Genomic DNA, 57,671 nt, shown 5'->3' with positions numbered 1-57,671 from the left:
CTTGGCCACGTTGCGGGCGAACCGCGCGTCCGGCACGTGCACGCCGAACAGCGCGCCCGCTTTCTCCCTCGCCGCCGCGAACTCGTCGGGTGTCGGCAACTCCTGCGCCCGCAGGCTGAAGCCGGGGCCGATGCGATCGAAGTCCGGCGGGTCGGTCGGGCCGCCGTTGTAGAGCCAGGCGCGGTCGGACAGCAACGCGTAGGTGGCGATGATCAGGTTTGCTACCGGCTTGTCCAGTCCCGTCCAACCCATCGCGGCGATCCAGGACCGGATCTTCTCCACGTCGAAGTCACCGGTCACACCCTCGCGGGCGGCGTGCTGCTCGATCCGCTTGCGCCACTCCGTGGACAGGTTCAGCGGTCCGTCGCTGACCTCGCCCAGCTCCAGCGGGTGCGCGATCTTCCGGACCAGTGCCAGGTCCTTGCGGTCCACCACGACACGCTGGTTGCCGCTCTCCTGTGCCTCGGTGACCCACTTCAGCACGGTCCGCAGCTCGCCCGTGGTCACCGGCTTGCGGCTGCGGGTCACGTCGAAGTCCGGGTGCTTCGGGTACAGCACGTCGAACGCGCTGTCGGCCAGCGCCAGCAGGTTGTACTCGAAGGCCGCGCCGCCGTGCAGGCGCGGCTTGTGCGACGGCAGCAGGGACAGCACGTGCCCGTCTTCGCCGACTTCCGCGCCGATGGTGCCCTCGTCACCGCCGGAGATGCCGTAGAGCTGCTGCAGCGCTGCCCTGAGCTGTGTGGTCAGGTTGTCCTTCTGCGCCTGCAGCTGGTGCCGCACGCGAATCCGGTCGTCGGTGGACAGGTTCGCCGCGTGGTCGTCCAGGCGGTCCCGCTCCAGCAGATAGTTGATCTTCAGTAAACGGCCGAGCTGCCCGGACTTCTGGCTGGACAGAAAGTGCGGCAACCACACCACGGTGGCCGCTTCCGCGCCCTCGCGCTTGAGCTTCTGCACCCGCCGCGCGTCGTCCACCGGCGGTGCGCCAGCCGCGTCGAACGGGTAGTCGAGCACGAACCGCACCCGGCCGTCGACGCTCGGCGTGAACTGCACGTCCGGCAGATCGGAGGGGTCACGCACGTTGCCGAACACGAACTCGGCGATCCGCCGCGTGCCCCGCCAGATGACCTCGCGCTCGGAGACGAACTCCTGCGAGTCCTTCACCCCGAGCGCCTGCCACAGCTGGTCCTTGATCCACACTCGTCGGGCGCCGAGGCTGTCCTGCTCGCCGACCTTCTCGAGCAGCGGCTCGATGTCGAGGTCGGACAGGTGCAGGCTGAACACCGGGTCCTCGTCGCCCTCGGAGCGCAGCTCACCGAACTGCGCCTGCAAAGCCCGCAGCCGTTGCACCACCACCGATGCCGGTGTGCCCACCCTGGACCGGATCGACCCGTGGTTCAGCGCGGCCAGCCGTGCGCCGGTCAACCGGGTCAACGCCGGCACGGCGGGCGCGAGCGAGGCCAGCAGCAGCGTCTTGACCAGCCGGTCGTCCTGCACGAACCGGGCGTCGCTCTCGCTGCCGTACTTCTCCAGCAGGTGCGCGCGGACCTTCGAGTGGAAGCGGTGAGCTGCGTCCGCCTCGCGCTTGAGCTTGTCGGTGAACGCCTCGCCGGTGCCATCGGAGAGCACGTCCCACAGGTCGCCGAGCGGGATCAGCTCACCCAGCTTCATGTCCGCGCGGCGGCGGCGCAGCATCTCCTGCAACAGCTTCAGACCCGTGCGCTCCCGCTGCAACGCGCCGGAGAGGGTCACCAGCACGTTGAGCAGCGCGGGGGAGAGCGGGTAGACGTCGCGGAACTCGGCCCACGTCGCACCGGTCACGCCCCCGGAGTCCAGCAGCACGTCCCGCGACAGCGCGTTGGCCGACTCGATCGTCGCGAACGCCTCGTCCAACGCCGTCCGCGCTTGCGGCGATGTCGGCTTGAGGACGCGTTCCTTGATGATCGCCGGGAGGTTGCGGTCCTCCAGTTCGACCACGTCGAACCGGCCCGCGAGGTAGTTGACCTGCGCTTCGAGGTTCTTCATCTCCGCGCCGGTGACGTCCTCGCCGACCAGCTTCGACAGGTCACGCTGGCGGGAGATGAACGACACGATCGGCAGCACCCGGTCCGCGTCACCCGACTCGATCAGCTTGACCAGCTTGCTGACCTGGGTGTTGACGAACCTCTGGTCCTTCATGTTCGCCTGCAACCACAGGATCATCTCGTCCAGGAACAGGATGAGCCCGTCGTAGCCCAGGTCGCGCGCGTGCCGGCTGATCACCGCCAGCCCATTCTCCAGCGGGATGAACGCCTGCTGGTCACCGCTTGCGCCGCGCGTGTAGGAGGACATGGGCCCGGACAGCAGCGCCGACTCCAGCGCGCTGCGCAGCGTGTCGCCCTGCGGCGCGGCGAACGCCTGGTCCAGCTTCGCGGTCGTCCAGCTCGACACCGAGTCGATGGGGTCCAGGTCGTCCTCGTCACCGACCTCCTGCGGCGTGCCGCTCTCCAGCCACTGCGCGAACTTGCCGTCGTCGGCTAGGAACTCCCGCTGCCGCCGTGCGTCGGCCAGCATCGCGTCCGACCGGTACACCGCGGGCGTCGGCTTGTCCGGGTGCAGCTTCCGCGTGGTCGCCACGTATCCGCCGAGGATGGCCGAGTCGATGTCGGCGGCGCCCACCAGGTGGTAGGGCACCATCAGGAACTTCTTGCCGCCCAGCCAGTCGTCGTTCTCGGCGATCACCGGCTGCAGGCCGGTCTTCTGGCGCGCGGACGGCTCGTTGTGGAGCACGGCGTGCAGCACGGTCAGGAAGTGGCTCTTACCGGAGCCGAACGACCCGTGCAGGTAGGCGGCGTGGGAGTTCCCGTCGCGCACCGCGGCCCGCACCACCGAGAGGGCCTTGCGGAACGCCGCCTGGAGCTGGTCGGTCACCACGTACTCGGAGACCCGGGCGTCCGTCTCGGTGAACCCACCGGACAGCTCGACCTTGAAGTCGCCCGCGTGCACCGACTCGGGGATGTGGATGACGTCCCGCAGGTACATCTCTGCCGTGCTCACAGCTGATCAGTCCTTCTTCGCCGCGCGTCGTCCCCGCGTGGGCGCGGCCGGTCGCCACGCGCGCAGGTCGTCTTCGGTGAGCTGGTGCTTGGCCCGTTGCTCGGTCAAGTAGGCGTCGTACTCGTCCGCAGGGACTCCGCCCCACTCGTCGTCGTACTCACCGTGCCACTGCTTGACCCAGGGCAGCACTTCGAGCAGGCCGGCGAGCAGTGGGGTCAGCCGTTCACGGGGCCAGGCGGCCTGCTCGGTGCGGTCGTTGACCGTGTTGACCAGCGCTTGCGCCTGGTCCTTGTGGTCCCAGCCGGCCCAGCCGAGCAGGAGCGTCGGGTCCGCGTCGGGGCTCGCGTCCGGGTAGGAGATGAAGCGCTCCTTCGGGACGTCGAGCTTGCCGCGCTGCGACCAGTAGCTCGTCTTACGGAAGTCGCCGCTGCCGTACTTCGGCGGCACCGGGATGTCAAGGCGCTTGCCGGTGCGGTCCTCTTCACGCTGAAGCTCCCAGACCTCTTCCCATTGCTCGCGCTTGCGCAGACCGGAGTCCTTGTAGCGGAGGGCGGCGAGGTAGGGGACGTGCTGGTCGGCGATGACCTGTTCGAGGATCTGGGCCAGGGTAAGGTCGCGCTTCTTCAGGTGGTCGGTCGCGTAGAGCTGTGCGACGGAGTTCATGTCGGCGTCGTCGCGGAACTGGTCAGCGAGCTGGCTGATCGTGAGCGTGCGGGGGTGCTTCATGCCGTCGCGCAGGGCGAACCACAGCTCGGGCTTCTCGCAGCGGTCCAGCAGCCAGTTGCGCAGGGCTTCAGCTTCGCGCTTCTCCCAGGGGACAGTGGCCCAGCGGCGCTTGTACTCGGGACGCTCGATGAGCGCAATGTCAGGCCGCTTTTCGATGATGTCGATGCGCGCCTGAACGATGTCTTGATACCACTGTGGCCAGTGGCTCGGAATTTCGGTAATCGGCGTTGACCCATGACGGGTGAACCATACGGTCCTACTTGTGCCAGCGGCTACTTCGCGTGCTAGCACGATCTCAAAAGCTCGCTCTCCGAGGCGAACTTCTGGTAGAAGGTGTATGTCTTGAGCGACAAGTTGGGAGCTTTCGTTTTCGTTTAGCAACGCGTACGAGTAGTATGCCTTCCAGTCCAACTCCTCCTGCAAGGCGATCATCTTGCCGCGAAGTTTTTGATAAGTTTTCCGAGCGGTCGCTAGTGCATCCGCTTTCGGTGGCTCCCTGGTCATGTTGAGATTATTTTCCGAACAGTCTGTCGCCAGAGCGTCCAAAATTCTTCCGTACTCGGTCGGTAGCGCTTTCGGTAGCGGAAAGCCTTCCAGTTTGCCGCCTGTAAACTCGTAAAATCTTTCCCATTCGTCACTCATGAAGCCGCCGGTTCCTGACTGGCTGCCCTTGTCGGGGCTTACCTGCTTAAGCCAGAAGCATGCAGTTGATGAGTTTAGGACGGAAATTACAGCCAGGTGATCGTTCTCAGTTGCCTCTTGTGGTAGTTTGATTACTGGAGCGTGGGCGTCAAATATTTTGCCGCCTCGGTCAAGTGTAAAGTGGAGGTGAGTTGCAACATTGGGGAAGACAATGGAAAGTGGCCTGCTGTAGGCTGACTTGGTGTGTTGCATGTATTCCCACCAAGCACGACCAGCATCTTCCATGTTCCCCTGAAAGGTGCGCCTAGCAGCGAGCTGAGTGCGCCACGGCCATAGTTCATACTGCACTTCAGGAGAAACCGAGCCGTCGGAAAGGTATGGATACCATACAAAATTCAGATCGCTAAGACTCCAGTCGCGCACGTTCTCCCCGCGGATTATTTTGCGAATAGCCGCAACGTTACTCCTGTTGCTCAACCTGAACGCGCGAGGTCGCGAAAATGCTTCATCGGACCCCAATCTAACCGCGCGCCCAATCGGTGGTTCAATGACGGAGCTTAGCGGAGCGCTTCTATGCTCTATTGCAGCCTTTAGTTCTGACACCTGTTCCCCGCTTAGAGACCAAGGGTATCGCTGCAATCGGCTGGCTTCAATGTGCTCTGTAATGACCCATTCGGTAGACGATTCGCTCTTATTTTCGTGCGCGAGGATGGCGCGCCAAACAAGACCGGCAGCGGGATCTACCGGTTCAACGGGCTCGCCTTTAACGCTGATCGTCACACGGACTGGTTCCGCAGTGGAGGGGCGGTTACGGCCGATCATTATTACCGTAGGAGTGCCGTGGCCGGGAATGTGGGCCGCTGAAGTATCGATTAGGCGCGTTAGGTCGACGCTTGGTAGAAAATTTTCGATCAGCTTTCGCCCGAAAGCATGCTTCATGAACGAGTTAGCCGTTATTTGTCCTACGAAACCCGAGTTTTCACTACTGCCGCGCACTGCCAATTGGAAAAAGCGTTGGGTGAACGGAACTGATAGAGGGTACGTGCCGGAACAAGCGCTGTAACCACGGCGGTAGTTCTCGTTTTCCTGCTTGTCTTTCGGCGTGATATAGGGAGGATTTCCTACGACTACGTGATAACTGGCGGTGCCCAACAGGTCGACCGGCCGGTACTCTTCGACATCCTCGGTTCGGTAGGTGTACGCTCCTTCTGCTTCGAATAGGCTTCCCTGTATGCCCGGCGCGCCACGTCCATGCAGCAATGAATCGCCCACTGCGACATTAATTGGAAAGGCTGCTGCCCGGTTAAGCGAAGGTTTACCTGTTGCGCGTAGGGCGGCAACTAGCAGTCGAAAGCGGGCGATTGATGCGGCGAAAGGATTTTTGTCGCAGCCGTGAATTGATTGTAGCGATTGCGAGATCAAGTCCCAGTCGTTTGCGCCCGGCTGAGCAATGCGCCACTTCGCAAGCAATTTGTGAAAGATTCCGAGGAGGAAATGTCCTGACCCACAGGTTGGGTCGATCGTTCGAAGGCCCTTAAGTCCGAAGTTCTTGATTGCCGGCTCTAGTGTCAGTTCTAGGATGAAATCTTCTACAAACTCTGGAGTTTGCAAGAGGGCGTACTTCTTTCGGGCATGATTCGACAAGTATTGATATAGATCTCCGATGAATCGTGTGTCCCAGTCGTCGTCGGTGAAGTCGTAGCGGATCTCGCCGTCGTCGCCGCGCCGGCGCCAAAAGTTCAGCAGTGCTGTGGCCTGCTCGAACGAAGGCGTGATCTCCCACAGCGGGTTGTACCGCCGATCAAACAACCCCTCGACGGTCTTGTGCGACGACGCCAAGTGATCGAACGCCGCGACGATCCAATCCCGGTCGTTCTTCTCTGGGTGTTCCTTGAAGAACGCCTCGTGCCGCTCCACCGCATCGGCCAGCCGACCGCCCGGCCCGGCGATGAACGGCCACTCGATCAGGCCGTTGTCCTCGCAGAATCGCACGAACACGGTCCCCAGCACCCACGCCACCGCGACCTGCGTGACGCGCTCGTCCCGCCACGCCCCATAAGTTGCCGCAGTGCGCTCGGCCTTGCGCGCCTCGTCGTACTCGGTCTTCAGCGCACTGGCGAACGGCTCCTCCTCACTGCGCTCCCGCAGGTCGTCCTCCAGCGCACTGACCTGCTTACGCAGGTCTTTCACCAGCTCGGCGTGGTCAAACCCGCGAGTCGTCAAAGCTGCGTTCTCCTCCACAGACACACCCACCAACACTTAGGCCGCGCTACCGGCGTCGCCGCGCAACGCGGCCAGGAACTTCTTCGACAGGGCCACCCGCTCCGAGGCGTCCAGCACCTCGACCGTCCGCCCGTCCAACTGCACCGACTCGCGCTCCGACTCACCGGGGCACAGCAGCCAGAAGCCACGCGGCGCGTCGGCCGGTCTCCGCGCGGCGTTCTGCACGCGCGTCAGCACCTCGTGCCCGCCCTCGGTGAAGTACCGGGCCAGCAACCCCGCGTCGTGGACGAACAGCACGTCACCAGCCAACGACGGATCGAGCAGCCGTTCCTCGACACGGGTCCACGCGGCCCGCACGTACGAAGCCAACCCACGAGGCATCTCACCAGACTCGGTGAATCGGGCGTCGACACCGAGCACCTTGCGCCAGTCCTGTCCTCGTTCGGCGACCAACGCCCGGAACTCGGTCAGGAACGTCTGATTCAGGTCGGTCCGCCGCACCGGGTGGAGTCGGGCCAGAGCGTCGGCAGTGCCGGGCAGCTGAGCACCTCGCAGTGTCAGAGCCAGGAACCCTCCGCGCTCGAACGCGCTCGCCAACTTGCCCGCGATCACCGCATGGGGATCGCGCGCGCCGACAGGCAGGGCGTGGGCGCTGATCGAGGTCCCGGTGGACGACGCCGCGCGCGGGTGCTCCGGCTGAGGCGGGCGGAAGCGGCGGCTGGTCAGGTCCCACTCCAACGGGATGCCGGCCTCGCGCAGTGCCTCCTCCATGCGCACGTGCGTCGGCTCCGTGCGCCACTCGAGCTCCGGGAACCGAGCACGAACCCGCTGGCACAGCTCCTCGGTCGTGATGCCCGGGTCACGCCGCACGCCCGCACCGGCCTGCGAGATTCGCAGCGCCCGCGCCAGGTCGAGATCCCTCGGGTACAGCTCCAGGCGCGGCGAGTCGGCGGCCCTCTGCGACACGGCCGCCGCCAGCTCGACCAAGCGCGTGTCCGCCAGCGGTGCCAGGCCCTCGGGCGCGGTCACCGCACGTAGCTCACGCAGCACGACACCGCGGCCCGGCAGCGGGTCCTGCCTGACCAGGTCGTCGGCGTGCTTGCCCAGCGCCACCGCGTAGTCGGCCAGCTCGATCGCGCTGGGGTCGCTCTGCCCGGCCAGCGACTCGCACGCGATCAGCACCCGCGTCCCGCGCCGCAGGACCAGCAGCCGAGGGCTCGCGTCCGGGTCGTTCGAGTGCAGCCCGGTCCACTCCTCGGCGTCCACCGCCGCCCGCACCACGGCGAGTGCCTTCGCCAGCGTCCGCTCGGGGGTGTCGTGGGCCGCGCCGTGTCGGACGCGCACCGCCTTCGCCAGCTCCCGCGCCGTCATCACCCGACCGGCGTCGGTGACGAGCTGCACCAGCTCGTCACGCAGCTCCGCCACCCACGGCTGCTCCACCCACTGCTCGACGGCCGCCCGGTAGTGCCGGGACACCGTCGGCTGAGCGAGGCCGACGACGCGGGCGACCTCGGACTGCTTCGCCCACAGCTCGGGCACACCGCTCTCGTCGGGCAACCCCAGCATCAGCCGGAGCACCTGCTCCTGCTTGGTGGCCTTACCGGCAGAACGGGGAGCCAGCCGGTCCGCCATGTCGTCCACGCCGAGCTGGACCGCGGTCTCGCTCTCCTCCCGCTCGACGGGAGCGGGTCCGGCCGCGCCGCGCAGCCTGGCGGTCCACTGCTTGTGGCGGCGGTTCAGCTCCTTGCGGATCACCCGGCCGGCGCCGCGGGCCTTGGCGATCTCGTAGAGCGGCACGTCCAGCAGCTCGCCGACCGTCGTCGCCCTGAACCCCTGCGCGACCGACACCGCACGCGGCGACAGCCCGGCCGCGTCGAGCGGGGTGTTCAGGCCGGCGGCCTCGGCGTGCTTTTCGCGGGCGCCTTCCACGGTCGCCGCGTCGAGGCCGACGGTGGCGGGCGTGGTGGCTGGGCTCGCCGCGTCGGCCTGGGCGAACACCGCGCGCCAGGCGTCCTCCATCTGCCGCAGGGTGTCGAACCGCCGGTCGACGTCCCGGTGGAAGGCGCGCAGGAAGAACTCGGTGAGGCCGTCCTGAAGGGCAAGCTCGAAGGAGGCCGTCGCGAGCGTCGGCGTCTCGTCGGACGCGGTGCGAGGATCGGTGAGACCGTCGCCCCACACCGGCTTCTCGCCCGACGCCATCTCGTGCAACGTCACGGCCGCCGCGTAGCGCTCGGCGTGGTCGTCGAACACCGGCCGGCGCGGCGTGTCCAGGAATGGGTCCAGGTAGCCCCGCGTGCCAGCCTTGACATCCCGCTCGGACACGCCGTGCAGCGAGAAGTCGAACAGCATGAGCTGCCACGACCGGTCCTCGCGCCGGTAGAGGGCGAGGTTGTCGGGCTTGATGTCGCGGTGCCGCACACCCTTCGCGGCGAGCTGGTCGAGCGCCGTGAACAGGTCTTTCCCGAACCGCTCCAGCTCGTGGTAGGTCAGCCGGCCCTCGGCGCGCAGACGGGCGCCGAGGGTGCGGTCACCCGCGAAGTCCAGGTCGAGCACGGTCCGACCGCCGAGCACACGCGGACCGTCCAGCAGCTTCACCACGACACCGCCGCCGACCAGGTGCAGGGCGTCGGCCTCGGCGTGCAGCCGATCGGCCTTGTCCTCGTCCAACGCGACCTTGAGCACCCGGCGCGTAACCGTCTCGGTGTCGTCGTCGTCCTCGTCGGTGCGGCGCACCAGCAGCGCGCGGGCGGTCGCGCCGGTCCCCAGCACCCGTTCGACCACCCATGGACCGTCGACCGGCTGCCCGGGGGTCGCGTCGAGCGGATCGACCTCAGCGGTGTGGGTCTCGGGCACGGCCGAGTCGCGCTCGACTCCGTCCAGCGCGTCGAGGAACGCCTCCGCCGAGTCGAGCCGGTCGGCCACGTCCGCCTGGGTGGCACGGAAGATCAGTGAGTCCAGTGCCTCGGACACGCTGTCGCTGACCGCGTACGGGTGCAGGCCGCGCTCGCGGGCCAGCCGGTCCACCAGGCCGCTGCGCTGCGTGGCGGGCGGCTGCCCGGTGACGATCAGATAGGCCAGCGCGCCCAGGCCGAACACGTCCAGGTCGACCGGGTCGGAGTACGGCTGGTCGAACTCGGGCGCGAGGTAGACGCCGGACGCGTCGGGCAGGTGGCTGCCCGGCATCGACGTCATGATCGAGGACATGCCGGTGGTGTCGAAGTCCCGCGCCGCGCTCTGCCAGTCGATCACCCGCAACACGGGGGTGGAGCCGTTCTCCTTGGCCGACACGTACACCGACCGGGCGGCCAGCGCCCGGTGGTAGAGCGAGCGGCTGTGCGCGTAGCGCAGGGCCTCACCGAGCTGGCGCACCATGTCGAGCCGGGTCTCCGGGGTGAGCTGGTCCTCATGCAGTGCGAGGTAGGAGTCCAGCCGCAGGTCCGTGCCGCGGTGTGCGAACCGGATCGCCGGACCGCCCTGGTGCTCACGGATCTCCATCGCCTGCGCGATGCCGCGGTGGGCGATGCCCTGTAGTACCTGGTACTCGCGCCGGGCGGCCCGCTCGACCGACTGGCGCTGGTCGTCGGTCGCCTGCGCCTGGGTCAAGTAGATGCGGACCCGGCCCTCCTCGCGCACCGGCTGCTCGCGCCTGGCGAGGCGGTCCTCCCAGGTCGGGCCCGCGTCGAGGACGTCGGTGGTCAGTTTCCAGTCGTCACCGAACCGCAGGTGGGCGGTGGAGACCCGGATGCCGATCTTGTCCAGCAGCCTCGGCAGCACGTGCCGGGAGAACTCGGGCGTGATCCGCTGCGACTCGCGCTGCGGCGGCGTTGCCAGCAGGTCACGCCAAATCCAGGGCAGACCCTGCGAGACGTCGTCACGGCCGTAGACGCGGACGCGCTGCACGTCGTCCAGACCCGACACCAGACCGGGAGCCGACAGGAACACGGCCGGTTCCACGCGGGGCACCCGCTGACTGATCTTCAGTTCCTTTGCCGCCCACTCCAGGCGGGACTTCAGCTCCTTGGACTTCAGGTCCGTCAGGTGCAGCGGGTTGCGCAACGTCCGGGGACGGGTGCGGCCGTCCTCGAAGAAGCTCCACGTGTCGCCGTTGTTGACCACCCGGCCAGGGTGTGCTTTGAGTTCGACCAGGTAGAGGCCACCGGGCACCGCGATCAGCAGGTCGCACTCGTTGATTCGGCCCGACGCGGCGGTGAACGAGAACGTCGCCCACGCGCGGTAGGGCTCGGCGTTCGGCATGAGGCGCTTGACGGCTTCGAGGCCGTCTTGCTCCCACGGGTATGGCGAGGTGCGCTCCTGGAACCACCGCTGCACCGCCGGCGGAGGACCCGGCTTCGGCGTCATGGGCCGTTCCGCTGAAGGCAAGGTCTTCCCTCCGAGCTGTCGTGCTGTGCTGAGGTCGCGATGCTACTGGCGACCGCCGGCGTACCCCAGCCGGAGCAGCCACCTGTGCGTCGCGGCGAGGGCTCTCCGCGTTACGGCGGGCGGGGAGGTAATCGGAGAGGCAAACGGAGTGATCTTCGCCTTATCGGAATGCGGAAACAGGGTGTTCGGGCAGCGGAAAACGCCCTTCTCGCGATCGGCCAACCTCGACGCTCTTGAGGAACCGTTGAACGCCCTGGAGTCGATGATTCGTTCTTCTCGAGATTCCTCGAATTACGAAGGTCGACCAAAGTCGTTCGCGGTGCGATTTTGACGGAATTGGCGTCATTGCCTCTGTGGCTGCTCTTCCGCCACGCAATCGCGGTGATTCGCATGCCGCCTCGCACTCCGTCGACGTCGTGAGCTATGGACGTCATCAACCGGACGGTGCCGTCCCTGTCCAGCGCCACGTCCCTCAGCTTCTCGGCAGTCAGCCCTTAGAAGGCGACGCAGGCAGGGGTTTCGAAGAACGGGCCGGTCGTGCCTTCCTCGACGAACACCACCGGTCTGTCATTCGCGAAGTCCAGGATCACGAACTGGACCAGCAAGCCGGCGTGATCACGCCAATGACCGCCAAGATCGCGGACACCTTTTCGGGGTGAACTCCTGCTTGCCATTCTCCAGTCGGCTGATCGTGCTGGCCGAGACACCCCGCTCGTTATCGACATCTAGCACCGTGAACGTTGCTTTCGTGCAAAGTCGTTCGAGCTCGAATCCATCCCGCTGATGGCGACACCGGACTTCGTTGTTGCGAAGATGACCTCTTTGCGATGTGTGCGAGCACCGAAGCAGAAGACGAAGGGCATCCCTGACGTCGCCGGGACCGAGAGGAAGAGGCGGTGATGTGAGAGGAGCACGCCAAGCCACATCGGCCGGGCCCAGGGCGGACGGCCATTCCCGCCGAACCGCCCACCTGCATGACGCCACCGAGCGTCCCGGCGGCCGCTCGCAATCACAGCGGCCGCCGGCTCAGTCGACGCTGATGACGGGAAAGATCAGTTGTTCGCCTCCCCAACGCTCGACCTTCGGCTGCGCGAGAGCCGCGATCGGGCGGCTGTCGCCACGCTCCCGGTCGAGCACCTTGCGCCACTCCGGCAGGGTGCCGGTGACCAGGAACGGTCCGATCGGTACTTCGAGCTGGTCGTCCTGTACTCGGACAGGAGTGCTCTCGCCTGCGATGACAAGATCTCCGTCCACCCCTGCCTCGGCGGCGGCGACCACATCCTCCAGGTCGGCGGCGGACATCGTTGCCGACCACGTGCCGCTGTTCGTGCGTGCCCGTGCGAGCAGGACGTCGTCACCTGTCGTGTTGTCGTACCACTCGAACTCGAGGACGGCGCCGGACAGCGGGTCGGTGGACTCGGACGCCGGGGAGAGCCACGCCGGCCGGAACCTCTCCAGCAGGTCCGTCATCGCGTCGGCCAGCAGGCGCCGCCGCGCGCTCAGGAACGAGCGGTAGCGGTCCGCGTCCCGCAGGTCTTCGTCCACGGGGATGAGGTGGGCGGTCAGCTCCTGGTCGCCCAACGTCGGGAAGTAGTCCCGCGGCGACCTGTGGCTGATCTTCCGGTTGGCCTTGCCGGAGATGAAGGCGAGGTTGACCAGGTCGTTGATCTCGCCCTTGCTGTACTTCTCGGGGTGGTTCTTCAGCGTGGCCTGCGGGTGGATGTGGTGGTACTCCAGCGCCTGGCTGCCCTCGGCCGCCGCCGAGATGCCGATGCTGCCCCACCAGTCCTTGGCCCCCGCTTCCTTGGCGACCAGGAAGCTCAGGAAGAAGTACGGGCTGCCGACGGTCCGGCCCGCGAGGTCGTCCGGTCCGATCGACACGCCGCCGGTGACGCCCAGGTTGTCCAGCAGTCGGCGCACCGGGTCCTCCGTGCGGGCCGCCGGGATGTCCTGCCCGAGCCGGGTGTCGGTCGACCCGCTGTACCGGTTGCGGATAGTGGCCGCCAGGAACCAGAAGAGGATGGCGTCGGCCGTGCCCCCGTCCAGTTGTTCGTCCTCCCGTTCACCGAGCAGGACGATCAGCGGCAGCAGGACGACCATCGACGGCAGCAACTTGCTGTGCGAGGCACCGAGGTTGTTTTGCAGCAAGGGCACGAGGTGCCGGAGCCCGCGCCGCACCGTGGCCCAGCCGCGGTCGAGTTCGTCGTCGGTCGCCGCCACCAGGCGTGCGTGCGACCAGGAGGACAGACCGCGTCCCAGCACCGCGCCGGTGAGGGCCCTGGTGAGAAACGTGACGTCGATGTCGCCGTAGCCGCGGTCGGCCCAGTGCTTGGCCTCCGCCTCCAACTTCTGGAGCACACCCGGCCACCGCGCCGACAGGGTGGCGAGTGCCAGGTCCGAGGTCTTCAGCGAGCGGCCCCCGCTGTTCACGCGCACGAAGATCTGCGTGACCTCGTCGTAGGGAAAGTCCCGCAGCACCTCCATGTGGAACTTGTGACCGGGGATGGCGGCGAGTTTCTGCAGTCGCTTGCTGATCTCGTTCGGGGCAATTCCCGGATTGCGCTCGTGCAGTTCACCGACGAGCTGCCACTGGTCGGCCTCGCGCTTGAGGACGTCGTAGACCTTGATCCACCGGGGGTCCTTGGCCGTGGCTGCGCTCTGGTTCTGGAACTTCTCGGTCTCAACGTTGAAGACGATGGCCGCCTGCGGGTGATCGGTGAAGACCCGGTGCAGCGACGTGACGCGCTGTTGGCCGTCCAGGAGGTAGAGCGGCACGACAGCGGCCTTGCCCGCCGGACCGCTGATCGCGGCTTCCCTGGTCTGCGGCGCCTCGTCGGTCTGCCAGAAGAGCAGCGATCCCGACGGGTAGCCGCGGTAGAGCGACTCGACCAGCTTGGCGACCTGGGTCGGCTTCCACACGTAGCCGCGTTGGATCTCCGGCAGCCTGATCTCGCCTTGTTCGATCTGGCTGACGAGAGTCCTGACCTCGCGTTCGGTCTTGTCAACAGGCATCCAGGCGGCTCCCGCCGTAGAGGTTCGGTGCTGGGCATGTCATCGCCGGACAGGGGCGCACCGTTATCGAGATGATCGTGCCCTGCGCGGCTCGCACGCCTCGACCGGCTCCGACGGCCGAGGCTGCGGACCGCGCACAACGTCAGCGGGGTGCCGGCAACACGGGACGCCCGACGGCGGAGAGGACACCCGCGACCACCGCCGGTGCGGCCAGCAGCAGCAGGTAGGCCCACACCCCACCGGTGAGCCCGACCGGCTCCTCGCCGCTGCGGGCCGTCATCACCAGCAGGAACCAGGACACGGGCACGAACAGGGTCGAACTCACCCAGCCACCCGTCAACGCGCGCCGCGCCTGCCACATCCGAAAGGCGTCGAACTGCTCGCCCCGCGCGTAGGAGCGAGCCATGCCAAGGGTGATCGAGGACAGGAACGGCCCGATCACCGATGCGCATCCCGCGATCCAGACCATGGTGTTGATCGGGTGGTGGGCCGTCGGCAAGGCTCGTCCGAAACCCACGATCGCCCACGCGAGCACCAGGCAGGCCACCAGGCCCACCGCCGCGAGGACGGCGCACCGACCCTGGACCTCGCGAACACGGGCGGCGGGTAGCCAGATGTACCGCGACGGTGGGCCTGGGCGTGTCACGAGTCCGGCCGCCAATCCGAGCGGTCGCCGTCCATGACACTTGCGTCCGCCATGTCCGCGGTGTTCGGCATCGCCCATGTGGAACCGAGGTCCCGGAGCTTCTGCCGGATCGCGGCCTGCTCGACCTCGATCGTGTTGACGTGCGACTCCAGCGCCATGATCGCCGCGGCGATGAGCCCGAACGCGGCCGCCGCCGCGGTGAGGATGACTCCGATCGCCGCCGGGATGCCCACCACGGTGAACGCGGCGACCACCGCGCCTGCGATGGCGACCGCGAACCCGACGAATGCCAATCCCATCGCGATCCAGAACATGTCGATCGAGTTGGCCAGGCTGTTGAGCGACGAGCGCATCTGCCCGGCGATGTCTTTGATCGAATTCAGCCCGGCGGACTGGGGCGGCACCGTCGCCTGGTAGGCGCGGGCCGCGCGGCCCTCCCACTCGATCGTGGTGCGGAGCTTGTCGAGTCCGATAGTGCCGGCGACGTCACCCAGTGCGTTGCCCACCTGCGACACCCACTGCTCGCCGACCTGCTTGAGGCGGTCGGGGTCACCCGGCTGGTCCCACAGCTGGTTGACCCGGTCCCAGAACTCGCGCAGCTTCCGGTCGAGCAGCTCCATGTTCCGGATGATCGGGTCGATCAGGTACTCCAGCGGCGCGGGCACCCAGCTCATCACGCTGTTGACCTGCTCGAAGAACCTCTTGCTCTCCTGGTCGATCCTCTGCGTCCGCTGGTGCGCTTCCTGCACGAGTGGGTTCATCGGCCACCACCGTCGGTGTGGATGCTGTTCATGGCGTGCCGGTTCGCTTCCTCTTCGGCCTCGTAGGTGTTCGCCGCCGCGTGCAGGCTTTCGCCGAGGGTGCGGAACGCCTGAGTCGCTTGGGCGAGCATGTCTTCCAAGGTGTCGCGGGCGTCGTTGTAGGTGCGGTCCAGACCCCGGTCGACCGCCCACATGGACACGTCGGCGCCGGTCAGGGCCAACCGGCCGAGCGCGGAGCGGGGACCGTCGAGGTTGTCGGCCGCGGTCGCCCACACGGTGGCGTCGGATCGCATGGCTTCCAGGGCGACGGAGATGTCGGTCATGGCAGCAACCCCACTCGGCGCAGCAGTGCGTTCGGATCGCTCAGCAGAGCGGTGAGTTCGGTGATGGCAGGGCTCTGCGGCCCCCGTGCGATGTCCACCGGGACGGTCCGGGCGTGGAGGGTGCGCAGCACTTCGAGGAACTCCTGCTGCATCTCGGTCACACGGGCAGTGTGAGTCCAGGCCGCGTCGGCCTCGATTCCGAGGACCTGCCCGCGGTGCGTCGTACCGCGCACATGACCGCCCCGGCTCTCCACGGTCGTCGGCCGATCCACGACCTCGGCCGTGCGCTGCGCGTACCGGTCCAGGTCGGCGCTGACCGCGTCCATCAGCCGCAACGCCTGCTCGGCGGTGATGCGCTCGGTCGACGGAGGCAGTGGTGGCTGAAAGGGCGGAGGCTCCGCTGGTCGCTCGGCCTGCTGCGCCAGCGCTCGTACGGTGGCGGCGTTCGCCGCTTGGGTCACCGCCGAGCCGAGTGCACGCGGGTCGACCGACTGTCGCCACCTCGCGGTGATGGTCACCGACTGGACCTCAGCCAGGTCGTTGACCGCCACGGTGACCACGCCGTTCGGGTCCTGCCCGGTCAGCAGGTCTTGCCGTGCCCGCTGCTCCTGTGGGGTCGACCGTGGCTGCCGGTCCCCCTCATCGTCTTCCTCGAAGCCGAATCTGAATGTGCCGCTCACGCCTCTCCTATCCGTCGGTTACCAGTCGATTCCGCACCGTAGTGATTGTGAAGGGGGTAATCCGGACGCGACCCCCGTCGCTTCCCGGCGGTACCTCCGTCGAGCAGCTGTTCTGATGAACTGTTCCCAAGACACGCCCCACCGGGTCACCGGTGTGCTGCGCCCCAGGTTGCCGCCCTAGGCTGAACCGGTGACGCCCGAAAAGCCCGTCGAGCAGATGACGATGGCGGAACTCCTGACCAACCAGGTCGACCAGGACCTCGCCGAAGGTCAGCGAGCCGAGACCGCGTCGGTCGACGCGAGCAGTTCCGACACGGCCTGAACGAGCCGCGGCTGGTCGGCGGGGCTCAGCGTCGCCCACTCCCGGCCATCGCGTGACGGTCGGCGGGTGAACTGCCATCGGCCCTCGGCGGTGTCGTAGAACGACACCGCGTACGCGCCGCGCCGTCGAGGTCCCAGGTGCCCCTGCCGAACGGTTCTTGCCGCGGCTCCGAACTGACCCATGCGCGTCACGCCGCCGAGCACCTGGCTGATCTTCTGCGCGTCGGCGCGGGCGAGGCCCACGTCCCGCAGCGACTTCTCCAGGCGTGACGCCGACTGCCCGGCCGACGCGGCCGCGCGGTCGAGGTCGGAGGCGAGCAGGCTGACCGACCGCGAGCGCGGTGTCGGGTGCGGTGGCAGGAGGCCGACCACCGATGCGACCAGCGCGGTCTCGTCGATGCCGGCCAGGCTGAGCTCGTCGGCGGTGAGGACGGCCAGCACGGAACGCCCACGTCCGGCGGCGGCGACCGCGCGCACGCGGGGGCCTCCGCCCAGGCGCAGGCGAGCGTCCACCTCGCGTTCGGGGTGCGCCAGCAGGGTCAACCAGTCGGCGAGGTCCGCGTCGAGTCCGCCTCGTACGGCCAGCCCTCGTGACTCCAGGGACCGCCACGCGTCCTGGAACAGCGTTCGGCGTTCGTCCAGGGTGTCACCGTGGGAGGGGATGGACAGGATCGTGGGGTAGTCGCCCGGTCTCAGGTGGTCCCAACACAGCTCGAACTCCAACCGGGACAGCGTGACCGTCACCAGTCATCTTCCCCGATCACCGGCGGCGCGACCCGGGGAACGCTGTCCTCGCCCCAGACGTCGTCCAGTTCCTCGAGGTAGGGCGCGGTCTGGTGCTCCCGGTCGTCTTCGCTCTCGGTGGTCTGCGGTGCAGCTGCCAGTCCCGTCGCGGACGGACCGGCCGTTGCGCCCGCGCCGCGTGCCGGCGCTGCGGCCGAGCGGTTGGCGTGAGGATTGTTGCCGACGCCGGTCAACCCGCCAGGGCCGGCGGTGGGGGTGGCCGGGGTGCCGCCGGGGGGCAACGGTTTCGCGTCGCCTCCGCCCCTTCCCGCGGCCACGCGTCCGGTCGTGCCTCCGCCGAAGCCCCGTAGCGCCCCGCCTTTCGCTGCCTTCCCGGAGTTGCTTCCGGACACGCCCGGGAAGGGGTTCGCCACAGACGGGGAGGGCCGGTTCGTGAATGAGATGCCGACCGGCGTGGTGGCCGGGGGAGCAGGCGCGGACGAGGGCGTCGTGACCGTGCCGGGTGTGGGGCGGGAAGGTGCCTCGCGTGGTGATGTCCCAGCGGAAGTGCCCGTCCGGTCGAGGTCGTGCGACTCGGCCGCGGTGGAACCCTCGGGCTCGACGTAGCCGGGCTCGACGTTGACGGACGCCAGGCGTCGCGGCGTGGTGATCCGCGGCTGCTGCGCCTCGCTCCGCTCGACGGTGGCGGGCTCGACCACCCGCGTGGCGACCGATGGTGGCGGCACGAACTCGCCGAGCGAGTCCACCGCCGCGGACGCCCGCTCGCGGTAGCCGTTCATCACCGCGACAGCCAGGCGTTTGGCCTCCTGGGCCCGCGCTTCCTGGAGGTCTTGGTCGGTCTGTCCGCCGACGAGGTGCGCGAACCCGGCGGGGATGCCCCAGAAGTCGTCGTTGGCGGTCGAGGTGACCTCCACCGGCTCCGGCATCCTGCCCTTCGCGTCAAGGTAGGACAGGGCCTGTGACTCCAGCGATGCGCGGGTGACGATCGCGGCGGTGCGCGCGTCGTCCGCCCACTGCACCAAGGGCGCGTTGCTGCTGGTGAACCGTTCCCCGGCCGCGCCCTGCCACACCGCACCGGACTGGCGGATCGCCGCCTCCAACTCGCTGCGGGCGCTCCTCATCACGTCGAGGAACTCGGCCCAGGCGTCGTCCGCGGTCTGGGCCGCCGGATAGCCGGGTCCTCCGTGGATCTTCTCGTACAGCTGCCGGTGGGACTGCGCGTCGAAGTTGTGTTCGCCGATGCTCCCGTCCACCCGGCGTCTGCCCAAGTCGTGTTCCCAGGTCGCCATTGCCGCCCCCTCACTTCAGCAGGTTCTCCATGGCCGCCTCAGCCAGCTTCCGCGCCCCGTCGCAGGGCGCGGGGAACCGGTCCTCGTACGTGGGCAGCACCGAGAAGGTCGCGGCCAGGTACTGGCCATCGGAGGTGTCCACCACCACGTCGCAGCGACCTTCGTCGTTCGGCAAGGTCACCGTGATGGCCGGGAAGTCCACCACCGGGTCGGTCGCCGCCGCCCTGCCGGCCCGCTTGCCGTCCGTCCACGCGGAGATGCCCTCGACGGTCACGGGGATGAGGCGGCTGTTGGCCCCGACGACCGTCCACGAGCAGCCCTTGGTCCGGTAGAAGTCGTTGTCCACGAGCCGTCCCGCCTCGTCGATCTGCAACGCGGGCAGTTGGTCGTCGGTCAGCAGGGCGCACGGTTCTGCGCCCCGGAGCTCGATCTCGCGCGGGCGAGCGGGAGGTGAGGTCGAGGTCGAGGACGGTGAGGTGCCGGGAAACGCGCCCGCGCCACTCGCGGGGCGTGGGGTTCCCGCGGTGGTGTTGCACCCGGCCACGAGGATGACGGCCACTGCCGCACAGAGAACGAGGCGGATTTCCGCTGTCCGAGGCGTCATCGGTCGGCGATTCCGCGGAGCTTGCGGATCACATCGGTGTTGCCCTCTTCGACGAGACCGTAGGTCCTCGCCGCTTCGCGGAGCTGCTCGATGTTGGTAGTCAACTGGACGAGGAATTCTTTGGTGACGTCGAGTGCGACCGCCGAATGGTCGGCGAACGCGTCGGCGGCGTCGCCGGAAACCTCGTCATCGGCGAGTGGTCGCACTCGGAGGGAATCCCTGCGTGCCTCCAGGAAATCCATCACGGAGTTGCGCACACCTTCGTAGGTGGCTATGAGGTCCAGCACCTTGTCCGGCTCGACCTGCATGCTCGTCGATGACGCGGCAGGAAGCCCTGCTGATCCGCTGACGTGCTGATACGGCACGGTGCCCTTCCCTCTTGTGAGAATGGCTCACATATGCGTTCAGGACGTGACTGTGCGTATAAGGTTCCCATGTGCGGTAGGCCGGAGGGTCGCACTTCTCGCGTGCACTCCCTGATCGGCTCAGTGATTACTTACCGTTCAGGGGTTCACCCAAGTGAGGTAACCACTACTGGGCGAAATTGAGGTGCTGGCTCTTCCAAGTGCGCCAGGGTTACGACATTCGGGCTGTAGGGGCTGATAGTTCCTGCTCCGAGCATGACCGGATCATTGCGAAGAGTAATCTTGATCTTCGGTCCACCTGCTCGTCGGAGTTACTTGTCAACTGTTAGGACCGCCGGTCCCGAGCAGAACCCCCGTCGATGTGACGCACGTTTGTTCGAGCATTCGTTCGATTTTCCAGCTGATCGAGGGGTCAGCGGTCGTTACCGATCGCCGCGGTTCAGGCGGCGGAGTTGGGCGGCCAGGTAGGGGCGGGCCCGGCGCTGGCCTCCTCGTTCGGCGATCGCCCCGGCCAACGACTCCAGGGTCCGGACGACCCGGGCCCGGTCGGGGTGCCAGCCCCGGCGCTCGCACTCGGCCAGCCAGTCGGTGGGGGAGAGGTGGCCGCGCTCCCGGTTGCACCGGCGGCAGGAGGCCACTTCGTTCTCCTGCCACGACGGACCGCCCTTGACCTTGGGCACCAGGTGGTCGGTGGTCGCGGTGACCCGGTCGGTGAACGGGCGGCGGCACCACGTGCAGTCCGCGCCGTCGCGGAGGATCGCCTCGGCGAGGCGGGCGGAGCGGTCGCGGGCGGGGTCCGGCATGGGCCTCCAGGAAAGCACCGCGCCCCGACCGTCGCACGACAGGCGCGTCAGGGGCAGACGAGGCCCGGGCAGCGGGGTGCCACGCGCACGTCGTCGACGACGGGGCCGTAGCCGCTGCCGGTGGTGCTCGCGAACGTCAGGGTGGTGACGAGCCGGGTCGAGGTGAACGAGACCTCGCGCTGCGCGTAGCCCATGTCCGACGGGCTCCGACCGGTGGTGTCGAACGAGAAGTCGCCGACCGCCTGCCCGTCGACCAGCACCCGCAGCGTCTTCACGGCCGGTCCGCCCAGCGGGTTGCCCGCCAGCGCGAACCGGACGCGGAACGCGGTCCGCACCGGCGCCGTGGCGATCGACTGGCTGACGGCGCCGAACCCCGAGCCGCCCTCCAGGTCCAACGCCTGCCCGCCCTCGGCCGTCTGCCAGAACCCGACCCCGGACAGGTCGACGTCGTTGGCCGTCACCGTCCACGCGCCCAACGCCGATCCGGCGGCCAGCCGCTGGAAACCGCCGACGGGCGCGGTGGGTGCCTCGAAGCCGCCGTTGGCCACCGCGGCACCGGCGGGTGGCGCGACGGCGACGCTCAGCAGCGCCACCGCCGTGAGGCAGAGCGCGACTCGGCGCAGCGAAGGCATGGCAGGTGCCTCTCGTCGAGGGGTGAGCCGGTGCCATCGGGGGCCGTCCGGTCAGGCCACGCTAGACCGACCCCCGACAGCACGGCACCCCGGTCACCCACAAGGGCTACCGGGGTGCCGAAGCGACCCGCGACCGGGCGGCTAGGCCGGCACGGAGGCGACGCCGGGCGCGAGGAACCGCTTGCCCGTCACCTTCTCCGAGATGCCCGAGCGGTCCAGGTAGGGGGTGATGCCGCCCAGCCAGAACGGCCAGCCGGCGCCGAGGATCATGCACAGGTCGATGTCCTGCGCCTCCGCCACCACGCCCTCGTCCAGCATGATCCGGATCTCCTCGGCCAGCGCCTCCAGCGCCCGCGCGAAGACCTCGTCACCGGTCAGCGGCTTGTCGCCGAACCGCCACAGCGCCTGCACCTCGGGGTCGACGCTCTGCCTGCCCGACGAGTCCCACTGGTACACGGCGGTCTTGCCGGCCTCCACGAACGCCTTCATGTTCTCCGACACGCCGAAGCGGTCCGGGAAGGCGGCGTGCATGGTCTCCGCCACGTGCAGCGCGACGGCCGGGCCGACGAGCTGCAGCAGCACCAGCGGCGACATGGGCAGGCCCAGCGGCTCGGTGGCCTTGTCCGCCACCTCGAACGGCGTGCCCTCGTCGATCGACTTCACGACCTCGCCCATGAACCGGGTCAGCAGCCGGTTCACCACGAACGCCGGCGCGTCCTTCACCAGCACGGACGACTTCTTCAGCTGCTTGCCCACCGCGAACGCGGTCGCCAGCGTCGCGTCGTCGGTCTGCCCGGCGCGCACGATCTCCAGCAGCGGCATGACCGCGACCGGGTTGAAGAAGTGGAACCCGACGACCCGCTCGGGGTGCTTCAGGCCCGACGCCATCTCGGTGATCGACAGCGAGGACGTGTTGGTCGCGAGCACCGCCTCCGGCGAGACGAACTCCTCGACCTCGGCGAACACCTTCTGCTTCACGCCCAGGTCCTCGAACACGGCCTCGATGACGAAGTCCGCGTCGGCGAACGCGGCCTTGTCCAGCGAGCCCGTGACGAGCGCCTTGAGCCGGTTCGCCTTGTCCGGCGACACGCGCTTCTTGGCCAGCAGCTTGTCGACCTCGCCGTGCACGTACCCGACGCCCTTGTCCACGCGGGCCTGGTCGATGTCGGTGAGCACCACCGGCACCTCCAGCCGCCGCGCGAACAGCAGCGCCATCTGCGACGCCATCAGGCCCGCGCCGACGACGCCGACCTTGGTGACCTTGCGCGCCAGCGACTTGTCCGGTGCGCCCGCCGGCCGCTTGGCCCGCTTCTGCACCAGGTTGAACGAGTACAGCCCGGCCCGCAGCTCGTCGCTCATCACGATGTCGGCCAGCGCCTCGGTCTCGGCCGCGTACCCGGCGTCGAGGTCGTTGGCGCGGGCCAGCTCCAGCAGCTCCAGCGCCTTCAGCGCACCCGGCGCGGCGCCCTTCGTGCGGCCGTCGACGATGGCCTTCGCCCGCGCCACGGCGGCGTCCCAGCCCGCGCCGCGGTCGATCTCCCGGCGGGCGGGCACGACCTCGCCGCGCACCACGGAGGCCAGCCACAGCAGCGACTGCTCCAGGTAGTCCGCGGAGTCGAACAGCACGTCGGCGATGCCCAGGTCCAGCGCCTGCTTCGGGTTGAGCATCTTGTTCTGGTTCAACGCGTTCTCGAAGATCACGGTGACCGCGGCGTCCGGGCCGATCAGGTTCGGCAGCAGCTGCGTGCCGCCCCAGCCCGGGAACAGGCCGAGGAACACCTCCGGCAGCGCGATGGCCGCCGCGTTGGACGCCAGCGTCCGGTAGTGGCACGACAGCGCCAGCTCCAGGCCACCGCCCATCACCGCGCCGTTGACGAACGCGAAGGTCGGCACCGACGACTCGGTGAACTTGCGGAACACGTCGTGGCCGAGCCGGCCGATCGCCACGGCCTGCTCGCGCGCCGACGCGTTCTCCACCGCGGTGAGGTCCGCGCCGACGGCGAAGACGAACGGCTTGCCGGTGACCGCGATCGCGACCGGGGAGGCGGCCGCGGCCTCGTCGAACGCCTCGCTCAGGCTGACCAGCGACTGCGGGCCGAACGTCGAGGGCCGGGTGTGGTCGTGGCCGTTGTCGATGGTGATGAGGGAGACGTGGCCGTCCAGGCCCGGCACGGGCACCAACCGGGTGCGCGCCCGGGTCACGACCTCGTCGGGGAACAGGGCCTTGGCCTCGTCAGCGGTCAACGCGGTCACTTGTTCTCCCCATTCCAGTGCGGGTTCTCCCAGATGACGGTCCCGCCCATGCCGATGCCGATGCACATCGTGGTGATGCCGTAGCGCACGTCGGGGCGCTCGGCGAACTGCCGCGACAGCTGGGTCATCAGGCGCACGCCCGAGGACGCCAGCGGGTGACCGACGGCGATCGCGCCGCCCCACTGGTTGACCCGCGGGTCGTCGTCGGCGATGCCGAAGTGGTCGAGGAAGGCGAGCACCTGCACGGCGAACGCCTCGTTGATCTCGAACAGGCCGATGTCGTCGATGGTGAGGCCGGCGCGCTTGAGGGCCTTCTCGGTGGCTGGCACCGGGCCGATGCCCATGACCTCGGGCTCGACGCCCAGGAACGAGTAGCCGACCAGGCGCATGCCGACCGGCAGCCCCAGCTCGCGGGCGGTCTCCTCGTCGGCCAGGATGCAGCCGGTCGCGCCGTCGTTCAGGCCGGCCGCGTTGCCCGCGGTGACCCGGCCGTGCGGGCGGAACGGCGTCTTCAGCTTCGCCAGGTCCTCCACGGTGGTGCCGGGGCGGGGTGGCTCGTCGGCGGTGGCCAGGCCCCAGCCGTTCTCGGCGGACCGGGTCGCGACCGGCACCAGCTCCGGGCCGATCTTGCCGTTCTTCACCGCGTCGGCGTACTTGGCCTGCGACGCCGCCGCGTAGGCGTCCGCCCGCTCCTTGGTCAGGTGCGGGAAGCGGTCGTGCAGGTTCTCCGCCGTCGAGCCCATGACCAGGGCGGACGGGTCCACGATCTTGTCGGACAGGAACCGCGGGTTGGGGTCGACGCCCTCGCCCATCGGGTGGCGGCCCATGTGCTCGACACCGCCCGCGATGACCACGTCGTACGCGCCGAACGCGATGCCGCTGGCCGAGGTCGTCACGGCGGTCATCGCGCCCGCGCACATCCGGTCCACGGCGTAGCCGGGCACCGACTTGGGCAGGCCGGCGAGCAGCGCGGCCGTGCGGCCGATCGTGAGGCCCTGGTCGCCGATCTGCGTGGTGGCGGCGATGGCCACCTCGTCGACCCGCTCCGGGGGCAGCTCGGGGTGGCGGCGCAGCAGCTCGCGGATCACCTTGACGACCAGGTCGTCGGCACGGGTCTCCGCGAAGATTCCCTTGGGGCCGGCCTTGCCGAACGGCGTGCGCACGCCGTCCACGAAGACCACGTTTCGAACGCGTGCCGGCGCTTCTGGTGCGGCCACGGCGTCTCCTCCGCTTGTGGTGACGGTTCGCCCGAGCGGTCGGGCGCGACTCCTACCGATCGGTAACTCAACTCTAGCCCCTGTTACTGACCGGTAACCACAGTGGTCGCCCTGTCTGCTCGGTCACAGCCCCACCACCGCTCCATGCTGACCCACCACCCCGAACCCCGCGTCCCGAACCCCGTGTGTCGAACCCCCAGGTCCCGTGTGTCGAACGCTCGGGACCCCCGAGTTCAACGCTCAGGACGCGCGTGACCGGACCCGGGCGTTGAACTCACCCGACCTGAACGTTCGACACTCGGGACCCGAGCGTTCGACACACGGGACCCGAGCGTTCGACACACGGGTCAGGGGGTGGTGAGGGCGGCGGAGAGGGGGGCGGCGGTCAGGGTGACCTGCCAGTTGCGCGCGCCGCCTTCGCGGAGGGTGGCGGCCACGCCCTCCGGCGAGGTGTCCTCCGGCGGCTGCCAGCACGTCCGCCGCACCAGGTCGGGCAGCAGCAGGTTCTCCACCGGCAGGTTGTTCGCCTCCGCCACGGCGGCCAGCGCGGTGCGCGCGGCGGCCAAGCGGGCGGCGGCGGCCGGGTCCTTGTCCGCCCAGCGGTTGGCGGGCGGCGGGCCGTCGTGCTGCTGCGCCGCCTCCGGCAGCTCGCTGCGCGGCAGCGCGGCGGCGCGTTGCAACGCGCCCAGCCACACGCCCACCATGCGCCGCTGCGCCCGACCGCGGAACACGGGCAGCGCCGACAGCGCGGCCTCGTCGGTCGGGTTGCGCACGGCGGCGTCGACCAGCGCCGAGTCCGGCAGCACGCGGCCCGGCGCGATGTCGCGCTCACGGGCCAGCGCGTCACGCGCCTCCCACAGCGCCCGCACCGCGGCGAGCTGCCGGGGGTTGCGGATGCGGTGGATGCCCGACGTGCGGCGCCACGGCTCCGCACGGGGACGCGGCAGGGGTGCCGTGCGGGCCGCCTCGAACTCCTCGAGCGCCCACTCCAGCTTCCCCTGCCGCAACAGCTCCTGTTCGAGCACGTCACGCAGCTCGACCAGCAGTTCGACGTCGAGGGCGGCGTAGTTCAGCCAGTCGGCGGGAAGGGGGCGGCGCGACCAGTCGGCCGCGCCGTGCCCCTTCTCCAACCGATAGCCCAACAGCCGCTCGACGAGCGTGCCCAGCGCCACCCGTTCGAACCCGGCCAGCCTGCCCGCCAGCTCGGTGTCGAACAACGCGCTCGGACGCAGGCCGAGTTCGGCGAGGCACGGCAGGTCCTGAGACGCCGCGTGCAACACCCACTCGGTCCCGTCCAGCGCCTCGACCAGCGGATCGAGTCGACCGCCGAGGGCGATCGGGTCGACCAGCACGGTCCCGGCGCCTTCCCGGCGCAGTTGCACCAGGTAAGCGCGCTGCGAGTAGCGGTATCCCGAGGCTCGCTCGGTGTCCACCGCAACCGGACCCGTCGCTCCGGCGAGCGCGTCAGCGGCACGCCGGAGCGACGGTGCGTCGGCGACGACAGGTGGAACCCCGTCAGCGGGTTCCACCAGCGGCACCGGATCAGCACCGGTTGGTTCGGTTGGCTCGTCGGAGGGTACGTCCACGGCGGAAGACCCTACGACGAACGCACCACTCGCGGGTGTGTTCGGCCGGTTCAGTGTGCCGACCTGCTCAGCGGATCACGCCGGCACGCATGGCCAGCGCCACCATCTGAGCCCGGTCCCCGGTGCCCAGCTTGCGCCCGATCCGCGACAGGTGGCTCTTCACCGTCAGCGCGGAAAGGCTGAGCGCTTCGCCGATCTCCTTGTTGCTCTGGCCATCGGCGACCAGCTGGAGGACCTCGACCTCACGCGCGGAGAGTTCCCGCGGCGTGTTGTCGGTGCCCGGCACCCTCGTGCCCGCGGCGAGCACGGGCGCGACGCTCGGGTCTGCGTAGACGCCCCCGTCGAGGACCCTGCGCACCCCGTCGGTGACCACCATCGGCGAGGCGGACTTCAGCAGGTACGCCTGGGCGCCTGCCTGGAAGGCCGACCTGACCGCGTAGGGGTCGTCGGAGGACGCGAGGACCACGATGCGGGGCCAGCCCTGGGCACGGAGCTCCGTGACCAGGTCGATGCCGGTGCCATCCGGCAGACCCAGATCGAGGATCGCGAGGTCGCACGGACCGGTGGCGAGTGCCCGCGCCCGAGCCTCCGCGACCGATGCCGCCTCATGCACTGTCCCGGCTCCCATCTGGGTGAGCCGAGCCGATATCGCCTCCCTCAGCAGTGGGTGGTCGTCGACCACCAGCACTGAAAAAAGCTCCTCCCGCGGGTGCGGGACCATGTTCGCCGGCAACGTGCCGGCTGGCGTGGTACGAACGGCCTGACCTAAGCCGACGGCAGCCACGTCACTACCTCCCTGGAGTCGGTCGTGCCCCCCGACCGGCACCGGGACTTTCGTCCAATCAGCCGCGCCACTGATCGACCGAAAGTGGTGTCGTCTGGGGCAGCGTAGCCGCCCAAGCGGGTCTACGGGACGATCAATCGGGTATCTATCCCGAATGAGTTGTCACTGATGGCCCCCGTTGTCACACGATCGGCTGACAACTCGATCGAGCGCGTAACGCGAGCGGTTCTCACGACGACATCAAGGAGTTGCGGGTGGCGAGCACCACAGGTCGAGGCCGGGCCGAGGATCTGCTGGCCCGGGTGCCCCTCGTCGACGGGCACAACGACCTGCCCTGGGCGCTGCGCGACCTCGCCGCCGCGGGCGAATTCGGTGAAAAGTCAACGGCGGGCGACCCGGCCTCGTGCGTCTCAACCGTCGACCTGACGGTCCACCAGCCACTGCTCCAGACGGATCTGGTCCGGGCGCGCGAGGGCCGGTTGGGAATCCAGTTCTGGTCCGTCTGGGTCCCCTGCCGGCTGGCGGGCGACGCAGCCGTGACCGCCGTGCTGGAGCAGGTCGAGCTGGTGCACGCCCTCGCCGCCCGCTACCCGGACCACCTGCGCGTCGCGACCACCGCCGACGAGGCCGAACGGGCCTTCCGGGACGGGCGGACGGCCTCCCTGATCGGCGCGGAGGGCGGGCACGGCATCAACGGCTCGCTGGGCGTGCTGCGCGCCCTGAGGCGGCTCGGCGTCCGCTACCTGACCCTCACCCACAACGAGAACACCCCGTGGGCCGACTCGGCCACCGACGTGCCGGCGCACGGCGGCCTGACCGACTTCGGGCGCGAGGTGGTGCGCGAGATGAACCGCGTCGGCATGGTGGTCGACCTCTCGCACGTCGCGCCGACCACCATGCGCGACGCCCTGGACGTCACCACCCGGCCGGTCCTGTTCAGCCACTCGTCGTGCCGCGCGGTCGCCGACCACCCCCGCAACGTGCCCGACGACGTGCTGGAGCGGCTCCGGGGCAACGGCGGCGTCTGCATGGTCACGTTCGTGCCGCACTTCCTGTCGCAGCCCTACGCCGAGTGGGACGCCCGGCTCAAGGAGGCGATGGACGCGGCGGGGGAGAACCACAACGACCTCGACGCCCGCCACCGGTTCGTCGACGCCTGGCGGGACGGCGGCCCCACGCCCCGGGTGACCATGGACGACGTGATCGCGCACGTGGAGCACGCCCGCGAGGTGGCCGGCGTCGACCACATCGGCCTGGGCGGCGACTACGACGGCACGCGCAGCCTCCCGGAGGGCCTGGAGGACGTCTCCCACTACCCGGACCTGATCGGCGCCCTGCTCGACCGCGGCTGGAGCGAGGGGGACTGCGCCAAGCTGGCCGGCCTCAACGCGCTGCGGGTGCTCCGCGACAACGACTGAGCCGACGGGCCGGCCGGGTCAGCGCAGCGTGCTGACGCCGACCGGCGGCAGGCCCACGGCGGTGGCCATGACGTCGAAGAAGGCGGTGCCGTGGGCGGCCAGGTCCGGGGACCGCGCGGTCCACGACGCGCGCAGCTCCAGGTCGTCGGTGCGGGCCGGGCCCGCGATGTCGCCGAACCTCGCCGACGACGTCTGCGTCACCGTGCCGCCCAGCGCCAGGAACCCCGCGCCGGACACCTCCAGCGCCTCCACGAGCCACGACCAGCCGACCTCGGGCAGCAGCGGGTCGGCCGCCAGCTCCGCGTCCAGCTCCACCCGCACGTACGCGACCAGCCGGAACACGCCCGACCACGCCTCGACCCCGTCCGGGTCGTGCAGCAGCACGAGGCGCCCGGTGGACAGCTCGTCGGCGGGCCCGCTCACCTCCGCGGTCAACGCGAAGGACCACGGCGCCAGCCGCTGCGGCGGGCGCACCTCGGTCAACTCCAGTTCCGGCCGCGTTCGCACCGACCGGAGCGTCGCCACGGCCCGCTGGAACAGTTCGGGCTCCGTCACACCACGGACTGTAGGCCCCGGCACCCCGGAACGTGAGCGCGGCACGCCGGGCCCCGACCCGCCGCCCGAAGACGCCGCGCGCCCAGCCCGTGGGACGATGTGGGACGAGATGAACGACATCACCGAAGCCCCGTTGCTCGTGGCCGCGCGCGGCGGCCGGCCCTCCCGCACGCCGGTCTGGTTCATGCGCCAGGCCGGCCGCTCGCTGCCGGAGTACCGCAAGCTCCGCGCGGGCACCGCGATGCTGGACGCCTGCCTCGACCCGGAGATGGTCTGCGAGATCACCCTGCAGCCGGTGCGCCGCCACGACGTGGACGGCGCGATCCTGTTCTCCGACATCGTCGTGCCGCTCAAGGCGGCGGGCGTCGACCTCGACATCGTGCCGGGCACCGGGCCGGTGGTCGCCAAGCCCGTCCAGACCGCGGCCGACGTGCGCGCCATCCCCGAGCTGCACGAGGAGCAGGTGCGGCCGGTGGCCGACGCGATCGGCCTGCTCAACGACCGGCTGGGCGACGTGCCGCTGATCGGCTTCGCGGGCGCGCCGTTCACCCTGGCCTCGTACCTGGTCGAGGGCGGCCCGAGCAAGCACCACGAGCGCACCAAGGCGCTCATGCACGGCGACCCCGAGCTGTGGCACGCGCTGCTGGACCGGCTGGCGGGCATCACCGCCGAGTTCCTGCGCGTGCAGGTGGCCGCGGGCGTGAAGGCGGTGCAGCTGTTCGACTCGTGGGCGGGCGCGCTGTCCGAGCGCGACTACCGCGAGTTCGTCCTGCCGCACTCGGCCAGGGTGCTGGGCAGCGTCACGGGCGTGCCGCGCATCCACTTCGGCGTCGGCACGGGCGAGCTGCTGCCCGCCATGCGGGAGGCGGGCGCGGACGTGGTCGGCGTCGACTGGCGCACGCCGCTGGACGTGGCCGTGGCGCGCCTGGAGCGGGCGGCTCCCCACCTGCCCAAGCCGGTGGTGCAGGGCAACCTCGACCCGGCGCTGCTGTTCGCCGGCCTGCCCGCGCTGGAGCGCGAGGTCGAGCGGATCAAGCGCGAGGGCCGGGCCGCCGCCGGGCACATCTTCAACCTGGGGCACGGGGTGCTGCCCGACACGGACCCGGACGTGATCACCCGGGCCGTCGAGCTGGTGCACCGGTCCTGATGGGCGAGCCGCGAGCGGCGGTGGTCGGCGGCGGGATCTCGGGTCTCGTCGCCGCGCACCGGTTGCGCGGGCTGCTCGGGCCGCGCGCCGAGATCACCGTGGTGGAGCAGTCCGACCGGCTGGGCGGCAAGCTGCGCACCGCCGAGGTGGGCGGCCGGGCCTACGACGTGGGCGCGGAGGCGTTCCTGCACCGCCGCCCCGAGGCCGTCGAGCTGGTCGCGGAGCTGGGCCTGGCCGACCGGCTGGTCCACCCGACGACCGTGCCCGCCGGCATCCGGGCGGCCGGCGCCACCCGGTCGATCCCCGGCCGCACGCTGATGGGCGTCCCCGCTTCGGTCGACGCCGTGCGCGACGTGCTGTCCCCGGAGGGCGTGCGCCGGGTCGCCGCCGAACCGGACCTGCCGCCGATCCGGCTGGACGGCGCGGACGTGGCCGTGGGCGACCTGCTGCGCGGGCGGTTCGGCCCCGAGGTGGCCGACCGGCTGGTCGGGCCGCTGCTCGGCGGCGTCTACGCGGGCCGCACCGACGTGCTGGGGCTGCGCGCGACCATGCCGCAGCTGGCCGCCGCGCTGGACTCGGGCGTCGGCTCGCTGCTGGCCGCGGCCGCGACCACCGTGCCCGCGCCGCCACCGCCGGGTGTCACCCGGCCGCCCGTCTTCGGCACGCTGCGCGACGGCCTGTCGACCCTGGTCGAACGGCTGGCGCGGGCCGCCGACGTCCGGCTCGGCCTGCCCGTGCGCGCGCTGGCCCGCCGGGACCGCGGGTGGCGGCTGGAGATCGGCTCCGCCGCCGCGCCCGGGCACCTGGACGTGGACGGCGTGGTGCTCGCCGTGCCCGCGCCCGCCGCGCGCAGGCTGCTCGCCGACGTCGCGCCCGCCGCGTCACGCCGCTACGCCGAGGTGGAGCTGGCGTCGATGGCGGTGGTGGCGCTGGCCCTGCCGCCCGGCACCGTGCTGCCCGAGCGGTCCGGCGTGCTGCTGGCCGAGGGCGAGCGCGCGTCCGACGGCGTGCCGTTCACCGCCAAGGCGTTCACCTTCTCCAGCCGCAAGTGGGCGCACCTGGCGGGCGAGCCCGTGCTGGTGCGCGGCAGCGTCGGCAGGCACGGCGAGGAGCACCTGCTCCAGCGCGACGACGAGGACCTGGTCGCCGCCGTCCGGCGCGACCTGCGCGAGCTGACCGGCGTCACGGCCGAGCCGATCGACACCGCGGTCACCCGGTGGGGCGGCGGCCTGCCCCAGTACGGCGTGGGTCACCTGGACCTGGTGCGGGAGGTCGAGGAGGCGGTCGGCGCGGTCCCGGGCCTGGCCGTGGCGGGCGCCGCGCTGCACGGCGTCGGCATCCCCGCGTGCATCGCCACGGCGGGCGCCGCGGCCGGTCGTGTCGCCGCTCACGTGCTCGGCGCGGTCCGCTGAGTGAGAGGATTGGGCCATGGCCCGCCTGAACTACAACGAACTCAACGACACGATCCGCTACACCATGTGGTCGGTCTTCCGGGTCGAGCCCGGTCGGCTGCCCGACGACCGCGGCCCGGCCGCCGCCGAGGCCCAGGAGTACCTGGACGGCCTGGAGGCCAAGGGCGTCGTGGTGCGCGGCGTGTACGACGTGGCGGGCCTGCGCGCGGACGCCGACTACCTGATCTGGTGGCACGCCGAGGAGATCGAGCAGGTCCAGCACGCCTACAGCGGGTTCCGCCGCACCGCCGTCGGCCGCGTGTCGACCCCGGTGTGGAGCCAGGTGGCGCTGCACCGGCCGGCCGAGTTCAACCGCAGCCACATCCCCGCGTTCCTGGCGGGCGAGGAAGCGCGCAAGTACGTGTGCGTGTACCCGTTCGTGCGGTCCTACGAGTGGTACCTGCTGCCCGACGAGGACCGCCGCCGCATGCTCGCCGACCACGGCAAGGAGGCCCGCGACTACCCGGACGTGCGGGCGAACACGGTCGCGTCCTTCGCGCTGGGCGACTACGAGTGGATGCTGGCGTTCGAGGCCGACGAGCTGCACCGCATCGTGGACCTGATGCGGCACCTGCGGGCGACGGAGGCGCGGCGGCACGTGCGCGAGGAGGTGCCGTTCTACACCGGCACCCGCGTGCCGGCCGCCGAGCTGGTCGCGAACCTGCCGTAAGGGACTGGACAGGGCCACCGCGGTCCGCCCGATCGCGGTGGCCCGCGCCCGGCCGGGGTCACCGCGTGGTGACCGAGCCGTCGGCCGCGACCGAGATGCCCGCCTGCGGGCCGCCCGCCGGGCAGTGCGGCCCGTTCGGGAAGGACATCCCCGGGGTGAGCTCGACCTCGCGGTCCACCAGGGTGTGACCGGACCGGTCCAGCAGCCGCAGGGTCACCGACACGGGTCGGGCGGGCAGGTCGGGCACGACGGCGAACCCGGTCCTGGCGTCGGTCGGCTCGGTGCGCGCGCTGCACGAGTCGTCCGGCCCGGCACCGGTGCACGTCGTCGCGACGACCCGGCTCGACGGGCGCAGCTCCAGCGCCGGCGTGGCGCACGAGCCGTCCCAGCAGACCTCGACCGTCCCGGACACCACGTCGGGGTGCGCGACCTCCACGCCCACGCCGACCTGCGTGCCGATCAACGTGCACCCCGCGCCCTCGCCCGAGCCGACCGCGCCGCACGCCGCGGTCAGCACCAGCACGCCCAGCGGCCAAGTCCGTCCCCACATGCCCGGTGGACGGAACGGGTCGGCGATCAGGTTGCGCGCCGCCACCACCGCTTCTTCTTCGGCGCCTCCAGCTCGCCCCGCTCGACGGCCCACCCGGCGAACCGGGCGGCGTCGTCGCGGAACCGGGTGCCGACCTCCCTGGGGTGGGCGCGGGCGTAGGCCTCGAACAGCGGCCGGAACCGCTCGCCCAGCTCGGCGGCCACGTCCGGCCGGATCGCCGCCACGATCCCGCGCCGCTTGTTCAGCAGGGCCCGCCGCTCGACGCGCACCCGGTCCGCGTCGAACCCCTCGGGCACGTCGCCGTCGGCCAGCAGCGCCCGCAGCAGCTCGGCCTGCGCCGCGGCCAACCGCTCGCGCTGCGGCCCGGTCACCCCACCACCGCCCGGATCGCGGCCAGCTCGGCGGCCAGCTCCGCGTCGGCCGGGTAGTCGTCGTCGCGTTCGAGCAGCACGCCCGGCGGGTCCACGCGGGCGCACAGGCGCGCGAGGACGTCCAGCACCTCGGGCAGCACGGCGTGGGCGTGCGTGTCGTGGTAGACGCCGTGGTGCTCCTCGCCGCCGGCCACGTGCACGTAGGCCAAGCGCTCCAGCGGGATCTCGTCCAGGAAGCGGTCGACGTCGGTGCCGAGGTTGCGGGCGTTGGCGTAGAGGTTGGCCACGTCCACCAGCAGCCGGCAGTCGGTGCGCTCGACCAGCTCGGCGAGGAACTGGCCCTCGGTCAGCTCGCCGTCCGGCCAGTCGAGCAGCGCGGCGACGTTCTCCAGGGCGAGCGGGACGGGCAAATCCCGCTGCGCCGCCTTGACGTTGGCGACCAGGACGTCCAGCGCGTCGCGGGTGCGGGGCAGCGGCATGAGGTGCCCCGAGTCGAGGCCGCCCGCGCGCACGAAGCACACGTGGTCGCTGACCAGGGGCGCGTCGAGGGCTTCGGCCAGGGCTCCCAGGTGGGCGACGCGGTCGGCGTCCACGGGTTCCGCGCCGCCGAGCGAGAGGGACACCGCGTGCGGCAGCACGGGCACGCCCCGTTCCCGCAGGAGCAGCACGGACTCCGGCAGGTGCCGGACGTGCAGGTTCTCCGCCACGACCTCCACGAAGTCGACGCCGGGCAGCCGTTCGACGGTCAGGTCGATCTCCGGCCGCCACCCGATGCCGACACCCAGCTTCTCCACGTGCCACCTCCGCTGATCGTCTTCCGCCGGGCGGCCCGCCACCGCCGTCGTCGCAACCGCCGTCGTCGCAGCCACCGTCGTCACGGCTGCCGCGACGTCAGTGCCCGCCGGTCAGTGCCCGCCGGTCAGGCCCTGCCGGTCAGTCCCCGCCACCGCCGCCGCACCCGCCGCCGCACGACGAGCCTCCGCCGCACGACGAGCCGCTGTCCGAGCCGCCGCACGACGACCCGCCGCTGTCCGAGCTGCCGCAGCTGTTGCTGGAGCAGCTGCCGCACCCGCCGCCGCACGACGCGCTGCCGGTCGACCCGCTCGACCGCGCCCGCCGCCGGAGCGTCGCCGACGCGGCGGGCGCGATGCCGAGCGCCTCCCACACGTGGTGGCGACCCACCTTGCCCAGCAGCCCGTGGTGCGCGACCAGCGCGACCCGGTTCGACGACACGGCCAGCGGGCGCAGCCGGCGCGTGACCCGGCGACCCGCGCGGGTCAGCGGGCGCGCCCACGGCCGGAGCACGAGCGCCGTCACGAGACCGACCACGACCGCGCCCGCGGCGACCCCGAACGGCAGGTCGGCCACGATCGTCGCGATCACCGCCGCCACCGCCGCGACCACCACCAGCCGGCGCACCAGCCGTGCCGCCCTGCGCCGACCCGCCGGGACGACCAGGCCGCGGGCGACCAGGTGCTCGCGCAGGGACCGGGCCTCGGCGCTGCCCGCCGTCGTGCCGATCACGTCGCCCAGCGGTCCCGGCAGGGAGCGCAGCACGCGGTCCTGCAACGGGGTCGCAGCCGGCGCCTGCCGCCCGACCGCGCTGACCAGGCCCTGGCGGGAGATCCGCACGGCGCCCGCCTCGACCAGCGAGACCACCGCGACCTCGGCCGCCCGGCCCGGACCGGCGACCAGGAACCCCTGCTCCTCCGGTCCCGGCTCAGGCGTCGAACCCGCCGAACCCACCGCCATCGGCGTCCATGAAGTCGCCACCGTCATCGCCCTCCAACCACTGCGCGGCCAGCCACCCGCCCGCGAACCACCCGCCTGCCACCAGCCACCCGTTGCGCCGCTGCCACCGCTGTGGTTCGACCACCACGGCACGCCTGCGCCGCGGGAGCGGTGCCTGAGACGTTTCCGCAGGTGCGATCGGTTCCGCCCGCTCGCCGTCGAACACCGCCGTGTCCGCCCGTGCCGACCCCCTGTGCGGCACGGGCGGCTCGGCGGCGCGCGCCGGAGCGGGGCGCGCCAAGCCGTACCGGGCGGTCACCTCGGCCGGGTCGACCGGTGCGAGACCCGCCGTGGCCTCCTCGAACGCCCGCGCGCCGCGCCTGGTGAGCACGGGCGGCGGACCCAACAGCAGCAGCACGCCGAGCGCACCGGTGACCGACAGCGCGGTGACCGTCGCCCAGCCGCCCGGACCCCCGACGACCGGACCCGCGAGGACCGCGACCACCGCGAGCAGGGCCACCGGCACGACCGCCAGCACCGCCCGCGCCAGCCGCCGCCGCGGCGGCACCAGCAACCCGCCCGCGACCAGGCGTTGGCCGATCCGCCGGGCCGGTGCCCCCGCCGCCGTGCCGACCACGAGTTCGTCCAGGTCGCGCGGACGCGCGAGCCGGGCGAGCACGTCCCGCTGCAACGCGGTGGCCGGCACCCCTTCACCGGGCAGCCCTTCGCCGGGCACCCCTTCACCGGGCAGCGCCGCGGCCACCGGACCGGACAACCTGGCCCGGTTCTCGGCCACCAACCCGGCCAGCGCGACCTCGACCGCCCGCACCGGGCCACCGCCGAGGTAGCCGATCTCCTCGAAGGTCAGCGGCCGGTCCGGTGCCGTGCCGGTGACCCGCTTCACCCGCAGGCCCACCACCGCCGCGACGACGAGCGCCGGGCCGTACCACCAGAGGAACGCCATGGCCGCCACCCTAAGAGCCACCCGACCGGGATCACCGCGATGTGAGCGATCCGCAAGACACCACCGCGAGAACGGTGCCGGGCGACCTGTCAGCCGCCGCCACCGCCGCAGCCGCCCCCGCCACCACCGCAGCCGCTGCCACCGCTGCTGCCGCAACCGCCGCTCGTCACGCCGAACGAACCGGCCGCGTACGCGCCGCCCGACGCCGCCCGGGCCCTCGAACGAGGGCGCACCGCCTCGCGCACCACCACGTCCGGGTGGCCGGCCAGGCCGTTGAGGGCGACCGGCTCGGCGGCCCCCGCCGAGCCGGTCACCCCCCACCCCCCGGTGATCCCGCCCGCGCGAGCCCTGGCCACCGCGTCGCGACCCGACGCGGTGCGCGTCAGCGGAGGCACCCTGAGCGCCACCGCGATCAGCACGGCGGTCAGCACGAGCTGCAACGTCAGCCACCCCACGGGAGCGCCGACCACCAGCCCGTTGACCCAGCGCGCCACGCCGACGACGAGCAGCACCGCCATCGGCACGACACCGAGGCGCAGCCACCGCGCCACCACGTCCGGCGCGACCAGGTGGCCCCGCTCGACCAGCCGGCGGCCGACCGCGCGCGGCGCGTCCTGCTCCGACACCGACGTGACGAGCAGCGCCAAGGTCCGGTGCCGGTACCGCGCCGCGTCGGCGAGCACGGCCTGGTCGACCGGGTCGTCGGCGACGACGGAGCCGACCACCCGCACGGCGCCGCCGCGCGAGGGCACCAGCGCACCCGAGTCGATGAGGCCGGCCACGGACGTCTCGACCACCCGCCGGGGTCCGCCGGTCAGGTGAGCGAGGTCGAACAGGCCGAGTGCGCCCGCGGGGTCGCCTCCCCGCGTCCCCCGCAGGCGCACTCGGACGAGGATCGCGAACGCCAGCGACACGGCCAGCGCGATCCAGTACAACTCCAGGAATTCCGGGCCTGACAGCCCCCACGGTCGTTCCACGGTCCACCCCCTGTGGGCCTCGGTGGATCCGGGTCCACCACGGCCAGGGAGCAATCGTGTGCGCCAGGCCACACCCCTACAAGAGGGCTTGAGCAAGCCTTAGGGTTCGCGAACCCCAGGCCACCCGTCAGGAGGACGACGCGCCGTCCACGCCGCCGGAGCCCTCGCCGTCAGTGCCCTTGAACACGCGCATGATGCCTCCCAGGTGTGGTTCGACTCATCGGCCCAACACCCTCAGTCTGCTGGACCCGCGGTGCTCTCGACCAGACGCAAGCTCACCGAGTTGATGCAGTACCGCTGATCGGTCGGCGTGTCGTAGCCCTCGCCCTCGAACACGTGCCCGAGGTGGCTGTGGCACGTGGCGCACAGGACCTCCGTGCGGACCATGCCGTGGCTGCGGTCCTCGCGCAGGATGACCGAGTCGCCCGCCAGCGGCGAGAAGAACGACGGCCAGCCGCAGTGCGAGTCGAACTTGGTCTCGCTGCGGAACAGCTCAGCGCCGCACGCGCGGCACTCGTAGACGCCCTCGGTCTTCGTGTCGGTGTACTCGCCGACCCACGCGGGCTCGGTGCCGGCGTCGCGCAGCACCGCGTACTCCTTGGGGGTCAGGATCTCCCGCCACTCGGATTCGGGGCGGACCACCTTCGGGGTGGCGCCGACGACAGGTTCCATACCTCCACGTTAGTCGACACCGCGGGGGTGCGAGCGCGGGTGGATCAGTGGAAGAACACGTGGACGATGCTGCCCAGGTAGTACCAGACGCTGACGAGCACGCCCAGCAGGATCAGGCCGACCACGACCACCGCGGTGAGCCGGCGCAGCCCGCCGGCGCGGTTGGCCGAGTCCGCGAACTGGCCCACGCCCGCCACCGTGCCCTCGACGGTGAAACCGGGCGGCTGCTGGTGCATCCGGCCGAGGTGCTCGGCGAACGCCCTGGTCTCGGGGTCGTCGGGGTCGAGGCCGATCAGTTCGTCGTCGATGCTGGGCTGCGGGCGGTCGTCCGGTGCGTCGGCGGCTCTGGCGCTGGCCATGCGGCCCAGCGTATCGGGCATTTCAAGCCGTTGGGCGGGTCAGCTCACCAGGGCGGGTGACGGCCGCACCGCGCCGACGGGCCTGCCGTGGCCCAGCACCGGGAAGGTCGCCAGCTCCTCCGGCGCGGCCACCCCGAGCCTGCGCAGCGCGGCCACCACGACCACGGCCCTGGCCCGGCTGGAGCCGTCGGCGATCTTGCACGCCACCGCCTCGCCGGTCGGCAGGGCGACCGCGTACACGCCCTCCGCGCCGTCCTTGGCCACCGCGCCGGGGATGGCCCGCATGAGCGCGGTGACGTCGCGGTTCGTGCCGCCGACCCACTCCGGGTGGCGGCTCATGGCCTCCGCGATGCGCCGCTCGGGGCCGTCCGGCGCGCCGGCGATCGCGCGAAACGCCCTGGCCAGGCCGGTGAGGCTGATGCCGAGCAGCGGCGCGCCGCAGCCGTCGACGCCCTCCGCGCCGATGCGCTCGCCGGCCAGCTCCTCCAGGGTCTCCCGGACGGCCCGCTGGAGGGGGTGGCCCGGGTCGAGGTAGTCGCGGGTCGCCCAGCCGTTGACCACGCAGGTCGCGAGCATGGCTGCGTGCTTGCCCGAGCAGTTCATGTAGAGCGGGGCCTTGGGCCGGCCCGCCGCGAGGTGCGCCTTGAGGGCGTCCTCGCCGATCGGCAGGTCGGGGGTGCACTGGAGGTCGTCCTCGGTCAGGCCGTGCGCGGCCAGGACGCGGCGGACGCCGTCGACGTGGAAGTCCTCGCCGGAGTGGCTGGCGCAGGCGAGGGCGAGCAGCTCGCCGGTCAGGTCGAGGCCGTGGCGGAGCATGGCCAGCGCCTGCACCGGCTTGTTGGACGAGCGAGGGTAGGTGGTGTCGTGCGGTCGGCCGACCGCGAGCGCCTCGCGGCCCGCGCGGTCCAGCGCGATGACGGAACCGTGGTGGACGGACTCCAGGAACTCGCCACGCCAGACCTCGGCGACCAGTTCGTGCGCCATGCGCCCCTCCGTGCTCTGTCGACTGTCGACAGTTAACATGGCGGGCGTCCTCGCGCGCTAGGAGACGTTCGTGACACCTCCCCTGCACCTCAGCCTGGCCGGTCAGGCGGTGGACGTGCTCCGCGAGCTGGTGCTGACGGGCGACATCCCGCCCGGCGCGCGGGTCAACGAGGTGGAGCTGGCCCAGCGGCTGGGCATCTCGCGCGGCCCGCTGCGCGAGGCGATCCGGCACCTGGCGTCGGAGGGGCTGCTGGTCCTCGCGCCGCACCGGGGCGCGTCCGTGCCGACCTCCGACGCGGCCGACGTGCAGGCGCTGTTCGAGCTGCGGACGGCGCTGGAGTGCGCGGCGGCGGAGCTGGCGGCGTCCCGGCGGACCGGCGCCGACGTCGTGCGGCTGCGGGCGGTGTGCGAGGAGTCGCGCCGGGCGTACTCGGCGGGGGAGCGGTTCCCGTACCGGCTGGACCTCGCGTTCCACCAGGCGTTGCTGGACGCGGCGCGCAGCCCCCGCATCGCCGCGCAGGTGCGGCTGGTGCAGCAGCGGGTGGTGCTGCTGCGCAGCGGCCTGCGCGACGACCCGCCGCACCAGCACGCGTCGCTGGACGACCACGACGCGCTGGTCGCCGCCGTGGCCGCCGGCGACCCGTCGCGCGCCTCGGACGTGATGCGCAGGCACCTGGCGCGGGTGTGCGCGCAGATGCTGACCAGCCTGGTTCAGTGACGCGCCAGGTGGTCGAGCAGGTGCAGCGTCGTCAGCTCCGCCGCCTCCTCCGGCACGAAGTGGCCCGCGCCGGGCACCACCTCGAACCAGTACGGGCCGGTCGCCCACCGGGCGGTGTCCTGCGCGGTGTCCGGGCAGACCACCTCGTCGTCCTCGCCCCACAGGTACCGGGTCGGCACCGTCACCGGGCGGTGGGCGTCCTCGGCGGCGAGGACGCCCGCGGTGAAGTCGTTGGCGCGGTGCCAGTTCAGCGCCGCGGTGAGCGCGCCCGGCTCGGTCAGCTTGCGCACGTACTGCGCCACCCGCTCCGGTGGGATCACCGACGGCCAGCCCTCCCGCAGCCGCGCGCCGTCGTCGGCCAGCAGGGCGCGTTCGGCGACGCCGGGTTCCCGCAGGTGGTCCAGCCGCGCCCACCGGCGGCGCTGGTCGGGGTCGGTGCGCAACGCCCGCGCCAGCGCGCCGGGGTGCGGCGCGGACACGGCGGTCAGCGTGCGCACCCGCAGCGGGAACCGCGCCGCCGCCACCCACGCCGCGATCCCGCCCCAGTCGTGCCCGACCAGGTCGAACCGCGTCCACCCCAGCGCGTCGGCGATGTCGACCACGTCCCGCACCACGTGGTCGAGCCGGTAGGCGTCCACCCGGCGCGGCCGCACGCCGGGCGAGTAGCCGCGCAGGTCCGGCGCGACCGCCCGGTACCCGTGCGCGGCCAGCGCCCGCAGCTGGTGGCGCCACTCGATCCCGCACTCCGGCACGCCGTGCAGCAGCAACACCCGGCGACCGGTGGCGGGGCCGGTCGCGATGGCGTCGAACGTGCCCGCGGGCGTCGTGATGCGCTGGCGCGTCAGGTCGGATTCGAAGAGCACCGGTCGTGATCGCATGCACCCATCGTGCTGGCGCGGTCGCGGTCAGTCCCTGGTGTGCGCTCCCGGAGGGCTGGTGGGGTCAGCCCTACCCCCGGATCAGCCCAGCGTGCCCGTCACCTTCGCGTGCCCCTTGAGCAGGTTCCGGGCGATCGTGCGGCGCTGGATCTCGTCCGTGCCCTCGTAGATCCGCAGCAGCCGCAGCTCCCGGTACCAGCGCTCGATCGGCAGCTCGCGCGTGTAGCCCATGCCGCCGTGGATCTGGAGCACCCGGTCGACGATCTCGTTGGCCTTGATGCCGCCGTAGAGCTTCGCCATGCTCTGCGCCTGCCGCGAGTCCGCGCCCTGGTCGACCAGCCACGCCGCGTGCAGCACCAGCCAGCGCAGCGCCTCGATCTCCACCGCCGAGTCCGCGAGCATCCACTGGATGGCCTGGTACTCCGCGATCGGCTGACCGAACGTGACGCGGGTCTTGGCCTGCTCGATCGCCATCTCCACCAGCCGCTCGCACGAGCCGAGCGCCCGCGCCGGCAACAGGTAGCGGCCCTGGCCGATCCACTGCATGGCCAGGTGGAAGCCCTTGCCGACCTCGCCGAGCACGTTCTCCTCGGGCACGCGCACGTTGTCGAACACCAGCGCCGCCGGACCCCACTGGCCCATGGTCGGGATCGGCTCGGACTTCCAGCCCATGTCCCGGTCGACCAGGAAGCACGTGACGCCGCCGTCCGCGCCCTTCTCCCGGTCCGTCACCGCGAACACCATCACGAAGTCGGCCTCGTTGCCCTGGGTGATGAACGTCTTCTCGCCGTTGATGACCCACTCGGCGCCCTCCTTGCGGGCGGAGGTGCGGATCGCCTTGGCGTCCGAGCCCGCGCCGGGCTCGGTGATCGCGAAGCACGACACGCGCTCGCCGGAGATCGTGGGCAGCAGGTAGCGCTGCTTCTGCTCCTCGTTGCCGTGGAACAGGATGTTGTCGGCGTAACCGCCGAACCGGAACGGCACGAAGGTGCGGCCCAACTCCGCCTCCAGCAGCGCCGTCATCAGCGCGCCCAGGCCCATGCCGCCGTACTCCTGGGGCGTGAGCACGCCGAAGAACCCGGCGGCCTTCGCCTTGTCCTGCAACTCCTTCAGCTCGTCCCGCGTCAGACCGGGCTGCCCCTGGCGCTCGCGGCGCAGCACCTCCGGTTCCAGCGGCGCCACCTCCTTGCGCACGAAGGTCCGCACCCAGTCGCGGATCTCCTTCTGCTCCTCGTCAAGCGTGAAGTCCATGCCGTCCTCCCTCTACGCGAACGCGTTGACGCCGGTCAGCGCCCGGCCGATGAGCAACTTCTGGATCTGGCTGGTGCCCTCGTAGAGGGTCGTGACGCGGGTGTCCCGCAGGTACTTGCCGACGGGGTACTCGTCGATGTAGCCGTAACCGCCGAAGACCTGGATGGCGTTGTTCGCCACGCGCACGGCGGCCTCGCTGGCGTACAGCTTCGCCATGGACGCCTCCGTGCCGAACGGCTCGCCGCGGTCGGCGAGGTCCGCGCACCGCCACGTCAGCAGGCGGGCCGCGTCGGTCTCCACCGCCATGTCCGCCAGCAGCTCCTGCACGAGCTGGAAGCCGGCGATGGGCTTGCCGAACTGCTCGCGCTCCTTGGCGTAGCGCAGGGAGGCCTCCAGCGCGCCGCGGGCGGCGCCGACGCACCCGGCCGCCACGGACATCCGGCCCCGGTCCAGCGCGGTCATGGCGAGCTTGAAGCCCGCGCCCTCCTCGCCGAGCCGGTTCGCGTCGGGGACGCGGACGCCGTCGAGCGCGAGTTCCGCGGTGGCCTGGCCGCGCATGCCGAGCTTGCCGCGGATCTCGGTGGCGGTGAAGCCGGGCGAGCCGGTCGGCACGAGGAACGCGGTGATCCCCTTCGGCCCCGGGCCGCCCGTCCGGGCGAAGACGAGCGCCACGTCGGCCCACGTCCCGTTGGTGATGAACACCTTGCGGCCGGTGATCAGCCAGTCGTCGCCGTCGCGGACCGCCCGCGTGGCCAGCGACGCGGCGTCGGAGCCCGTGCCCGGCTCGGTCAGGCCGAAGCAGCCCAGCTCGCGGCCCGAGCACAGGCCCGGCAGCCACCTGCGGCGCTGCTCGTCGTCACCGTGCCTGGCGATCGTCTTGGCGACCAGCCCGAGGGAGACGGAGATGATGCCGCGCACGGCCGAGTCGCCCCGGGCGACCTCCTCCAGCACCAGGCAGTACGCCAGGTTGTCGCCGCCCGAGCCGCCGTGCTCCTCGGGCACGCCCAGGCCCAGGAAGCCGACCTCGCCCAGGGCGGGCACCAAATCGCGGTCGATGGCCTCGTCCCGGTCCCAGCGCGCGGCGTGCGGGACGATCCGCTCCTCGGTGAACCGGTGGGCCAGCTCCCTGAGCTGCCGGTGTTCGTCCGATATGCGCAGATCCACCGGGGTGACCTCCTAACCGAACGGTGTTAGGTTATCTAACCTAGGCGCGGAACCGACCACAGGCAAGGGGAGCCGACATGCCGAGGAGCCCGATCCTGAGTGCCTCGCGCATCCGGAGCGCCGCACTGCACATCATCGACCGCGACGGCCTCGACGGCCTGTCGATGCGCAAACTGGCCTCTGAGCTGGGCGTTCAGGCCGCGTCGCTGTACGGGCACGTGAGCACGAAGGACGACCTGCTGCACGAGGTGGCCGCCGGCATCCTCGAAGGGGTCGACGTGTCCGGGTTCGAGGGCGGCGACTGGCGGCACGGCCTGCGCAGCTGCGCCCGCTCCTACCGGGCCGCGCTGGCCGCGCACCCCAACATCGTGCCGTTCCTGGCCTACGGCCCGGCGCACCGCGAGGCGTCGTTGCGGCGGCTGGACGTGGTGCACGGCGGCCTGGTCGCGTCCGGGTGGTCGCGGCGCGAGGCGACGATGATCGCCGCGGCCCTGATGTACCTGGTGTTCGGCGCGGCGCTCAGCTCGTTCTCCAGCGGCTTCTCCGAGGACCAGACCTTCTACGGCGACCGCTACCCGAACCTGGACAAGGCCCACCTGCTGCCCTCCGTGGCCCGCGAGCTGGACCACGACAGCTTCGAGCTGGCGCTGGAGGCGCTCGTCACCGGGCTGGGCGCGCGGGCGCGCGACTGAGCCCGGCGCGACCTTGGCGTTGTTAGGCTCACCCGCATGGCCCAGGCTGTGGAACTGAGCGTCGGCGAACGCGTGGTGCGCGTGTCCAACCCGGGCAAGGTCTACTTCCCCGAGCGCGGGATCACCAAGATCCAGGTGGTGGAGTACTACCTGGCCGTCGCCGAGCCGCTGCTGCGGGTGCTGCGCGACCGGCCCACTACGCTGAAGCGGTACGTCGACGGCGTGACGGGGGAGGCGTTCTACCAGAAGCGGCTGCCCAAGGGCGCGCCCGAGTGGGTCGAGACGGCGCGCGTCGCGTTCCCCTCCGGGCGTCCGGCGGACGAGGTGTGCCCCACGGAGCCCGCCGTGCTGGCGTGGGCGGCGAACCTGGGCACGTTCGACTTCCACCCCTGGCCCGTGCGCCGCCCCGACACCGACCGCCCGGACGAGCTGCGCGTCGACCTCGACCCCCAGCCGGGGACCGGTTTCCGGCACGCGGTCGAGGTGGCCGCGGTGCTGCGGGAGGTGCTGGGCGAGCTGGGCCTCACGGGGTACCCGAAGACCTCCGGCGGTCGGGGCGTCCACGTGGCCGTGCGCATCCGGCCCGAGTGGGACTTCGTGGACGTGCGGCACGCCGTGATCGCCCTGGCGCGCGAGGTGGAGCGGCGGGTGCCCGACAAGGCCACCACGTCGTGGTGGAAGGAGGAGCGCGGGGAGAAGGTGTTCCTGGACTTCAACCAGGCCGCCCGGGACCGCACCATCGCGTCCGCCTGGTCGGTCCGGGGCACCCCCCGCGCCACCGTCTCGACCCCCGTCACCTGGGACCTGCTGTCCACTGTGGACCCGGACGACTTCGACGTGCTGACCGTGCCCGCCTACCTGGCCGAGTACGGCGACCCGCACGCCTCCCTGGACGACGAGGCGTTCGGCATCGAGACGCTGCTGGAGTGGTACGAGGCGGACGACCGGGGCGAAATGCCCTACCCCCCGGACTACCCGAAGATGCCCGGCGAGCCGCCGCGCGTGCAGCCGTCGCGCAAGCGCAACTGAAGCCGTGTTCGTTAGGTCCCGCTGAATCCGCCACACCGGGTCGATCGTGGGATCGGCTCCGGCTCGCTCGGTATGTGCACCACTCTCGGCGACTCCCGTCGTCCGCGGTCGCGCCGGTCTCGTCACCTCGAAGCGAACGGTGTCATCTCCGAGGGTCGGCTATCACGCCGGGCGTGGTGTGCGCGATGGTGGGTACGTGCGGCGATGGTTACTCGTGGGTGCGTGGGGTCTGGTGGCTCTGGGCCTGGGCTGGTGGGTCCTGAATGTGACGGCGCTGGACGGTGATAACCGCTCCGACGCCAGTGGGTATGGGCAGTTCGTCCTGGCCGCCGTGGGCTTGCTGATCGTAGTCGGCGACATGGTCGTCAAGGCGTTGGCTCCGGCCGCGCGGCTGGATCTCGACGAGCTGACCGACCAGTTGGCGTCAGCTATGCGCGCGCAGTGGGAGCAGGCCGCCGCCGAACGCGGACTACTGCAACCCGCCCCGTTGCCGGTCCGGTGGCGACGCAGCGTCGAACCGGTCGCCGGCCCACCGTCCGCCGCGGTCGCGACCCGCGACGGACACGTGCCGTTCGAGCCGTTGCCCGGACTGGCGGGTGTCACCGCCGGCGGGCTGCGTGCGGGCAACCGGAAAGCCTTGCACCGGGTTTATGGTGGGCTCCCCTCGGGACGAGTGATCCTCCTCGGCGGACCGGGTAGCGGCAAGTCCTCGGCCGCCGTTCTATTGTTGCTGGACGCCCTGCGGTACCGCGAGCAAGTGGTCCGCGAAGACAGGGGACGGGTGCCTGTTCCGGTGCTGACCACGTTGTCCGGGTGGGACGCCGAAAATCGCACCTTCGAGGAGTGGTTCGCCGGCAAGCTCGGGGAGGTGTCGCTGCTGCGCGGCCGCGAGGGGATGCGACGCGCCACTGCACTGCTCCGTTCGGGGCGGATCACAGTGTTCCTGGACGGGCTTGACGAGATACCCGCACCGCTCAGGACTGCGGTACTCCGGTCCCTCAGCGAGCAGGTCACGACTCGACTGGTGCTGCTCACCCGCACCGGAGAGCTGCTCGACGCGGCCGTTCACCAAACCCTCGTGGGGGCTGTAGCACTCGAACTGCTGCCTCTGCGGCCCGTCGACGTCGCCGACCACCTACTGCGCCCGTTGGTGGATCCACCGCCCGCAGCTTGGCGTGCTGTGGCCGACATCGTGACCGCCGATCCCGATCACCCAGTGACCCTGGCGCTGTCCACACCGCTGGTGGTGAGCCTGCTGCACGACGTCTACCCGTCCACCGCCCCGGTGGACGAACTGCTCGAGACCGAGCGCTTCCCGGATGCGCGATCGATCACAGATCACCTACTCGACCACGTGGTGGACGTCGCCTACACCCCGCGTCCCGGCCTACCGCCGCCGCGCTACAGCGTCGCTGAAGCACGCCGCGCCCTCGTCCACGTGGCCGCGCACCTGACTCGTGCGGGCAGTCGCGACCTGCGGTGGTGGCTCCTCCCGACCTGGGTCCCCCGCGGGAGCAGGATTGTGCTCACAGCGACTACCTCAGCGGCCGCGTCCCAACTCGCGTTCGCCTCCGTCGAGCAGACCGCTCCATCAACGCGATTAGTGGCAGGCGTGGTGGGCGCGCTGGTGCTGGGACTCGGCGCTTACCTCATCCCACCGGATCCGCCGCGCGGGTTCAGAGTCCGCTTCAGGCACTTGGTGCGTCCCCGACTGGGACCTCTGGACCGTTTTTTCGTGCTCGCGGCGAGCGCAGCCTGCGGAATTGCGGTATGGCAGGCATCGGAGCTGCTGACGGGGCTGTTCGTCGCAGTGGTCTTGGCGTTCGGGTTCACCGCGTTCTTCGGGTTGGTGAACGGGGTGTTGTCGAGTTCCGATCTCCGGACCACCGGGCCGGTCGGGGCGTGGCGGCGCGACATCACGGGGCAACTAGCCCTCGGGGCCGTCATGGGCGCTGCGGTCTGGCTGTTGACGTTCTCACTGTCAGGCTGGACCTCGGCACTGACATTCGGACTGCTGGCCGCGCTCCTGCTCTCGTCACCATGGAATGCCGCGTTGGCGCAGGTGTACTTCGCCCTCCGGTACCGGACACCGCTCCGACTTCTTCGCTTCTTGGACGACGCGCGCTCCCGCCACCTGCTGCGCACCGTTGGGCCGGTCTATCAGTTCCGCCATGCTCTGCTCCAGGACCGCCTCGCTGGCGCGAACATGCCCACCTCTGCGCCGGATGATGAGCAGCCGCCGCCTATGCGGAATCCCTGACCACCGTCCTGCGGTGCCCTATGCCGTCGGTCATCGACGCATAGTCTGACGCGGACCAAGCGCTTGAACGCCAGCCAAATCACGAGGTAAGCTCACTTTCGGGCCGGTCTCGGCGTTTGGCGAACGGCGTAACGGCGGCTCCCGCGTCCGGCCGTTTCAAACCCCCTCCCGGTGAGTCGGCGGATTCGTCCGGTGAGCGGTAAGGCGGTGATCGGTCCGGGTGATCGGCTCTGCCGAATCTCGGCGCGGAATACCGCTGACCACCCCCTTCGGCGCGGTCGGGGCGGATAGCGTGCCGGCATGGAATTCGTCCTCCGCGTCGCGGCCCCCCTGCCGTACGTGCCGCCCGCCCGGCAGCGGGTCCTGGCCCTCGTCGAGCGGGACGGGCCGCTGTGCGCCTGGTGCGGCGCCGAGGTCTCGGTCGAGTGGCCCGCCAGGCACCCCGCGGCGCCGGTGGCGGCACCCGTCGGCGGCGGGGACGGGGTGAGGTTGGCGCACCGGTTCTGCGTCGACCCGGCCAACCGCAAGTTCGACGTGGACGCCGTGACGCCGGTGCGCCGGGCCCGCCTGGTCTTCGCCGTGGAGGTGGCGGGCGCGCCCGACGCGGCACAGCGGTGGCGCAGGTTCGAGTCGGGCAGCGACCCGGACCGGGCGACGGTCGCGCACCTGCGGGCGATGCGCCGGTTCGGCGCGCGCGTCACGTTCGCCGACGTGGTGGCCGCCGTCGCCGGGCCGCTGCTGCACCGCCGGTACCTGGCCCGGATGCGCCGGTGGGCGAGCCGACCGCTGCCGACCGGCGCACCGGTCGCGTCGACCCGCGCCGCCGTGTGCGCGCCGCAGGGCGACCGGCGGGCCCACCTCACGACCCGCCGCGGGGACCGCCGGTCGTCGACGCGCGGGCACGTGCGGCACCGGGGCACGGCCTGACCCGCGGCCGACCGGCTGTTCCCGACGGCGTTCAGCCGCGATCGGACTGGTCCTCTCGTACCATGGAGCCCGTCGCCGACGAGAGGGAGGCAGTGCCGATGACGCAGGCGTACGTGGTGCGGTTCGTCGGCGGCCCGCTCGACGGCCGGGTCGACTCGCACGCCAAGCCGCCCGAGACGCCCCGGCAGACCGTCACCCACGTCCACCTGCACGGCGGTCCCAAGATCGTGCACCACTACGACCTCCAGTACGCCGTCGAGTACGGCTGCGAGTACCGCCTCCGGGTCGAGGACGAGGACGAGCCCGCCTCCTGACCGGCGGCACTCGACAGGGTCGAAACCACCAGGCCGTAGACACGCAGGTCACCGGCGGTTTACCGTTTGACGTGCGTGAGAGCGCTCTCACAGAGTTGTGAGCCCCTGCTGGAGGTCCCTGTGCGTCCAACCCGCCCCCACCTGGCGGCCCTGGCGGTCGCCGTGGCCGCGGCCGCCGTGATCCCGCTCGCCCTGCCCGGCACGGCCGGCGCCGTCACCGTCGGCGCGGGCAGCTACGCCACCACCCGCCCGGCGGGCGCGGTCGGCCCGTCCGACTCGACCGGCGCGGCCGTGGCGCCGAAGGTCACCGCCCGGATGGCCGGCCGACCGGTCCCGACCAACGACTGGTGGTCGTCCCTGGTCTTCCAGCGCTACCCCGGCAACCTCTACTCGGAGAACATGTACGCCCACCCGCTGACGTTCCACGCGGCGGCGCAGGGCCTGGGCGTGGGCTACCCGACCAGCCCGAACATCACCCCCGACGGCCGGTTCTACGAGTTCATGCACCAGGACGACCTGTTCGTGGGCGTCAGCGGCCTCAGCGCGCCGCGCACCCAGGTCGACGGCTGGTCCGACTGGACCGTCACTCCACTGTGGACAGACGGGGTGCGGACCCTGCGCACCACCATCGGCCACGGCTCGCCGTACGTCTACGCCGAGGCGAGCGGCGGCGCGGCCAGGGCCGGCTTCAACGGCGCGACCACGATCTGGAGCAACACCGGCACCACCCTCGGCGTCACCGTCAACGGCCGCGACTACGCGTTGTTCTCGCCGGCCAACTGGACCGTCACCGGCACCGCCGAGGCCACCTCGCCCGCCGCGTTCTTCTCCGTGGCCGTGCTGCCCGGCCGCGACGCGCTGCCGCTGTTCCAGCGCTACGCGTTCTCCTTCGTCACCGACACCAAGGTCTCCTGGACCTACAACTCGGCGACCGCCCAGCTCACGGCCACCTACACGGCGACGACGACCGCGCGCCAGGGCACCCAGACCGGCACCCTGCAGGCCCTCTACCGGCACCAGTGGCTCAACTCCACCGACACCGCCACCGCCTACCGCTACGCCTCGCCGCGCGGCGAGATGCGGCTGCGCGAGGGCTCGTCGTTCACCACCCGCAGCACGTTCAACGGCGTCCTGCCCGCCCTGCCGCTGTCTTCGGCGGCCGACCAGAACCGCCTGCGGTCGGAGATCGACCAGGAGCTCGACGCCGCCGACCCGTGGAAGGGCGCGGGCGACACCTACTGGACCGGCAAGGCGCTGTGGCGGCTGGCGGCGCTGGCCCGCGTGGCCAACCAGATCGGCTACACCGCGGGCCGCGACCGGCTCCTCGGCCTGGTCCGCGACCGGCTCACCGACTGGCTCACCGCGTCGTCCGGCGAAACCGGCAACCACTTCGCCTACGACGCCACGTGGGGCACGCTGATCGGCTACAAGGCGTCCTACGGCACCGACGCCGAGCTGAACGACCACCACTTCCACTACGGCTACTACGTGCTCGCCGCCGCGATCCTCGCCCAGCACGACCCGACCTGGGCCGCCGACTCCCGCTACGGCGGCATGGTCAAGCTGCTGGTCAAGGACGCGAACAACTACGACCGCGGCGAGACGCGCTTCCCGTTCCTGCGCAACTTCGACGCCTACGCGGGCCACGGCTGGGCGTCCGGCCACGCCGGTTTCGCGCACGGCAACAACGAGGAGTCCTCGTCCGAGGCGATGATGTTCGCCACCGCCGCCGTGCTGTTCGGCCAGGCCACCGGAGACACCGCGCTGCGCGACGCCGGCATCTACCTGCACACCACGCAGGAGACCGCGATCGGCCAGTACTGGTTCGACAAGGACGACGCGGTGTTCCCGGCGGCGTACCAGCACGGCACCGTCGGCATGGTGTGGGGCGCGGGTGCCAGCTACAGCACGTGGTGGACGGCCAACCCGGAGGAGATCCACGGCATCAACATGCTGCCGATCACCGGCGGCTCGCTCTACCACGCCGACTACCAGGCCGACATCCTCCAGAACATCGCCGAGCTGCGCGCCAACAACGGCGGCACCGAGGTCGAGTGGAAGGACGTCATCACCCAGTTCCTCGCCCTCGCCGACCCGGCGCAGGCGCTGGCCAACTACGGCTCGGGCCTGCCGCCCGAGGACGGCGACTCCCGGGCGCACGCCTACCACTGGATCACGTCGCTGAACACCTACGGCACCCCGGACACCTCCGTCACCGCGAACGTGCCCACGCACGCCGTGCTGAGCAAGAACGGCGCACGCACCTACGTCGCCTACAACCCCGGCACGACGACCGCCGCGGTCACGTTCTCCGACGGGCAGACCCTGTCCGTGCCGGCGGCATCCACCGCGTGGCGCGGGCCGGCGGGCAGCGGCGTCGACTCCGGCTCGGGTGGCGTGAACCCGACCACCACGACCAGCACGACGACGACCACGAGCACGACCACCACGACCACGACCACGACCGTTCCGCCGGTCAGCCGGGACGCCTTCGGCACCATCCAGGCCGAGTCCTACGACCAGCAGCAGGGCGTGTTCAAGGAGGCGACCACCGACACCGGCGGCGGTGAGGCCATCGCCGGCATCGCCAACGGCGACTGGGCGCTCTACCGGGGCGTGGACTTCGGCTCCCGCACCGGCCGGCAGTTCTTCGCCCGGGTGGCCGGCGGCGCCGCCGGCGGCGTCAGCGGGCTGGTCGAGATCCGCGTCGGCAGCCCCACGGCCACGCCCCTGGGCAGCTTCGCCGTCGCCAACACCGGCGGCTGGCAGAGCTGGCGCACCGTGCCCGCCAACCTCACCGGCCTGACCGGCAAGCAGGACGTCTACCTCACCTTCACCAGCGGCCAACCGGCCGACTTCGTCAACGTCAACTGGATCACGTTCGGTTCCTAGACCCGCCGCCCCATCCCGCTCCACCGGAGGAGACCAGGATGAACGCGAGAGTGAGAGGTGTCATCGGCGCCGCGTCCGCCGCGCTGGCACTGGCCCTGATCGGGTCGGTGATCGCTTACCAGCCGGCGGGCGCGGGCGCCAACCACGGAAACCACCCGGCCGCACCGGACGCGCACCAGGCCGCGGCCATCGAGGGCCAGGCCGGCATCCAGGCCGCGTCGGAGTTCCGCGCCAACTGCCGCGCGAGCCACCGGTCCGGCAACGACCCGATCGTCTACCCCAACCAGACCGGCGCGTCGCACGTGCACGAGTTCTTCGGCAACCGGTCGACCAACGCCTCGTCCACGTACACGTCGCTCAAGGCGGCGGGCACCACGTGCGACCCGCTGGTCGACCTGTCGGCCTACTGGGTGCCCACCCTCTACAAGAACGGGCAGCCGGTCGCGCCGGAGAGCGTCACCGTGTACTACCAGGGCATCCACGACATGCAGCGCGCCGTCGCCCACCCGCCGAACCTGAGGTACGTCGTCGGCAACGCCCGGGCCACCAGCCCGGACCAGAACCCGTCCGCGCGGTGGTCGTGCACCACGCAGTCGCCGTCCAGCCGGGACTTCATGAACTGCCCGGCCGGCACCAAGCTGGAGACCTACCTCGACTTCCCGACCTGCTGGAACGGCCGGGACCTCGACAGCGCCAACCACAAGGACCACATCGTGTTCTGGGCGGGCTCCTGCCCGTCCACGCACCCCGTGGTCCTGCCCAGGCTGGAGTTCCTGATCACCTACCCCGTCAACGGCACCGGGCTGTCGCTGGGCGGCACGGTGAACGGGGTCAACGTCACCAACGCGCCGGGGTACACCTTCCACGGTGACTTCATCAACGCGTGGGACCAGCCGGAGCTCGAACGACGGGTGCGCGACTGCATCAACGCGGGGCGCATCTGCGGCACAAGCGGCAACCCGATCTGAGGGTCGCGCGGGGCGGCGGGGGAGCACCTCCGCCGCCCGTCCACTTCGGACTCGTGCGCCGGGCGGCCCGGCAGTGGCAGGATCTGCGGGGTGCAGCGCTCGGACCGCCTCCCGATCACCCTCGGTGCGCTCGTCGTCGTGGCCGTCGCCGTGTCCGTCGTCCGGCCGAAGAGCTACGGCACGTGGCTGCTGGAGGTCGCGCCGATCCTCGTCGCGCTGCCCCTGCTGGTGTGGACGCGCCGGCGGTTCCCGCTGACCCGGCTCGCGTACTGGCTCGTCTTCGGGCACGCCCTGGTGCTCGCGCTCGGCGGCCACTACACCTACGCCGAGGTGCCGCTGGGCGAGCTGCCGTGGACCGACCGCAACCACTACGACCGGTTCGCCCACTTCGTGCAGGGCTTCGTGCCCGCCGTGCTCGCGCGGGAGGTCCTGCTGCGCCGGACGCCGCTGCGGCCGGGGCGGTGGACGTTCTTCCTCGTGTCGGCGACGTGCCTGGCGATCAGCGCCGGGTACGAGTTCGTGGAGTGGGCGGGCGCGGTGGTCGGCGGTGAGTCGGCGACGGACTTCCTCGGCACGCAGGGTGATGTGTGGGACACCCACTGGGACATGCTCCTCGCGCTGGTGGGTTCCGTGGTCGCGCAGTGGGTGCTGGGGCGGGTGCACGACCGGCAGCTCGCGGGATTGTCGGTGGCGTAGGGCAAGCTGCACCCGACGGATCTCGGGTTGGTCGTGGCGCGGTGGGCCGTGCCGGGTCGTGGAGGTTGGTAGGCGATGGCGAAGGCGAAGCAGAACTCGTTGTCCGAGCAGGACATCGACCACCTGCGTGCGGAGCTGGCCGCGGGCCGCCCGCCCGTGGTCTGGTTCACCTCCGCCGCGGTGGGGGTGGAGGCCGGGCGGTCGGCGAAGGTGGTGGCGTTCAGCGAGCCGGCGGAGGGCGACTTCATCCAGGTGCGGCCGACGGGGGAGAAGGACGACCTGTCGTTCTCGCCGGCCGAGCTGACCGTGGAGAAGCCCGCGCCGCGCAAGCGTGCGCCGGCCAAGCCGGAGCCGGCCGCGGCGACCGCCGGGGCGCCTGCCGCGGGTCTCGCGCCGGTCGAGCACATCTACACGCCCGCCCCGGCCCCCGCTCCCGCGCCGCCGAAGCCGAAGCCCGCGCCGGCCCCCGCCCCGCCCGCCACCGCGCCGGACCGCCGCCCGGCCGCGCGCAAGCAGGCGAAGCCCGCCGAGGTGACGGTGACGCTGACGTCGACCGCGGAGGGCGAGTGGACGGTCGACGTGCAGTGGGGTGCGAAGCGGACGTTGAAGGCCGCGCCGGTCGCCGCTTCGGCGGTGTCGCAGGCGGCCAAGCTCCTGCCGCCGGAGGTCGACGAGGCGGTCGAGAGCGTGCTCAGCGCGGCCCGCGAACGCCACCTCGCCCGGGTCGAGCAGCTGCGGGCGGAGTTGGAGGCGGCGCAGCGGGCGCTGGCCGAGCTGACGGGGTGAGGCCGGGCTGCTGACCTGGGGAGAACACGTATTGCAACGTCTTGATGATAACCGTTCCGCGATCGGGTGAGGGTACTTCCCCTGGCCGGCGGTAGGGGCGGACCGTGGGGTCGAAATACCTTCGGTCGCACGAAGTCCCTCGACGCCGCGGAGGCACAAGATGGTTGTTGAGATCACGACGGCTGACCAGGCGGAGCTCGGCAGCTGCGGCTGCTGCACCGGATGCACCGGCCCGGGCTGCGGGTGTTGCTCGAGCTGCTGATCCGCCGACACGGCCAAACCGATCCCGAGCCCCGGCCGCCCCAGCGAGCCGGGGCCACGGCCCACCACCACCCCGCGATCCCCAACCGACCACCCCAACCACCCGCACCCCTGCGCGCACCCACCGCGCGCCAGCACCGACCGCCATCACCTCGCGCCACCACCGCGCCCTTCCGCGGGAACAGGCACCGCGCCGTGTCGCCAGAACCGGCCACGCCGTTCCACCGCAACCGGCGGCGCGGCCTGTCCTCAGGTGGCCTATCTCAGCGCGGCCTATCCCAGGGCGGGCAGCGCGGCCTGTCTCAGAACCGGTAGCGCGGCCCTCCGCCGCAACCGATAGCGCGCCCCGTCGCCAGAACCGGCATCGCGCCTCGCCATCACCGGCGCCACCCGCGCGGTCGCCGGGCGCAGCACCACTTCGCCCACGCCACTACGCACCACCGCAGCTTCCACCGCAGGCCCGGTTGCGCCGGCCGCCATGACCTGCCATCACCGCCCGCCGGGGTGCTCCGGCCCCATCGTCCGCCACCGCTGCCGGCCGGGTTGCGCAGGCCGCCGGCCGGATCGGGCAGGCTGCCGGCCGCGTTGGGCGTCGCCACTGTCGCCGTCGGTGCCGCCGGTGCGTCCGACCGGAGCCCAAGCCGGAGCGAGTGGGGGCAGGCCGGGGTGGTTTCGGCGCACCGCTGGTTTCAACCGATGTACGGTAACGCCGTTTCCGTACACTTTCCGGCCGGCTTCACCCCATCGGGTACCCGGATCACGGGGGGCAGACCGTGCCGTCCGCCGGCACCTTGGCGTTCACCAGGAACTCCTCCGCCGCCCGCGTCGCGCACGCCGACTGGCCGAGCGCCCCGTGACCCCCACCCTGCCAGCCCACCACGACCCCCGCCGGCAGGGCCTGCGCCGCACGCTCGCTCCCCTCCCGGGGTGTCACCGGATCGGTCGACGTGGTCAGCACGAGGACCGGCGGGGCACCGCTCAGCTTCGGCACCTTGACCTGCTGCGGCACGGGGAAGGGACCGCACGCCAGCAGCCGGCGGGCGAAGTAGGCGCCGAACAGCGGGTGCTTCGAGCGCCAGTCCTCCGTCAGCCCGCTCACCCGCTCGGGCGGAACGCGGGTCGTCGTGTCGTTGCAGCCGGTGATGAGCCCGGCGTCGATGCGCGGCGGGTCGTCGTCCTGCTCCAGCAGCACCGGCTCGACGAACGCCCGCAGCTTGGCGCCGTCACCGCCCTCCGCCGCCACGATCGCCTCCGCCAGCGCCCCCCACCGCGGCCGGTCGGCCAGGCCCGCCAGCACGGCCTCCGTCGCGGTGCCCGGGGTGAGGTCGAAGTCGTCCCCGCGCAACGGCTTGTCCCGCAACGCCGCCAACAGCCCCTTGAACCGGTCCGTCGCACCCGCCCCCAGCGGGCACCCCCGGAGCACGCAGTCCTTCTGGAACGCCGCGAACGTCTCCTCCGCCGCCACCGCCCGCGTCTGCGCCACCGCCGTCACGTCCAGCGTCGGGTCCGGCGCGCCGTCCAGCACCACCCGCCCGATCCGGTCCGGGAACCGCGCCGCGTACAGCGACACCACCCTCGACCCCTCGCCGAACCCGATCGCGTTCAGGTGCGGCACCTGCAACGCCTCGCGCAGCTGCTCCAGGTCCGCCGACGCGCGCCACGAGTCCAGCGCGGGCAGCCGGTTCTCCATGTCGAGCACGCACTCGCGGCTGGCCAGCGTGTACGCGTCCACCAGCTCCTCGGGCGACGCCGCCCCGGGATCGGCCTCCACGATCCCGACCCGCGCCGCGTCCGGCACGCACTGCACGGCGTCCGACTGGCCGGTACCGCGCCGGTCCACGCCGATCAGCGTGAACGTGCTCAGCACGCTCGCGGGCAGGCTCGCCGCCAACCGCGCCGCCTTCACCGTGCCCGGCTCGCCACCCGCCTCGCCGACGACGACCAGCGGGCTGCCGCCGGTGCCCACCCGCAGCAGCGACAGGCCGAGGCTGCCCCGCCCGGGACGGCTCGGCACGTCCAGCCGCACGGTGACCTGCGCGCACTCGTACTCCCACGTGCCCGCCGGCGCCGAACCGCCCATCCGCGCCCGCGCCGAGTCCGTGCACGACGACCAGGCCAGGCCCGGCGACTCGTAGCTCTCCAGCGGCGGCACCTCGCGGGGGCCCGCGGGGGCGGTCGACTCCGACGGCGACGAGCCGTCACCGCGCACGGCGATCACCGGCCGGGTCGACGGGCCCGCGCTGCACGCGGCCAGCGCGCTCAGGGCCACCAGCATCGAAGTGACGTGACGCCGACGCGGCACAGCGGTCCCTCGCTCTCTCCCACGGCGTTGGTCTCCCGATGGGCTGGTGGAGAGCCTCACACAGTCCAGGTGAGACTTCGGTGAGCGGGCTGGGGGAGGATGTCGGCGTGGTCACGGTGCACATCGAGGGCATTCCCCAGCGCAGGTTCCGCCGCCCGGCGCCGTTCGCGGTCGCTGCCAGGGCGTTCGGCGCGATCCCACCGCCCGCCCTGGTGCTGCTGGGCGTGGTGAGCGTGCAGGTCGGCGCGGCCGTGGCCAAGCAGTTGTTCACCCAGGCGGGCGCCGCGGGCACGGTCACGCTCCGGCTCGTGCTGGCCGCGGCGGTCCTGCTGCTGGTGTGGCGGCCGTCGCTGCGACTGGACCGGCGGACGTACGCGGTCGTCGTCGGCTACGGCCTGGTGCTCGGCGCGATGAACCTGAGCTTCTACCAGGCGATCAAGCACATCCCGCTGGGCGCGGCGGTGACCATCGAGTTCCTGGGCCCGCTCGCGGTGGCCGTGCTGGGGTCGCGGCGCTGGCTGGACGGCCTGTGGGCGCTGCTCGCGGCGGCCGGTGTGCTGCTGCTCACGCGGGTCGACGGCGGGTTGTCGCTGCCGGGCGTGCTGTTCGCGGCGGGCGCGGGCGCGTGCTGGGCCGGGTACATCCTGCTGACCGCGGCGCTGGGCAGCCGCACGGCCGACGGCAAGGGCCTGGCCCTGGCGATGGTGGTCGGCGCGGCCCTGGCGCTGCCGTTCGGGGTGGCCGAGGCGGGCACGACGCTGCTCGACCCGGGTGTGCTCGCCGCGGGCGCGGCGGTGGCGCTGCTGTCCTCGGTGGTCCCGTACTCGCTGGAGCTGGAGGCGCTGCGCAAGATCCCGCCGCGCGTGTTCGGCATCCTGATGAGCCTGGAACCGGCGGTCGCGGCGCTCGCCGGGCTCGTCCTGCTGCACGAGTCGCTGCGCCCGGCGCAGTGGGTGGCGGTGTTCTGCGTGGTGCTGGCGTCGGTCGGGGCGACCCGCACGGCGAAGCCGGACGTGTGACCGGGACCGCTCAGTCCTTGGGCCGGGCGTCCGCGGGCGGCTCCTCGACGCTGAGCCGCCCGTCGACGAGCTCGCCGCCGCGCTGCTCGAAGATCGTGGCGTAGCTCGCCGCGTACCTGCGGTAGACGGCCAGCACCTCGTCGCCCGTCGCGGCGGCCACGTCGGCCCGGAACTCGTCGCGCAGCCGCCGCACCGTGTTCACGGCGCTGCGCCGCTTCAGGCTGTGCAGGTAGGGCCGGAACGTGACGTTCAGCCCGCCGACCACGGCCGCGGTCAGCAGCAGCACCTTGCCCAGCGCCGTCTCCGACGAGGTGAAGCCCACCGCCAGCACGGCGGGCACCAGGATCAGCACCACGGTGTAGAACAGCCCGGTGGTGCGGTGCACCACGCGCCACGCCGACAACCGCCGGCAGTCCTGCCACATGCGGTCGTCCAGTTCCCGGATCAGCGCGTCGACACTCGTCGGAGCAACGTCAGCCACGGACCGGGACGGTACCGACCCGGGCGGTCACGCGGGGCGGACTTCGCCGCGCAGCACCGATTCCACGTCGTACCGCGCGGGCTGGTCGAGCTGGTCGTAGCCGCACGACGCCGGCTCGCGGTCGGGCCGCCAGCGGCGGAACTGGCCGTTGTGCCGCAAC

50 protein-coding genes (2 of these 50 only partly in view) are annotated in these 57,671 nt (G+C 71.3%); 16 read left to right on the top strand and 34 right to left on the bottom strand.

Features of this window, described 5'->3' with window-relative positions; translation table 11 throughout:
* The 3 genes in view from ACIGNX_RS31865 to pglW are tightly spaced (at most 18 nt apart) and all read right to left on the bottom strand, a layout consistent with a single transcriptional unit that may run on beyond the window.
* Nucleotides 1-3,033 carry the 5' portion of a PglY protein gene (locus ACIGNX_RS31865; RefSeq protein WP_396544754.1) on the bottom strand. The gene continues 810 nt to the left of window position 1, outside the view, so 3,033 of the gene's 3,843 nt are visible here — the first part of the coding sequence; the start codon lies at nt 3,031-3,033; its stop codon lies off the left edge, out of view.
* 6 nt (nt 3,034-3,039) lie between these two features.
* A complete protein-coding gene (pglX, locus tag ACIGNX_RS31860) occupies nt 3,040-6,642 on the bottom strand; it encodes a BREX-2 system adenine-specific DNA-methyltransferase PglX (RefSeq protein ID WP_396544752.1) in 3,603 nt (1,200 codons plus the stop codon).
* 18 nt (nt 6,643-6,660) lie between these two features.
* A complete protein-coding gene (gene pglW / locus ACIGNX_RS31855; RefSeq protein WP_396544750.1) occupies nt 6,661-10,983 on the bottom strand; it encodes a BREX system serine/threonine kinase PglW in 4,323 nt (1,440 codons plus the stop codon).
* Between the two features lie 437 nt (nt 10,984-11,420).
* Between pglW and ACIGNX_RS31850 the strand changes: the two genes are divergently transcribed.
* Nucleotides 11,421-11,663 (top strand): hypothetical protein, encoded by a 243-nt coding sequence (locus ACIGNX_RS31850; RefSeq protein ID WP_396544749.1) that lies wholly within the window; start codon nt 11,421-11,423, stop codon nt 11,661-11,663.
* A gap of 367 nt (nt 11,664-12,030) precedes the next feature.
* Here ACIGNX_RS31850 and ACIGNX_RS31845 read toward each other — a convergent pair whose 3' ends face one another.
* The 15 genes from ACIGNX_RS31845 to ACIGNX_RS31775 form a co-directional block, all read right to left on the bottom strand.
* Nucleotides 12,031-14,016: a DUF262 domain-containing protein gene (locus ACIGNX_RS31845; protein ID WP_396544747.1), complete on the bottom strand. Its 1,986-nt coding sequence runs from the start codon at nt 14,014-14,016 to the stop codon at nt 12,031-12,033.
* A 142-nt stretch (nt 14,017-14,158) separates the two neighbouring features.
* On the bottom strand, nt 14,159-14,563 hold the full coding sequence (locus ACIGNX_RS31840; protein ID WP_396544745.1) for a hypothetical protein: 405 nt from the start codon (nt 14,561-14,563) through the stop codon (nt 14,159-14,161).
* Between the two features lie 95 nt (nt 14,564-14,658).
* The gene (locus ACIGNX_RS31835; protein ID WP_396544743.1) at nt 14,659-15,423 is read right to left on the bottom strand and encodes a hypothetical protein; all 765 of its coding nucleotides are present in this window, start codon (nt 15,421-15,423) and stop codon (nt 14,659-14,661) included.
* Nucleotides 15,420-15,746, bottom strand: a complete 327-nt coding sequence (locus tag ACIGNX_RS31830) for a hypothetical protein (RefSeq protein WP_396544742.1) — start codon at nt 15,744-15,746, stop codon at nt 15,420-15,422. The genes ACIGNX_RS31835 and ACIGNX_RS31830 overlap by 4 nt, the downstream gene beginning before the upstream one ends.
* Nucleotides 15,743-16,426, bottom strand: coding sequence for a YbaB/EbfC family nucleoid-associated protein (locus tag ACIGNX_RS31825; protein ID WP_396544740.1), 684 nt, complete (start codon nt 16,424-16,426; stop codon nt 15,743-15,745). Before ACIGNX_RS31825 ends, ACIGNX_RS31830 begins: the two co-directional genes overlap by 4 nt.
* Before the next feature lie 270 nt (nt 16,427-16,696).
* Nucleotides 16,697-17,491 carry an ESX secretion-associated protein EspG gene (locus tag ACIGNX_RS31820; RefSeq protein WP_396544738.1) on the bottom strand — a complete coding sequence of 265 codons (795 nt, stop codon included), beginning with the start codon at nt 17,489-17,491 and terminating at the stop codon, nt 16,697-16,699.
* Nucleotides 17,488-18,780: a PPE domain-containing protein gene (locus ACIGNX_RS31815; RefSeq protein WP_396544736.1), complete on the bottom strand. Its 1,293-nt coding sequence runs from the start codon at nt 18,778-18,780 to the stop codon at nt 17,488-17,490. Before ACIGNX_RS31815 ends, ACIGNX_RS31820 begins: the two co-directional genes overlap by 4 nt.
* Before the next feature lie 10 nt (nt 18,781-18,790).
* Nucleotides 18,791-19,384: a DUF3558 domain-containing protein gene (locus tag ACIGNX_RS31810; protein WP_396544734.1), complete on the bottom strand. Its 594-nt coding sequence runs from the start codon at nt 19,382-19,384 to the stop codon at nt 18,791-18,793.
* Nucleotides 19,381-19,749 (bottom strand): PE domain-containing protein, encoded by a 369-nt coding sequence (locus ACIGNX_RS31805; RefSeq protein ID WP_396544732.1) that lies wholly within the window; start codon nt 19,747-19,749, stop codon nt 19,381-19,383. Before ACIGNX_RS31805 ends, ACIGNX_RS31810 begins: the two co-directional genes overlap by 4 nt.
* Before the next feature lie 422 nt (nt 19,750-20,171).
* Nucleotides 20,172-20,552: an HNH endonuclease gene (locus tag ACIGNX_RS31800; RefSeq protein WP_396544730.1), complete on the bottom strand. Its 381-nt coding sequence runs from the start codon at nt 20,550-20,552 to the stop codon at nt 20,172-20,174.
* 47 nt (nt 20,553-20,599) lie between these two features.
* A complete protein-coding gene (locus ACIGNX_RS31795; protein ID WP_396544728.1) occupies nt 20,600-21,184 on the bottom strand; it encodes a choice-of-anchor C family protein in 585 nt (194 codons plus the stop codon).
* 141 nt (nt 21,185-21,325) lie between these two features.
* Nucleotides 21,326-23,437, bottom strand: a complete 2,112-nt coding sequence (locus ACIGNX_RS31790) for a 3-hydroxyacyl-CoA dehydrogenase NAD-binding domain-containing protein (RefSeq protein ID WP_396544726.1) — start codon at nt 23,435-23,437, stop codon at nt 21,326-21,328.
* Nucleotides 23,434-24,654, bottom strand: a complete 1,221-nt coding sequence (locus ACIGNX_RS31785; RefSeq protein ID WP_396544724.1) for a thiolase family protein — start codon at nt 24,652-24,654, stop codon at nt 23,434-23,436. Before ACIGNX_RS31785 ends, ACIGNX_RS31790 begins: the two co-directional genes overlap by 4 nt.
* Before the next feature lie 347 nt (nt 24,655-25,001).
* Nucleotides 25,002-26,240: an HRDC domain-containing protein gene (locus tag ACIGNX_RS31780; RefSeq protein ID WP_396544722.1), complete on the bottom strand. Its 1,239-nt coding sequence runs from the start codon at nt 26,238-26,240 to the stop codon at nt 25,002-25,004.
* A gap of 67 nt (nt 26,241-26,307) precedes the next feature.
* Nucleotides 26,308-26,961, bottom strand: coding sequence for a response regulator transcription factor (locus ACIGNX_RS31775; protein WP_181320591.1), 654 nt, complete (start codon nt 26,959-26,961; stop codon nt 26,308-26,310).
* Between the two features lie 317 nt (nt 26,962-27,278).
* Between ACIGNX_RS31775 and ACIGNX_RS31770 the strand changes: the two genes are divergently transcribed.
* On the top strand, nt 27,279-28,442 hold the full coding sequence (locus ACIGNX_RS31770; RefSeq protein WP_396544720.1) for a dipeptidase: 1,164 nt from the start codon (nt 27,279-27,281) through the stop codon (nt 28,440-28,442).
* Nucleotides 28,443-28,460: 18 nt separating this feature from the next.
* Here the strand turns inward: ACIGNX_RS31770 and ACIGNX_RS31765 are convergent, their stop codons facing one another.
* Nucleotides 28,461-28,997 (bottom strand): DUF3000 domain-containing protein, encoded by a 537-nt coding sequence (locus ACIGNX_RS31765; RefSeq protein ID WP_396544718.1) that lies wholly within the window; start codon nt 28,995-28,997, stop codon nt 28,461-28,463.
* Between the two features lie 97 nt (nt 28,998-29,094).
* Here ACIGNX_RS31765 and hemE point away from each other — a divergent pair, with 97 nt between their 5' ends.
* Genes hemE through hemQ form a run of 3 tightly spaced genes read left to right on the top strand, consistent with a single transcriptional unit; the run spans nt 29,095 to nt 32,265 of the window.
* Nucleotides 29,095-30,144, top strand: a complete 1,050-nt coding sequence (gene hemE, locus ACIGNX_RS31760) for a uroporphyrinogen decarboxylase (protein WP_396544717.1) — start codon at nt 29,095-29,097, stop codon at nt 30,142-30,144.
* Nucleotides 30,144-31,556, top strand: a complete 1,413-nt coding sequence (gene hemG, locus ACIGNX_RS31755; protein WP_396544715.1) for a protoporphyrinogen oxidase — start codon at nt 30,144-30,146, stop codon at nt 31,554-31,556. The genes hemE and hemG overlap by 1 nt, the downstream gene beginning before the upstream one ends.
* A gap of 16 nt (nt 31,557-31,572) precedes the next feature.
* Nucleotides 31,573-32,265 carry a hydrogen peroxide-dependent heme synthase gene (hemQ, locus tag ACIGNX_RS31750; RefSeq protein ID WP_396544713.1) on the top strand — a complete coding sequence of 231 codons (693 nt, stop codon included), beginning with the start codon at nt 31,573-31,575 and terminating at the stop codon, nt 32,263-32,265.
* A 58-nt stretch (nt 32,266-32,323) separates the two neighbouring features.
* Here the strand turns inward: hemQ and ACIGNX_RS31745 are convergent, their stop codons facing one another.
* From ACIGNX_RS31745 to ACIGNX_RS31705, 9 genes are all read right to left on the bottom strand, one after another.
* A complete protein-coding gene (locus tag ACIGNX_RS31745; protein WP_396544711.1) occupies nt 32,324-32,860 on the bottom strand; it encodes a hypothetical protein in 537 nt (178 codons plus the stop codon).
* Entirely contained in the window at nt 32,842-33,186 is a 345-nt protein-coding gene (locus tag ACIGNX_RS31740; protein WP_396544709.1) for a hypothetical protein, read from the bottom strand. The genes ACIGNX_RS31745 and ACIGNX_RS31740 overlap by 19 nt, the downstream gene beginning before the upstream one ends.
* Complete coding sequence (locus ACIGNX_RS31735; RefSeq protein WP_396544707.1) at nt 33,183-33,980, bottom strand: DUF692 domain-containing protein; 798 nt, start codon at nt 33,978-33,980, stop codon at nt 33,183-33,185. The genes ACIGNX_RS31740 and ACIGNX_RS31735 overlap by 4 nt, the downstream gene beginning before the upstream one ends.
* Nucleotides 33,981-34,119: 139 nt before the next feature.
* Entirely contained in the window at nt 34,120-34,938 is an 819-nt protein-coding gene (locus ACIGNX_RS31730; RefSeq protein WP_396544706.1) for a TIGR04222 domain-containing membrane protein, read from the bottom strand.
* Nucleotides 34,907-35,881, bottom strand: coding sequence for a TIGR04222 domain-containing membrane protein (locus ACIGNX_RS31725; protein WP_396544704.1), 975 nt, complete (start codon nt 35,879-35,881; stop codon nt 34,907-34,909). The genes ACIGNX_RS31730 and ACIGNX_RS31725 overlap by 32 nt, the downstream gene beginning before the upstream one ends.
* A gap of 89 nt (nt 35,882-35,970) precedes the next feature.
* On the bottom strand, nt 35,971-36,858 hold the full coding sequence (locus tag ACIGNX_RS31720) for a TIGR04222 domain-containing membrane protein (RefSeq protein ID WP_396544702.1): 888 nt from the start codon (nt 36,856-36,858) through the stop codon (nt 35,971-35,973).
* 234 nt (nt 36,859-37,092) lie between these two features.
* A complete protein-coding gene (msrB, locus tag ACIGNX_RS31715) occupies nt 37,093-37,530 on the bottom strand; it encodes a peptide-methionine (R)-S-oxide reductase MsrB (protein ID WP_396544700.1) in 438 nt (145 codons plus the stop codon).
* A 44-nt stretch (nt 37,531-37,574) separates the two neighbouring features.
* Nucleotides 37,575-37,889, bottom strand: a complete 315-nt coding sequence (locus tag ACIGNX_RS31710) for a hypothetical protein (RefSeq protein ID WP_396544699.1) — start codon at nt 37,887-37,889, stop codon at nt 37,575-37,577.
* Nucleotides 37,890-37,928: 39 nt separating this feature from the next.
* Nucleotides 37,929-38,873: an asparaginase gene (locus ACIGNX_RS31705; protein ID WP_396544697.1), complete on the bottom strand. Its 945-nt coding sequence runs from the start codon at nt 38,871-38,873 to the stop codon at nt 37,929-37,931.
* 70 nt (nt 38,874-38,943) lie between these two features.
* Here ACIGNX_RS31705 and ACIGNX_RS31700 point away from each other — a divergent pair, with 70 nt between their 5' ends.
* Complete coding sequence (locus tag ACIGNX_RS31700) at nt 38,944-39,591, top strand: GntR family transcriptional regulator (RefSeq protein WP_396544695.1); 648 nt, start codon at nt 38,944-38,946, stop codon at nt 39,589-39,591.
* Here ACIGNX_RS31700 and ACIGNX_RS31695 read toward each other — a convergent pair.
* The 3 genes from ACIGNX_RS31695 to ACIGNX_RS31685 form a co-directional block, all read right to left on the bottom strand.
* The gene (locus ACIGNX_RS31695) at nt 39,585-40,469 is read right to left on the bottom strand and encodes an alpha/beta fold hydrolase (RefSeq protein WP_396544693.1); all 885 of its coding nucleotides are present in this window, start codon (nt 40,467-40,469) and stop codon (nt 39,585-39,587) included. The genes ACIGNX_RS31700 and ACIGNX_RS31695 overlap by 7 nt on opposite strands.
* Before the next feature lie 81 nt (nt 40,470-40,550).
* Nucleotides 40,551-41,720, bottom strand: a complete 1,170-nt coding sequence (locus tag ACIGNX_RS31690) for an acyl-CoA dehydrogenase family protein (RefSeq protein ID WP_396544691.1) — start codon at nt 41,718-41,720, stop codon at nt 40,551-40,553.
* A gap of 12 nt (nt 41,721-41,732) precedes the next feature.
* Entirely contained in the window at nt 41,733-42,884 is a 1,152-nt protein-coding gene (locus ACIGNX_RS31685; protein ID WP_396544690.1) for an acyl-CoA dehydrogenase family protein, read from the bottom strand.
* A 77-nt stretch (nt 42,885-42,961) separates the two neighbouring features.
* Here ACIGNX_RS31685 and ACIGNX_RS31680 point away from each other — a divergent pair, with 77 nt between their 5' ends.
* The 9 genes from ACIGNX_RS31680 (at nt 42,962) to ACIGNX_RS31640 (ending at nt 53,448) form a co-directional block, all read left to right on the top strand.
* Entirely contained in the window at nt 42,962-43,576 is a 615-nt protein-coding gene (locus tag ACIGNX_RS31680; protein ID WP_396544688.1) for a TetR/AcrR family transcriptional regulator, read from the top strand.
* A gap of 36 nt (nt 43,577-43,612) precedes the next feature.
* A complete protein-coding gene (gene ligD / locus ACIGNX_RS31675; protein ID WP_396544686.1) occupies nt 43,613-44,605 on the top strand; it encodes a non-homologous end-joining DNA ligase in 993 nt (330 codons plus the stop codon).
* Nucleotides 44,606-44,837: 232 nt separating this feature from the next.
* Nucleotides 44,838-46,865 carry a hypothetical protein gene (locus ACIGNX_RS31670; RefSeq protein WP_396544684.1) on the top strand — a complete coding sequence of 676 codons (2,028 nt, stop codon included), beginning with the start codon at nt 44,838-44,840 and terminating at the stop codon, nt 46,863-46,865.
* Between the two features lie 300 nt (nt 46,866-47,165).
* Nucleotides 47,166-47,792 (top strand): hypothetical protein, encoded by a 627-nt coding sequence (locus ACIGNX_RS31665; protein WP_396544682.1) that lies wholly within the window; start codon nt 47,166-47,168, stop codon nt 47,790-47,792.
* A gap of 98 nt (nt 47,793-47,890) precedes the next feature.
* Complete coding sequence (locus ACIGNX_RS31660) at nt 47,891-48,106, top strand: hypothetical protein (protein WP_396544680.1); 216 nt, start codon at nt 47,891-47,893, stop codon at nt 48,104-48,106.
* A 120-nt stretch (nt 48,107-48,226) separates the two neighbouring features.
* Entirely contained in the window at nt 48,227-50,998 is a 2,772-nt protein-coding gene (locus ACIGNX_RS31655) for a glycosyl hydrolase (RefSeq protein WP_396544678.1), read from the top strand.
* Nucleotides 50,999-51,036: 38 nt separating this feature from the next.
* Nucleotides 51,037-51,966, top strand: coding sequence for a DUF1996 domain-containing protein (locus ACIGNX_RS31650; protein WP_396544676.1), 930 nt, complete (start codon nt 51,037-51,039; stop codon nt 51,964-51,966).
* Nucleotides 51,967-52,056: 90 nt separating this feature from the next.
* Nucleotides 52,057-52,662, top strand: coding sequence for a DUF2238 domain-containing protein (locus ACIGNX_RS31645; RefSeq protein WP_396544674.1), 606 nt, complete (start codon nt 52,057-52,059; stop codon nt 52,660-52,662).
* A 75-nt stretch (nt 52,663-52,737) separates the two neighbouring features.
* Nucleotides 52,738-53,448, top strand: a complete 711-nt coding sequence (locus ACIGNX_RS31640; protein WP_396544672.1) for a DUF6319 family protein — start codon at nt 52,738-52,740, stop codon at nt 53,446-53,448.
* 1,018 nt (nt 53,449-54,466) lie between these two features.
* On the opposite strand, the gene ACIGNX_RS31635 is transcribed toward ACIGNX_RS31640, so the two are convergent.
* Nucleotides 54,467-55,984, bottom strand: coding sequence for an alpha/beta hydrolase (locus ACIGNX_RS31635; RefSeq protein ID WP_396544670.1), 1,518 nt, complete (start codon nt 55,982-55,984; stop codon nt 54,467-54,469).
* A 158-nt stretch (nt 55,985-56,142) separates the two neighbouring features.
* Here ACIGNX_RS31635 and ACIGNX_RS31630 point away from each other — a divergent pair, with 158 nt between their 5' ends.
* Nucleotides 56,143-57,030 carry an EamA family transporter gene (locus tag ACIGNX_RS31630; protein WP_396544795.1) on the top strand — a complete coding sequence of 296 codons (888 nt, stop codon included), beginning with the start codon at nt 56,143-56,145 and terminating at the stop codon, nt 57,028-57,030.
* 10 nt (nt 57,031-57,040) lie between these two features.
* Here the strand turns inward: ACIGNX_RS31630 and ACIGNX_RS31625 are convergent, their stop codons facing one another.
* Nucleotides 57,041-57,511 (bottom strand): hypothetical protein, encoded by a 471-nt coding sequence (locus tag ACIGNX_RS31625; protein WP_396544668.1) that lies wholly within the window; start codon nt 57,509-57,511, stop codon nt 57,041-57,043.
* 27 nt (nt 57,512-57,538) lie between these two features.
* On the bottom strand, nt 57,539-57,671 hold the 3' portion of the coding sequence (locus ACIGNX_RS31620) for an ATP-dependent DNA ligase (RefSeq protein WP_396544666.1). Its footprint extends 941 nt past the window's final position; 133 of the gene's 1,074 nt are visible here — the last part of the coding sequence; the start codon falls outside the window, past its right edge; the stop codon is at nt 57,539-57,541.

Source organism: Actinosynnema sp. NPDC053489, assembly GCF_044544865.1.
In the GTDB taxonomy this organism is placed as follows: domain Bacteria; phylum Actinomycetota; class Actinomycetes; order Mycobacteriales; family Pseudonocardiaceae; genus Actinosynnema.
The sequence above is the reverse complement of the archived record's forward strand: the minus strand, read 5'-3'. Positions and strand labels throughout refer to the sequence as shown.

Excerpts from the sequence above, each read along its gene's own strand:
- pglW (WP_396544750.1), bottom strand. The coding sequence starts at position 10,983 with ATGACGCCGAAGCCGGGTCCTCCGCCGGCGGTGCAGCGGTGGTTCCAG.
- ACIGNX_RS31845 (WP_396544747.1), bottom strand. The coding sequence starts at position 14,016 with ATGCCTGTTGACAAGACCGAACGCGAGGTCAGGACTCTCGTCAGCCAG.
- ACIGNX_RS31835 (WP_396544743.1), bottom strand. The coding sequence starts at position 15,423 with ATGAACCCACTCGTGCAGGAAGCGCACCAGCGGACGCAGAGGATCGAC.
- ACIGNX_RS31830 (WP_396544742.1), bottom strand. The coding sequence starts at position 15,746 with ATGACCGACATCTCCGTCGCCCTGGAAGCCATGCGATCCGACGCCACC.
- ACIGNX_RS31815 (WP_396544736.1), bottom strand. The coding sequence starts at position 18,780 with ATGGCGACCTGGGAACACGACTTGGGCAGACGCCGGGTGGACGGGAGC.
- ACIGNX_RS31810 (WP_396544734.1), bottom strand. The coding sequence starts at position 19,384 with ATGACGCCTCGGACAGCGGAAATCCGCCTCGTTCTCTGTGCGGCAGTG.
- ACIGNX_RS31800 (WP_396544730.1), bottom strand. The coding sequence starts at position 20,552 with ATGCCGGACCCCGCCCGCGACCGCTCCGCCCGCCTCGCCGAGGCGATC.
- ACIGNX_RS31795 (WP_396544728.1), bottom strand. The coding sequence starts at position 21,184 with ATGCCTTCGCTGCGCCGAGTCGCGCTCTGCCTCACGGCGGTGGCGCTG.
- ACIGNX_RS31775 (WP_181320591.1), bottom strand. The coding sequence starts at position 26,961 with ATGGTCCCGCACCCGCGGGAGGAGCTTTTTTCAGTGCTGGTGGTCGAC.
- hemE (WP_396544717.1), top strand. The coding sequence starts at position 29,095 with ATGTGGGACGAGATGAACGACATCACCGAAGCCCCGTTGCTCGTGGCC.
- hemG (WP_396544715.1), top strand. The coding sequence starts at position 30,144 with ATGGGCGAGCCGCGAGCGGCGGTGGTCGGCGGCGGGATCTCGGGTCTC.
- hemQ (WP_396544713.1), top strand. The coding sequence starts at position 31,573 with ATGGCCCGCCTGAACTACAACGAACTCAACGACACGATCCGCTACACC.
- ACIGNX_RS31730 (WP_396544706.1), bottom strand. The coding sequence starts at position 34,938 with ATGGCGGTGGGTTCGGCGGGTTCGACGCCTGAGCCGGGACCGGAGGAG.
- ACIGNX_RS31725 (WP_396544704.1), bottom strand. The coding sequence starts at position 35,881 with ATGGCGTTCCTCTGGTGGTACGGCCCGGCGCTCGTCGTCGCGGCGGTG.
- msrB (WP_396544700.1), bottom strand. The coding sequence starts at position 37,530 with ATGGAACCTGTCGTCGGCGCCACCCCGAAGGTGGTCCGCCCCGAATCC.
- ACIGNX_RS31710 (WP_396544699.1), bottom strand. The coding sequence starts at position 37,889 with ATGGCCAGCGCCAGAGCCGCCGACGCACCGGACGACCGCCCGCAGCCC.
- ACIGNX_RS31705 (WP_396544697.1), bottom strand. The coding sequence starts at position 38,873 with ATGGCGCACGAACTGGTCGCCGAGGTCTGGCGTGGCGAGTTCCTGGAG.
- ACIGNX_RS31695 (WP_396544693.1), bottom strand. The coding sequence starts at position 40,469 with ATGCGATCACGACCGGTGCTCTTCGAATCCGACCTGACGCGCCAGCGC.
- ACIGNX_RS31690 (WP_396544691.1), bottom strand. The coding sequence starts at position 41,720 with ATGGACTTCACGCTTGACGAGGAGCAGAAGGAGATCCGCGACTGGGTG.
- ACIGNX_RS31680 (WP_396544688.1), top strand. The coding sequence starts at position 42,962 with ATGCCGAGGAGCCCGATCCTGAGTGCCTCGCGCATCCGGAGCGCCGCA.
- ligD (WP_396544686.1), top strand. The coding sequence starts at position 43,613 with ATGGCCCAGGCTGTGGAACTGAGCGTCGGCGAACGCGTGGTGCGCGTG.
- ACIGNX_RS31665 (WP_396544682.1), top strand. The coding sequence starts at position 47,166 with ATGGAATTCGTCCTCCGCGTCGCGGCCCCCCTGCCGTACGTGCCGCCC.
- ACIGNX_RS31660 (WP_396544680.1), top strand. The coding sequence starts at position 47,891 with ATGACGCAGGCGTACGTGGTGCGGTTCGTCGGCGGCCCGCTCGACGGC.
- ACIGNX_RS31650 (WP_396544676.1), top strand. The coding sequence starts at position 51,037 with ATGAACGCGAGAGTGAGAGGTGTCATCGGCGCCGCGTCCGCCGCGCTG.
- ACIGNX_RS31640 (WP_396544672.1), top strand. The coding sequence starts at position 52,738 with ATGGCGAAGGCGAAGCAGAACTCGTTGTCCGAGCAGGACATCGACCAC.
- ACIGNX_RS31635 (WP_396544670.1), bottom strand. The coding sequence starts at position 55,984 with ATGCTGGTGGCCCTGAGCGCGCTGGCCGCGTGCAGCGCGGGCCCGTCG.